The organism is Pseudomonas sp. PS01303 (assembly GCF_029959385.1).
Classification (GTDB): Bacteria; Pseudomonadota; Gammaproteobacteria; order Pseudomonadales; family Pseudomonadaceae; genus Aquipseudomonas; species Aquipseudomonas rustica.
This window is the reverse complement of the sequence record NZ_JASCPK010000028.1, coordinates 1-54,066: the sequence shown is the minus strand read 5'-3', so window position 1 is coordinate 54,066 and position 54,066 is coordinate 1. Positions and strand designations below refer to the sequence as shown.

Below are 54,066 nucleotides of genomic sequence, written 5' to 3'. Positions count from 1 at the left end.
CCGTTGGGTTGCGTAGCGACCCCATTATTTTGGGGCTGCTGCGCAACCCAACGGGGATAAATCCCCTCGCCACAATTTAGGCTTTCTCCCAAACCTCAAAGCTGTACGCGGGTTTATCGCCCTCAGCTGGATTCGGCACGTTCGACACCAGTTTCCAGTCGTTCAAATCAAACTCCGGAAACCACGCATCCCCTTCCGGGCTCAACGCCACGCGCGTCAAATACAGACGATCCGCCTGCGCCAGCCCTTGCGCGTACAACTGCGCGCCACCAATCAGCATCAGCTCATCAACGCCCTGCTCTTTCGCCCATTCTTCGGCGCGAACCACCGCTGCTTCCAGCGACGGATACACCTCGGCACCTTCCAGCACCAGATCGGCCTGACGGCTGACTACGATGTTCAAGCGCCCCGGCAACGGTCGGCCAAGCGAATCCCAAGTCTTGCGACCCATGATGATCGGCTTGCCCAAGGTCGTGGCCTTGAAGTATTTGAAGTCCCCCGGCAGGTGCCAGGGCATGCTGTTGTCGACGCCGATCACGCGGTTTTCACCGAGGGCTGCGATCAGGCTGAGGGGGAGTGATTTAGTCATGCCGGCGAGGATACCAGAGCCGCGCTTACCCCGATAAGCGCCACAGCGGTTATGCTCAGCGCTGGATTAAGCAACGGGATGCCGCGTGACTGAACTGACTCCACTGCAAAACCTCTGGCTCACCGAGACCGTGCGCCTGCGCGAAGAACACGCCGGCCCGCTGGAAGATCTGGAAGCCAATCGACTGGCGCGCGCGGCCGGCGGCGATCTGCCGAGCCGCATTCAGCGCCGGGCGCTCTGGCTGGCCGAACGTGACGGGCTGACGGCTGCACTCAAACACTGGCTGCAAGGCGCGCGTCTGGCGCTGGTGTTGCTGATGATCTTCGCGGTGCTGAGCGGCGCTGGTCTGGCCTTCGCCGCACTCGGCCAGACGCCGGTCAATGTGTTTTGGGCCTTGGGCAGTCTGCTCGGGCTGAACCTGATTCTGCTGCTGAGCTGGTTGCTGGGCTTGATCTTTGCCGGCGAACACGGCGCCACGCTCGGACGATTGTGGCTGTGGCTCAGCGAAAAACTGGCCCGCGACGCCAAAGCCGCGCAACTGGCGCCCGCCCTGCTGCTGATGCTGCAACGCAAGAAACTCAATCGCTGGGCGCTCGGTACGCTGGTCAACGGTTTGTGGTTGCTGGCGATGCTCAGCGCGCTGATTCTGCTGCTGACGCTGATGGCGACCCGGCGCTACGGCTTCGTCTGGGAAACCACGATTCTCAGCGCCGACACCTTTATCCATGTCACCCACGCGCTGGGGTATCTACCGTCGCTGCTCGGTTTCAACGTGCCGACGGTGGAGATGATCCGCGCCAGCGGCGACGGCGCGCTCGACATCGAAAGCGCTCGCCAGGCCTGGGCGACCTGGCTGGTTGGCGTTTTGGTGGTGTACGGCGTGCTGCCGCGTCTGCTGCTGACGCTGTTGTGTTTCTGGCGCTGGAACAGCGGCAAAACCGCGCTGCGTCTGGACTTGAACCTGCCCGGCTACGCGCAATTGCGCGAACATCTGATGCCGACCAGCGAACGCCTCGGCGTCAACGATCCGGAGCCTGCGCAACTGCACCGCGTTGAAAGCAGCGTCGGCGAACTCGCCAGCGAAGGTGCGTTGCTGGTCGCCATCGAACTCGACGAACAACGCCCATGGCCGCCCGCGCTGCCGAAAAATGTCAGCAATGCTGGCATCCTCGACAGCCGCGAATCACGCCATAAACTTCTCGAACAACTCAGTCGCTTCCCGCCGGCACGTCTGGCGATTGCCTGCGACCCACGGCGTTCACCGGATCGCGGCAGCCTCGCCTTGATCGCCGAACTGGCGCGCAACGCCGGAGAAACCCGCGTCTGGCTGCTGCAAGCGCCGCCCGGTGAAGCGCTGGATGCCGAACGCCTCGGCGACTGGCACATGGCGCTGCAACAGCTTGATCTGCAGTTTGCCGATTGCGCGCCGTTGAACTGGCTGGAGACTGGCCATGACTGATGCCTGGAAAGCGCCGCTGAAACTCGCCGTGGTCGGCCACACCAACGTCGGCAAGACCTCACTGTTGCGCACGCTGACCCGCGATGTCGGTTTCGGCGAAGTCTCCCATCGCCCGAGCACTACGCGGCATGTCGAAGGCGCGCGGTTGTCGGTGGACGGCGAACCGTTGCTCGACCTCTACGACACGCCGGGGCTGGAAGACGCCATCGCCCTGCTGGATTTTCTCGAACGCCTGGAACGCCCCGGCGAACGCCTCGATGGCCCGGCGCGGCTGGCGCGGTTTCTCGACGGCAGCGAGGCGCGCCAGCGTTTCGAGCAGGAGGCGAAAGTGCTGCGGCAACTGCTCGCCTCCGACGCCGGGTTGTATGTGATCGATGCGCGCGAACCGGTGCTGGCCAAGTACCGCGATGAACTGGAAGTGCTCGCCAGTTGCGGCAAACCGCTGCTGCCGGTGCTGAATTTTGTCAGCAGCGCCAACCATCGCGAGCCGGATTGGCGTGAGGCGCTGGCGCGGCTGGGGCTGCATGCGTTGGTGCGTTTCGACAGTGTGGCGCCGCCTGAAGATGGCGAGCGGCGGCTGTATGAAAGTCTGGCGCTGCTGCTGGAAAATGCTCGTCCACAACTGGAACGGTTGATTGCTGATCAACAGGCTCAGCGCCTGGCGCGTCAGCAAAGTGCGGCGCGTTTGATTGCTGAATTGTTGATCGATTGCGCTGCTTGTCGGCGCAGTGTGGTCAGCGAAGCGGAGCAGGAACAGCAAGCCATCAGCGAACTGCGCAAGGCTGTGCGTCAGCGTGAGCAGAAGTGCGTTGAGGCGCTGCTCAAGCTGTATGCGTTTCGTCCGCAGGATGCGGCGGCGAGTGATTTGCCGTTGCTCGATGGGCGCTGGGGTGATGACCTGTTCAACCCGGAAACCTTGAAGCAACTCGGGGTGCGCGTGGGCGGCGGGATTGCTGCCGGTGCAGCGGCGGGGGCTGGTGTGGATTTGCTGGTTGGCGGGATTACCCTTGGCGCAGCGGCGTTGGCGGGGGCGATTGCCGGGGGTGCGCTGCAGACGGCGCGCAGTTATGGCAGTCGCTTGCTCGGCAAGATCAAAGGGCAGCGTGAGTTGACGGTGGATGATGGGGTGTTACGGCTATTGGCGCTGCGCCAGCGGCAGTTGGTGTTGGCGCTGGATCAGCGTGGGCATGCGGCGATGGATGCGGTTCAGGTCGCTACTCCGCAGGATAAGACCTGGCGCGAGGGCAAGTTGCCGGAGGCGCTGAACAAGGCGCGGGCGCATCCGCAGTGGTCGTCGCTCAATTCGCAGGCGAAGTTGAATCAGGCGGAAAGGCAGGAGCAGATTGAGGGGCTGGTTGATCGGGTGCTTGAGCTTTAGATCGCTACCCCCTCACCCCAGCCCTCTCCCCCAAGGGGGCGAGGGGGAAAGGGAGCAGATCTGCATGCTGTCCAAACCTGAGTTCGGCTGGATATTTCAGGTCGATGTATCACCTGAGAACAACTCCGTAGGCTCCCTCTCCCTCCGGGAGAGGGCTGGGGTGAGGGCGACAATCACCCTGCCGCCAACAAAACCTCAGCCTTGCGCTTGAGCACACCCAAATCCATCACCGGCACCGCTCTCTCCTTGGCCAGCTCATCCCACTGCCGCATCCGCAAACTGACCGCACACAACGGATCCCGCTCAAACACCTCCGCCTCCGCCTCGGTCATCACCCCGCCCTGATACTCCAGCGTCCGCCGGCTCGCCTCACTCAACCGCTCGAAATACCCCGGCTCACGCAGCGTCAGATACCGCTTGGCCTGCACGTGATATTCCACCAGCCGCGCCAGCCGCTCACTGAAACCGGCCTCGCGCAAATAATCCGCACCCAGCCGTTCATGGCTGACCACACCGTAACCGCCCATGTTCTCCGCCCCTTCGGCACACAAATGGCCGATGTCATGGAAGAACGCCGCCAGCACCACTTCATCATCAAAACCCTCGGCGATCGCCAGTTCGGCGGCCTGGGACATGTGCTCGATCTGTGACACCGGTTCGCCGATGTAATCGCTGGTGCCAAAACGCTCATACAGCGCGAATACCGTGGCGACGGTTTGTTCGTGACCTGTCATCAAATTTCCTCCAACAACTGTGCAACGTTGCGTTCGGCCATCGCCGGGCCGACGCTCATGCCGACGCCGGTGTGCATCAGCGCCACACTCAACCCCGCTGCCGGGCGCAGCAACGAAAACGGCCCGGGCCCCCGAGAACCATAGACGCCCTGCCAGCGCTCGACCACTTGCACCTTGCAGCCCAGCGTCAGCTCGGCCAACTCGATCATCCAGTCATCCACCTGCTCAGCGTTGAACGGTGAAGGGTCGCTGCCGTAATGGTGCGAGTCGCCGATGATCAGTTCGCCGTACGGCGTCGGGCTGATCAGCAGGTGGATGCCGTTGTCGTGCAGGTGCGGTTGTTCACGCAGGATCTGCGCCTGCACCGCCGCTGCTTCCGGCAGATCGGCGAAGGCGCCGTAGTGCACGCAGCTGAGGCCGGTGAGCAAGGCGTGTTGCAGATTCAGTTCGGTCGCAGGTTTGGCGCGGAGCATTTGCAGGCGGCAGATTTGCGGGTCGAGCGCGGCGATTGGTTCGGCCAGCAGGGTTTGATAATCGTGGCCGGAGCAGACGATGATCTGCTCGGCGGTAAAGCTGCCGGCGGTGCTGTGCAAGCGCCCCGGCTCGACGTCGCGTACGAGCGTGGAGAAGTGAAACTCGACGCCGAGGTCGCGACGCAGGTAATCAATCAGCGCCGGGATCGCTTCGCGCGAATACAGCTGTTGATCGTCGATGCCATGAAGCGCGGCGCGGTGATGGCGGAACTGGCCGTTGTAGAGATCGCGCATAGCAGCGCCGCGCAGGAGGTCGACGTTGTAGCCGTGTTCAATCGCGCGAGTGGCGCAGAAGGTTTCGAGCAGGTGTTCTTCGGCTTCGGTTCTGGCGAATAGATACGAGCCGTTGCGCTTGATTTGCAGCCCGGCGAGTTGCGCCCAATCGCCCCAGATCTCGCGGCTGGCCTTGGCCAGTTCAAGCATCGGGCCGGGGGGCTGGCCGGTGACCAGGGCCTGGCCGAAGTTGCGCACCGAGGCGCCGAGGGGCGTGGCGGTGCGTTCAAAAACGGCGACCTTGAGGCCGCGTTTGGCGGCGGCGTAGGCGTGCGATAAGCCGAGAATGCCGGCGCCGACGATGAGCAGGTCTTTGTGGTGTTTCATGAGGCTACCTCGATGATCGTTCCCACGCTCCGCGTGGGAATGCAGCCAAGGACGCTCTGCGTCCATAGTGACGCGGAGCGTCACGGGATTCATTCCCACGCGGAGCGTGGGAACGATCAGCACAGGTTCCCCTGTAGGAGTGAGCCTGCTCGCGATGAGGCCCTGTCAGCTTGCGAAGATTTACTTGGCAGCCACTTTCTCAGACTTGCCGTCATAACGCTTGCGCCACTCGGTGAGGATCTCGTCGCGATTCTTCGAGGCCCAGGCAAAGTCGTTCTTGATCAGACGCTGCTCATAATCCGCCGGCAATTCGGTCTGCGGCTTGGCGATCCCCGGCTGTGCAAGAACAGCGAAGTTCTCCTTGTACAGATCCATCGCCTCAGCACTCGCCGAGAAGTCCGCCAGTTTCTTCGCCGCTTCTTCATGCGGCGTGCCTTTGATCACCGCAGTCGCTTCGATCTCCCAGCCCAGACCTTCCTTCGGCAGAATAATGTCCAGCGGCGCGCCCTGACGCTTTAGCTGTACCGCCGGGTATTCAAAGGAAATACCAATCGGAAACTCGCCCGCCGCCGCCAGTTTGCAAGGCTTGGAACCGGAGTGAACATACTGGCCAATGTTCTGATGCAGGCCATCCATGTACGCCCAGCCCTGCTTCTCGCCGAAGGTTTGCAGCCAGGCGCTGACGTCGAGGAAACCGGTGCCGGACGACGCCGGGTTCGGCATAACAATCTTGCCCTTGTACTCAGGCTTGGTCAGATCCTGCCAGCTCACTGGCTTGGTCAAACCCTGCTTCTCGGCTTCGACAGTGTTGAAGCAAATGGTCGCGGCCCAGACGTCCATGCCGACCCAGGCCGGCGGGTTGGCGGCGTCGCGGTAGTTCGCGCCGATCTTGCCGAGATCCTTCGGCGCGTAGCTTTGCAGCATGCCTTGCTGATCGAGGATCGCCAGGCTCGAAGCCGCCAGACCCCACACCGCGTCAGCCTGCGGACGGGCCTTTTCGGCGAGCAGTTTGGCGGTGATGATCCCGGTGGAATCGCGCACCCATTTGATCTCGACGTCCGGGTTGGCCTTTTCGAACGCTTCTTTGTAGGACTTCAGTTGCTCGGCTTCGAGGGCGGTGTACACCGTCAACTCGGTTTTTGCCGCGAAGGCATTCAGGCTGAAAGTAGCGAGCACAGCAGCGGCCAGGGCCATAGGCTTGAACATGATCGTTTTCCTGTAATGAGTTGAACGGGGTTGGAATCAGTGACCGGGCGCGGTTTGCCGCCAGGCTTGAGAACGGCGCAGCAAGCCGCGCGAAGCCCACGCCAGCAGCAAGGACACGCCCGCCGAGGTGAACAGAATCAGGGTCGACATCGCCGCCGCGCCGCCGACGTTGCCGGCGTCATCCATGTTCAGCACCGCCACCGCCGCGAGGATGGTGTCGGGGCTGTAGAGGAAGATCGCCGCCGACACCGTGGTCATCGCCGAGACGAACAGGTAGCGCACGATGTCGAGCAGCGCCGGCAGGCAGATCGGCACGGTGACGCGCAGGTAATGCCGGTACAGCGGCGCCTTCAGCGACAGCGCGGCGGCTTCGAACTCTGCGTCGAGTTGGCGCAGCGCGGTGGTCGCGGTCATTTGTGCGGTGGTCAGGTAGTGCGCAATGGTGCAGACGATCAGCAGCGTCATCGTCCCGTACAGCACGTGCAGCGGGTTACCCGTGAGGTTGAAGAAGAAGACGTAACCCAGACCGAGCACCAACCCCGGCACCGCCATCGGCACAAAACTGAGCATGCGCAACGCCAGGTTGAGGCCGCGCTGGTCGCGGGTTTTCTCCATCAGATAAGCGCCGGTGAAGATCAGCACGCTGCCGATCAACGCCGTGCCCAGCGCCATTTTCAAACTGTTGCTGTAAGCCAGCCAGCCACCGCCAGCGGTTTCGTTGAACTGGTAATGATTGAGCGACAGCGACAGGTTGTACGGCCAGAACTTCACCAGCGACGAAAACACTGCCATGCCGAACACCAGAATCAACGCCGCGCTGATCAGCAAAACAATCGCCAGATAGCAGCCATCACGCAGCTTCGACGGCGCCGGTTTGAACACCTGTGCCCGACCGCTCATGGAGTCGCCGTGACGCCGACGCAGCCAGGCATCGACGCCAAAGCTGAACAGCGCCGGCAGCAACAACACCATGCCGATCAACGCGCCGCGCCCGAATTGCTGCTGGCCGACCACGGCTTTGTAGGCTTCCAGCGCCAGCACTTGATAGTCGCCACCGACCACCACTGGCACGCCGAAATCGGTGATGGTCAGGGTGAACACCAGACAGAACGCGGCGAACACAGCCTGGCGAGTTGCCGGCCAAGTGATGCTGCGAAAGGCTTTGGCCGGACTGGCGCCCATGCTCGACGCCGCATCGAACAATCGCGCATCGGCCAGCGACAATGCCGAGAGCAGAATCATCAGCGCATGCGGGAAGGTGTAAATCACCTCGCCCAGCACAATCCCCCAAAACCCGTAGATGTTGTCCGAGAGCAGTCCGCGCAACATGCCCTGGTTGCCGAACAGATAAACCAGTGCAATCCCCGGCAGCATCGACGGCGCCATCAGCGGCAGCAGAGAAATCCCACGCCAGATACCCTTCGCCGGAATCATTGTGCGTTGCAGCGCGTAGGCAAACAGGTAAGCCAGCGGTACGACAATAGCCGCAACGCTGAGGGACACTTTCAGGCTGTTGCCGAGCAGCCAGTGGAAATTCTCACTAGTGACCATCTCCTTCGCCGCGATCCAGCCACCGCCCTGCCCGGCCTCATTACTAAAGCCACGCCAGAAGATCGCCAGCAACGGCAGCAGCACCGCAATACCGAGCAACACCAACAGGAGGACTTTGCCGCCGACGACAAAAATGCGGTCGCCGATCTCGGCTTTCGAGGACTGTCGCACCTGCTTGTGCGGTAGCGGCAGCGCGAGGTTGCTGTTCATCAGGCAAACACCTGCAGGCTGCGCGGCGGCAAGGCGACCATGATTTGCTGGGCGCCGAGGCGCGGCATGGCTTCCGGCGCGAGTTCGGCGAGCAAGGCGTGGCCCGGCAGCTGATCGAGTTCGAAGCTCATGCGGCAGCGGTTGCCGAGGAAGGTGATTTCGCGGACTTTGGCCGGGAACAGGTTCTCTTCGTGCACCGGCGGGTTGACGTTGATTGCTTCCGGGCGGCAGAACAAACGGCCCGAGGCGCGCTGGACGCTGCCGTCGCTGAGGCGCAGGTTCATCCCGCCAACTTGCGCATGGCTGTCGCTGCTGCGCTGGAACGGCAGCCAGTTACCCTGCCCGACAAACTCGGCCACGAACGGCGTGGCCGGGCGGTTGTAGATTTCCCGCGGGGTGGCGTACTGCTCGACGCGGCCGTTATTCATCACGGCGATGCGGTCGGCCATGAGCATGGCTTCGTCCTGATTGTGCGTGACCATCAGCGTGGTGATGCCGAGGTTGCGTTGCAGTTGGCGCAGTTCGGTGCACAGATGCTCGCGGACGCGGGCGTCGAGGGCGGACATCGGTTCATCGAGCAACAGCAGCGAGGGAGCTGGTGCCAGAGCACGGGCCAGTGCGACACGCTGCTGTTGGCCGCCGGACAATTGGCCGGGGTATTTTTTCTCGCTGCCGATGAGGCCGACCAGTTCGAGCATCTGGCCGACACGACGGCGCACTTCATCGCGACCGCTGCCGGCGAGGCCGTAGGCAATGTTCGCCTCGACGGTCAAATTGGGGAACAGTGCGTAGGACTGGAACAGAATCCCGTAGTCGCGGGCTTGTGGGGCGAGATGCGAGACGTCGCGGTCACCGAGGTACAGCTCGCCGCTGTCCTGCTTCTCCAGACCGGCGATGCAGCGCAGCAAGGTGGTTTTGCCGCAGCCCGACGGGCCGAGCAGGCACACCAGTTCACCGGCGGCGACGTCGAGGGAGACGTTATCCAGCGCGGTGAACGCGCCGAAGCGTTTCTGCACGCCGCGCACTTTCATGGGTGCGCCGGGATTGGTCAGGGCAGTTGCGATGGCAGGATTCATGGACAGACCTCATCAAGCAGATGGGGCCAATCCTAGAGTTGTAATGCGTCCGTCATGTGGCAGTGAGGCAAAAACGGCTGATAGTGGTATTCAGGGATTTTGGTTCAGAAGAGATCGTTCCCACGCTCCGCGTGGGAATGCCTCATCGGACGCTCCGCGTTCGGCTCTTGGGACGCAGAGCGTCCCGGGCTGCATTCCCACGCGGAGCGTGGGAACGATCATTATCATCTGCTAGGCCGGGGACATTTCTTGGGCCAAGCCTAGGAACGCCGCAGGCAACCGCGCGCCCTTGCGCTCTTTCAAGCAATACAAATACTCAGGAATCTGCGGCGCATTTTCGATCGTCAGCACGCGCAATTGCGGATCATGCGGCACTTCCTGCCGGGCAATGATGCTGATGCCGATATTGCGCAACACCGCCTCCCGAATCGACTCACGGCTGCCAATCTCCAGCAACGGCCCGAAACTCACGCCGGCACTCGCCAGCAATTCTTCGGTCAACCGCCGCGTGGTCGAACCCGACTCACGCATCAACAACGTATGCCCGGCCAGCGCACTCAACGTCACATGCTCCTGCGCCGCCAGCGGATGATTGCGATGCACCGCCAGCACCAGCGGATCAGTACCGAGCACCCGGCGAATCAACCGCGCGTCATCCAGCAACTGCGATGACGCGGCGATATCCACCCGATAATCCTCCAGCGCTTCGAGTACCTGCTGCGAGTTGCCGATTTCCACCGACACCTCCACTTGCGGCAAGCGCTCACGAAAGGTCTTCACCAGATCGAGAATGTAATACGGCGCTGTCGCGGCAATGCGCAACGTGCCCTGCACCTGACCGCTGTTGCGCAGGAAAAACTCGATGTCGGCTTCCTGCTGCAACAGCGTCTTGACCATCGGCAGCAACCGCGCACCTTCGTCACTGACGCTCAACCGTCGACCACCGCGATAAAACAGTTCCACCGAATACTGACTTTCCAGATTACGTATCTGCGTGGTCACGGTCGGTTGGCTGAGGCCGAGTTTTTTCGCCGCCAGCGTGATGCTGCCCAGGCGGGCGACCATGTAAAACGCTTTCAGCTCGGCACTCAGCACAACTCTTCCTCATCTATTTGCGCAGCAGGCGCAAACCGTTGAACACCACCAACAGGCTCACGCCCATGTCGGCGAACACCGCCATCCACATGGTGGCGAGTCCGGCGAAGGTTACCGCAAGAAAGATCGCTTTGATCACCAGAGCCAGCGCGATGTTCTGTTTCAAGATGCTCGCTGTATTGCGCGACAGGCTGATGAACGCCGGGATCTTGCGCAGATCGTCATCCATCAGGGCGACATCGGCGGTTTCGATCGCCGTGTCGGTACCGGCAGCGGCCATAGCGAAACCAATCTCGGCGCGGGCCAGTGCCGGCGCATCGTTGATGCCGTCGCCGACCATGCCCACACGATGGCCCTGCTTGTACAGATCTTCAATGGCTTGCAGTTTGTCGGTTGGCAGCAAATCACCGCGCGCTTCATCGATGCCTACCTGCGCGGCAATCGCCTGCGCGGTGTGGACGTTGTCGCCAGTGAGCATCAAGGTTTTCACCCCGAGTTCGTGCAACTGACGGATCGCTTCGCGGCTGGTTTCCTTGACGGTATCGGCCACGGCGAACAGCGCCAGTGGGCCGGAGCTGTCGAGCAGCAGCACCACGGATTTGCCCTGTTTCTCCAGCGTGAAGAGTTTTTCTTCCAGTGCTGGCGAGCACAGGCCGAGCTCTTCGACCAGACGATGGTTGCCCAAATGATACGTCTGGCCGTTGATGTCGCCTTTGACGCCACGCCCGCCCAGCGCTTCGAAGTTATCCACAATCAGCGCGGCGAAGTTTTTATCCACAGCAGCGTTGGCGATGGCCAGCGACACCGGATGGTCGGAACGTCCGGCCAAGGCAGCGGCGATGGCAGGTGCGGTGGCATCGGCGGTTGGATCGAGGGACAGGTAATCGGTCTGCACCGGTTTGCCGTGGGTGATCGTGCCGGTTTTATCCAGCGCCAGATAATCGAGCTTGAAACCGCCCTCCAGGTACACGCCGCCCTTGACCAGAATGCCTTTGCGCGCCGCTGCCGCGAGGCCGCTGACGATGGTCACCGGAGTGGAAATCACCAGTGCGCACGGGCACGCGACCACCAGCAACACCAGCGCGCGGTAAATCCAGTCGAACCACACAGCGCCCATGAACAACGGCGGAATGATCGCCACGGCCAAGGCAAACACGAACACCACTGGCGTGTAGATTTTCGAGAACTGATCGACGAAACGCTGGGTCGGTGCGCGCGCGCCTTGGGCTTGTTCGACGGCGTGGATGATCCGCGCCAACGTCGAGTTGTTCGCCGCAGCAGTGACCGCGTATTCCAGTGAACCAGCCTGATTGATGGTGCCGGCGAAGACTTTGTCGCCGACGGTTTTCTCGACCGGCAGGCTTTCACCGGTGATCGGCGCCTGGTCGATGGTCGAGTTGCCGCTGAGCACTTCGCCGTCTAGCGCAATGCGCTCGCCGGGCTTCACTCGCACACGGGCGCCGAGTTCGACGCTTTTCACGTCCTGTTCGATCCACGAACCGTCAGCCTGCAGCACCGTGGCTTGCTCTGGCGTCATCTGCATCAGGCCGCTGATCGCATTGCGCGCACGGTCAAGCGAGCGCGCTTCGATCAGCTCGGCGACGGTGAACAGGAACATCACCATCGCCGCTTCCGGCCACTGGCCGATGAGGATGGCACCGGTCACGGCGATGCTCATCAGCGCGTTGATGTTGAGGTTGCGGTTCTTCAGGGCGATCCAGCCCTTTTTGTAAGTGGTCAGGCCACCGCTGAGGATCGACACCAGCGCGATGATCGCCACCACCCAGGTGGGCGCGGCGTTGGTGAAGTGGATGACTTCAGCGGCGAGCGCACCAATGCCGGACAACGCCAGCGGCCACCAGTGTTTTTTCACTGGCGCCGGGGCTGGCGAATCGACGCCCGCCTCCAGCGGCTCGGCGTGCATGCCGAGGGATTTGATCGCTTCGGTGATCGGCTCGGTGCCCGGCAGATTGTGGGTCACGCCGAGTACGCGGTTGATCAGATTGAATTCCAGTTGCTGCACACCGGCGAGTTTGCCGAGCTTGTTCTGGATCAGCGTCTGCTCGGTCGGGCAGTCCATCGCCTCGATGCGGAAACTGCTCAGCCGCGCATCGGCACTGGTTTTCTCGCTCAGTTGCACCAACGCAGGCGCGGCGGCTGTCGACGAGCAGCAAGAGTCTTCGTGCGCATGAACCGGTGCCGGCGCTGCAACTTTCGATCCGCAGCAAGAATCGCCGCCCTGTGAATGCTTATGCACAGGCTGCAATTTATGACTGTGATCGTGGCCGTCGCCGGGCTTGTGGGTGTGCTGGGAATCGCTCATTGGTCGCGTCCATGAAGGTGCCTGTTGCCAAGTAAAGACCCTGTAGCCACTATAGGGTCAAGCACCCTTTTGGAGATTGCCGTCATGAAGATCGGAGAACTGGCCAAACTCACCGACTGCGCCGTGGAAACCATCCGCTACTACGAGCGCGAAAACCTCCTGCCGGAACCGGCCCGCAGCGACGGCAACTACCGCGTCTACACCCAGGCCCACGCCGAACGCCTGACCTTCATCCGCAACTGCCGCACCCTCGACATGACCCTCGAAGAAATCCGCAGCCTGCTAGCCATGCGTGACAGCCCGCAGGATCAGTGTGAAAGCGTGAACACGCTGATCGATGAACACATCCAGCATGTGAAGGCGCGGATTGATGGGTTGTTGGCGTTGCAGACACAACTGCTCGACCTGCGCCAACGCTGTGGCGAAGGGCCGGGGGCGGATCAATGCGGGATATTGCAGCGCTTGGAGGTCAGCGGCGGAGTCGTCGCCACCGAAGTCGAACACTCCCACGTAGGCCGCAGCCACGGCCACTAAAGAACACCGCATAACGCTCGTTCCCATGCTCCGCGTGGGAATGCCGCCATGGACGCTCCGCGTCCAAAGTGACGCAGAGCGTCACGGGATTCATTCCCACGCAGAGCGTGGGAACGATCCTACCGACTAGACCGCCATTGGCGCGGTCATTGGTGCGTGGTGTTCGTAGCCTTCCAGCGAGAAATCACTCGGTTCGACCAGTTCCAGCCATTCCGGCTGGTACACGCCAGTCTTGGCAAACTCCGGCACACGATCGGAGATTTTCAGCTTAGGCATGGCGAACGGCTCGCGCTTGAGCTGTTCGTTGAGCATGTCCAGGTGGTTCTCGTAGACGTGCGCATCGCCGATGAAATAGGTGAACCAGCGCGGCGTGTAGCCGGTCAGGCGACCGATCAGGCTCAGCAGCGCGGCGCCTTCGGTAAGGTTGAACGGCGTGCCCAATAGCTTCACCCCCCACCTTTACCGCACATTACGCTGACTTGTAATGCCTTCCAAGCAACTTTGTATATGTGCATTATAGCGTTTGCACATTACCTGTGCAACCCCCGACACTGGATAAACCATCAGTTTTTTAAAGTCCCGCCCGCAGCCCCCTTTCTCCTGAAGGCCCGAAATACGTGGCCTGTAGCCAAGAAATTGACTCATTCTGGCAATGTGCTATCCATGGTGTCGGGGGAATCAATCGCCCTAGGAACAACTTCAGCACTTCCGCAGCCGCTATGACGCAAACAGCAGGGAGAATTGATGCGCCTAGATCAGATGCCATACCACTCAAGGCCCACCCTGGCCGTGCTTCCATTCCGACAATTCGGGATCGGATGGACGTGGCAACTGCGGGCACTCAAGCTTTTTCCCGAGTCCCAACTGTCCTGGAAGCGTTACTTCTACGATAACGGCAGTGGCCATGCGAGGGCGGCTGTTTTCACCTCCTACGAGGAGGCCATGGAAGCTGCAGACGAATTCAACAGCCGCACCAATGAACTGGTGGCTCAGGCGGTACCGGATCCTGTGCTTCAAAACTCAACCACCCTGAAAGTCGAGAAAGCACTGACGGCGGCGCGCCGCATCCAGGGAGAAGAGGAGCTCATGGAGCGCGAGGCAATCAAGCGGAACGCCCATCTGCCCCGGCTCTCCGCGCAAGAGCTGAAATTGCACAATACGATGGAGAGCTTGCGGCAACCGCTCCACGAGGAACTTAAGCGTGCGCCTTATCTAGAAATAGTTGCCTTGCCGAGATTCAACACGTGCCTTCGCCGTGTCGATGATCAGACATGGGAGCAGATCGGAGCCCTGCCTCCCAAACGCTCGCAGATCTGTCTGCGCGAAGTGACAGCCAAAGGGTTTGGTCTTTCGGGAGCCGACCACTGGGGAAGAACCAAAGCGCAGATACGCGCACTTTTACTCCCCCGAGCGAACCAGCTGCTGCAATTAGCAAGCGTCAAGCAAATGCTCGCAGAGGCGAGGATGCGCGGCCAGAGGGTACTGGTCTGTGGTGGCTTCGTGTTCTGGTATGAGGACGACGGGGTGCCACGGTGGGTGCTGAAAAACACGGGTGGCGAGTCCAGCAGCGAAGAGGGGAACACTTTGTGGCACGAGGGCACGATCCTATCCAAGAACCATGGCCGCATCGTCGTGCTCCCCTATATCAAGGAGAACGGAGAAAAGGTTCAAGGGCACACGAAGAATGCACCGCACGATGGTAAGGCGCTGCCCCGGCACCCTGACCAGTATGTCACCCTCCCTTTTGAGATCCTGGATGGTGACCTCATGATCGGACTGTTTGGTGAACTCCATTATGAGTAACCCACAGACTAATCGGACATACGCGCACCCCATATCCGAAAAACAACGCATTAAGGCTTCTATTGAGTGGCCAAGTGCTATCGTACCAATCTCGACCTGCCGTCTCACTGGGAGCATGACGTCGGCCAGTGGCAGTGGGCAAAACCGACATGTTCCGTATGTCGACGCTCGCTGATTGCCGGGGCCTGTGACTCGCCATGCCTTCAGCATTACGGCGAAACCGGTTTTCACACCATGCAAGGAGTGCAAGATGCAGTACGTGGCTTGTTTACGAGTTGGTCAGAATGACGTTAAGGCGCTGATAAATCTGGAAGACCACAGGCGGGAAGTCGTGGCTCCGCTGTTGGACATGCGAGGTGACGACGACAGACACCTTCAAACATTCCTAGCGAGTTGGACTGAGCATCCTTTTTTCCTAGACGCTTCAAGAATAACGAAGGACGTTGGTGAAGAATTCATTACTACCAATGACCTGCACAATCCTCATGGCGCGTTTGAGAACAAACGGCGCTTCTTCTCCGATGTGGCAGGCATCAACCAGAACGTTATACCGGTGGTCTCCTGGGTTGATGACGACCCTCAACGAGCAGTCATCCAAAGTGCTCTCGCTCTTCAGGGCGATTTCCCACATATAGCCATCAGGGTTACCTGTCCGGAAAACCCCACCGCGACTTCGTGGAACAGATTGCTATCAATCCTGGATGCTCTTGACAGCCCGGACACTGCGACGGTGATTTTGGACTTCGGCGCCACAACTCCGGCCAATACTGCCTCAGGGTCGGATTTCAATGTATCCCTGCGCCAACTCAACAGCTATCAGATACGGAATCTGGTTCTGATGAGCACCTCCTTTCCTATCGATAAGCCAGCCTCAAATACCTCCCGTTCCTCCGCCTGTTACGACGTTGCATGGCAAGGAAGGGTCGACACCACCGGCATAGAGTCAGATATCGTCTACGGGGATTATGCGGCCACCAACCCAACCGCCTCAATGGAATACATACGAGGCATGCCTGTACTTCCTTTCGCCTGCTATTACACCCCAACGGAATGGTGGCAGCGACGCAAAGGCTCGGATAAGGAATTTGTGCGATACATTGAAATCGCCCAAGAGATCAGAGGCTTACCGGGTTATCACGGCGACGACTTCTGCTGGGCCACTCGTGAGTACAGCAGAATTGTCGCCACATCTACCGGCTACGGGAACAACGGAACATGGAATGGATACAGGATCAATCAGCATATCTGCGCCATGATCCAGTCCATCGTAGATACTGACGGCTTCGATGACCTCGACGCCGATGACTTACTCTAACGATAACGTTGTTTCAGGCTGACCAATACATGTGACCTGATCACATTCATGGGAAGGGCGTCGCTGAGCTGGCGGCGCACTTCTTTTATGAGGTCGCGACTTTTCGTTGGCACCCCATGCTGGTTAGCGAGTGCATCCAACTCACTACGCCACAAAAATCCCGTAAGGTGGAATTTATCCTGGAGCTTGTTGGGCTTCGCCTTTCGAATCATCGCCATGCCGGAATAGTCATCGACGACGAGTACGCCAACATGCGGCAGACATGACTCAAGAGCCTTCACCAAGTGCTTTGAATGGCAGCATAGCCAGACTTCGTCAAAGCACGCCATATAGGCCTGCTGCTGGCCCTCCCAGCGAGTCAACGTGTCAGCATGGGACTTGATTTCGAAAGCGGTCAGCTTGCCGTTGGCATGAACGAGATCGGCGCGTCTGGCCTTATCGATGAAGCACAGCTCCTCGATGAAGACGTCACTCTCTTCATGGGACATCGCTTTCGCGACCCACTGCTTGAGGATTGGGCGGATTTCGGTAGGATTCAACATGCGCGGATTATAGACAGACAGTTGAGGCTTCTCACGCTAAAAAAGCGCCCAGTCGTCGATCACCAAGGGCTCGCATGTGTGTGATACCTGTCCGGCAAGGGGTGGAGATGATGACGCAAGGCCAGGCGTGAGCCTGGTCATTCCTGGTTTGATCAGCTTGCCTCTGGCCGATCTCCCTGGCCGACCTCAGACCCTAACGGTGGTCGATTCGCAAGGCAGGCGACGTCCGCGCATTCGCGGTGAGCGGACGATGGTGTGTCGCACTAATGGAGTCCTCCGGGCTTAGGGTCTCGACTTGAGAGGCCCCGTTTCACAGCCGCCCAACCCACATCACCAGCGATGATATGATATTGAAGCGCCATTTAAACCCATAGCCAAGTCATCCTATCGGCCAACCACCGGCGCTCAACGCAATGCACGCCGGCTAAGCTCGCGCTGAAACCGCAGTGGAAGCAACCATGTACAACCCGACGCCGTTCAACCTACTCAGCTCGCTGGATTCCATTTCAGCTGCCAGGCTGTCCTCCTACAGACGTTTTTTCATCCCGGCGTCCGACTCAGAACTGTACGGCCTGTATTGCTGGAACGAGGTTCTATCCACGAATTTCATGCGCTTAACAGGCATCGTCGAAGTAGCGTTGAGAAATCGCTTCCACCTCGCTCTTAGCCAGTATGCGATGGCCCAGCATTCTTCCAGAATCATCGGCAGCGCTGATGCCAACAATTGGTACGAAGTATTGAGATTGAGCGGCAAAAGCTGGGAGAAGGTGCAGGCCGTCACTCACGACAGGTACTGGAACAAGGCTCAAAAGCGACACACCTACACCCCGAAACTCCACCCGGTCAGCCCCAATCAAGTGATTGCGAATATGACGTTCGGCTTCTGGGCACCACTGCTGGATCTCAACCTGTCTTGGGACACGATCATCCCGACGATCTTTCCTCACCATCGCTACGCGAGTAACGCTGGTCACTGGAACAACAAGACGAACGTAGGCACCGTCTACGCCCGCCTTGAGACCGTCAGGTCGCTGCGCAACCGGGTCGCCCATTTCGAGCCGCTGTGGAAAATCCCGGACATCAAAGAAGAGAAGAAAGAAGCCAAGGGGGTAACGGTCAATGTCGAGTATCCGGCGCCCACTACTGAGGTCGAAGTGCTGGCCAGACTGAACATGCTCTATCGCCGAATCACCCAGACGCTCCATTGGCTTTCGAGCGACAGAGCCAGTGACCATGTTCAGTCAGAATTTCATCAAAAGACCTTGTACCTGATGACCCAGGAGGCCTTGGACGGCTTCAAGCGCGGGTACACCCACTCGGACGTCAAGCTCAGCAGCATGACCAAATCCTGGGGCATGAAACTGGTACTCAAGGGTGGCAAACCAATCCAGATCTCGCACCAGCAAAAAGTGATTGGAAATTTCTATCCCACTCACTGAGGCCTCACAGGCGTGTGGCCGTCCTGCTTACTCACCGCCCCCCCCAGAACAACCGCACACAGAACAACCGCCAGGATCGAATCTGGGTGCTTGAACCGAGAATGGGGCGGCAGGGAGAAATGCACTGCAGGCGGTGGTTTGAAGCCAAAAGAGTGGAGCTTCACGCGTCAGCGCTGACGCAGCGGTAGCCTTGGCTTTTCTTGATAGCTGAGAAAGGAAAAGGCCACCCTTTAGGGGTGGCCTTTTCACGTACTTCATTGCCCTTGGATCTTCAGTGGTGCTCTTAACCTGCTGACGATTAAGCCCAAGCGCCTACACCCTCATAGTACACAACGTGTGAGTTGGGTGTCTATCCCTAGTGAGGGTTTTTGGCCTGGCAGCTTCCAAAAATGCATGGTAGTCGCCCAGGTCTCTGCAGCGCTAGGTTGGCCGGGTAGACGTGGCTCGACTAGGTCGCTGCCGCACCCATCGACGTAGGATATCTCGGTAGCGGGGCAGCCCTTCCTGCTGAACGCCCCTAGTCTTACCTGCGCTGGTTTCACGCTTGGCTAGGCCCCAATTAGAGATTGGAGGGGCAGCCAAATACGTCGTCGCCCTAGAAGACACCCCGCCCCACACTCAAAGTGTGACCAACCTTTACCGGGTCTCAAATGAACGAATCTTCGCCAGCGCACGGCTGATTGGAGCGTTTTCCACGCCTGCCGGCACAAAGATATCGTCCTCAGGCTGAATTGCCGAAATCTCCTGGTCGTTTTCATCGATCTCCCAGGCATGAATGACAATTACGCCAGAAGTTATTAGATGGCTAACAAGCTTCCCTTTCGTGTTCACCGTAGCAATATGACACTTCTTGTGCACTTCGTAATCTTTCAAAAATCTTTCAATATTCTCAGAAGAGTTCGGGGTCATAGTATGAAGCCTAGAGAGTGCCGTTTGGATCCTCGAAGACCCATCATCAGAACGATCAAGATTACTTGTGACGGCCACGCGATAATGCGCTGGGTTCTGCCTGCTAATGCCTCGTATCAATGCGATGCGCAGTGCATTATTGGGATCTTTATCCCCGATGGTTTTCGCGATATTTTCGAATATCTTATGCCCAACAGCGGCATTCTCGAAGCCGAACATCAACACTGGAATTTCGCCTTCGCATGTTTGAAAGCCCAGCCCCTTCCAGCCGGCTTGATTCCACAGGCTCTCTTGGATGAGAGAAACAACTTTTAGCTCTCGATGCTTCATTGTTGAAAACTGAAACGGATGTTTTGGACGCTCTTCAGGCACATCAGACTTAGGCCGCCAATCCATGGGCTCTATATTGTGGTGCTCAAACCAAGTCACACGCCGTGTTGGCTTGTGCAATTCAAGGGTAGCTTCCTGATGAGACCCGATGCCAGGGACGGCATCACGCCCCATGAAATAGCTGTCCAATCCAATATTGCAGTTGAAGACGACTGCTCGTTCCAGGGCTTTGTCGTCTCGAAGCATCTCTTCGAATTTCGACCAGCCAATTTGAGGACAGATGGTGGACACAAAGTGAAGGCAGAATTCACTGTAAAATTGCCGGATCGTGCCTCGTTGTTCATCGGTCAAATTGGCGATGCTGAAAGGCGAGCAGAGGATTTCTGCAGAGGTTACCTGCGCAGCGGTGTCGAAGCTGTGCCGCAGTATGAAGTCGTCCTCATCTTCCAGCAGGACATCAATATTCACGGCGGGCACTGTAGCCGCTGCATGGTCTGCCATCATCGGTGCGCAGAAGCTCTCCAGTACAGCCAGCAATTGCTGCGCTAACTCAATGCATGGAGATTTCACCGGAAAAGACACAGACACCTTACAACCGAGGATATATGAGCTTATGGTCGTCCAGCGATCCAGATACAGGTCGAGTGGGGCCACCGGGGCTCCCATATCAATACTGCGCCACATGTTCATAAAGTTAAGATCAATTGGCTCATCCTCAGGCCCCGCTTTATCTTCATGACCTAAGCAAACTAATAGCGCATCTGCACTGAGCCCTAGATCCAGTTGATTCAATTTGTCCGGCAGCCAGGCGATTCTTTCAACGTCTGTAAAATTGGCGTTGAGAAATAGCTTACCAATCAGAACCTCATAATTCATTTTCTGATTTTCTGTCCACGGACTTTCATCCAGCGTTTGAGAGATCAGTTGAGCTAAGTGATACCAGGTCAAAGACTGGCCCACGCGACCTAGCTGACCTTCAATCCACATGAGTCGTTGGTAAATAGCAGCTTGCTTAGCACTGCTTCGCTGTTCCTTCAGTGCGTCAGTGGTTACCACGTAGGCTGCCATCAACGCTGCTCCTCGCGCAGCCCAAAGCAGGCCCTGCTTGTCGTATGCATGCGACAACATATACAGGGCAGCGAAGACTTCTGCCTTGCTTTCACTGCTATACAGCCCATACAGGGATAATCCGAAGCACTTGATCGCCCTGTAGTAGTCCTTTTTATCGCTACTCAGCGCTCCTCGCCTCAGGTACTTATCTGCCTTAATCCGGCTGTTTTCCCGCGCACCGGCATCATCAATGAGCTTATCCATGAGATCTTCGTAGGCCTTGAGATCTCCGAAGGCCACATCGAGTGCTTCGAGCAAATTGACGAAACGAGCCATAGGGTAGCCAATCAGCTTATGAGCACTATCAGCGATTTCGCTCAAAGACCGGAAGGTGTTGTTGGCTTGCTCCTCATTTTCCGCAATCAGCAGATCTAGAAGCGCCAAAGAGGTCTTGGCTTGCAATGCCCCGCTGACCATATCCGCGTTAGCGGCTATCGAGTTCAATCTCTCTCTAATAGTGGTTTCTAGGGAGTCCACATCGAGCGTGCACTTACCGTCTCGATGACTAGTGACCATCAAATTGAACAACGTTACGACTTTCTCCCACACCTCCACGTTTTCGGTCTCTTGAGCCACGCCGAGTGCTTTCTCAAACGTTTCCTCAAAGAGTTCCGCATTTTCCAGCCACCAGTACGCGGCCCAGGTCAGTTGGTAAAGGGCATCGAAATGCTGCCTCTGGGTACCAAACTTTTTCGCCGTCCGCACAGCGATATTGAACTGATGCTCGACGGCAACCGCATCCCGTTCCAGCTCTTTGTAGATGATGGCGCGCTTGGTGTAGAGATCGACCTGAGAGAGCGTCAAATGACCAGGGTCTTCGATCTGCTCGATCTGGCGCTCGATCGCAGTTAGCTGGATTTGCTTGTCAGCATCGAACGGGCCAATCTGAATCTTGCTCTCAATATTGCCTGTGAGACCTAAGTAATCGATGGCAAGATGCTGATTCTTGGGTTGTAGCGTTTTATCAAGCAGCCAGGTTCGATCAAGGATAGTGACCTTGACGTCATACTTTTTGGAAAGCTCGTCTTGCAGCTCCGCTCTGGAGCTGTTCTTGATGAAACGGCTGGTGACACAGAAGATCTGGACGTAGCCACGCCCTGTCGACATGACGCTCTCGACGTCCTTCCTGCATTTTGCCCTCCAATCTTTCTGGGTGCTGACACCGAATGCCCATCGCTCGGACTCCGGGGTCTCGTTTAGCCCCCAGAAAAAGGCGATCTGGCTGGAAACAGGGTAGGTCTCGGTATCGGTTTTTCCGTCTCCACCCGCAGTCGGGCCAGTCTGAGCAACCAGGTTCGGACAAATTTCCCGTTCGCACAGTTTCCGTACGAAGATCTCGAACTCAAGCTCTTGGCTTCGATTATTCAGAGTCTCAAAATGGTACTCCAGCATGGAGCGGTCGATGGTCGACTCTTGTAACTTCACAGAATCTGAGAACTGTTCCGGACGCCTCGCTCGCAGGAAGTCTTGCGGCTTAGGGCCAGCGATCTTGCTAGCCGATTGTTCCTTTTCCATCATCCACTCCTGAAATGACCAATGGCATCGCCCGGCCACCACCGACACTTGGCCCTGGGTCAATAAAGGCTCGACGTCATCGTGTTGGTCTTTGGTTCACGACGCTGCGGGGCGCCCACGCAGACATGGCGGGCGGGCGATCGTTTGTATCAGCCACCGGCTCGAATCTGATGGCTTGCCAAATTTATGGGGCCGGCCTTTCGGACTGCCAGAAATTGCAGCTGAAGTTATTCAAGCCACCGCCGTAGGGACTAGGCCTCACCGCGAACACTTCTGGTACAGCATCCCCATCGCCGCCATCGCGGAAGAACTCTCTCATAGAAAAGAGCGCCTGGGCCTTCAAACGCTCCCATTCTCGGTACCGACTGTCTTCAAGTTCGCTCTCTACCTGAGCGGCGCTGGGTTTGCGCTTGGGCACTGGCAAGGTGTAGCTGGGCTGAGGAGAGAAGTCGTAGACGAATGTCAGATGCCCGTGCTTCCAGTCCGCAGACGGCGACTCTCGCCAGCGAAACGACACTTGCACCGATAGTCGCTTACTGAGATGGAAAGGCGGCCTAATCTGATCATCAATAAAGAACAACTCACCCTCTTTACGCTCAGTTTCGAGCCGCCCTTTCATCTGCTGCAAAGCGTGAATGAGGTCATTGCCGGCATACAGCGCATCTTGCCGAGTGCGTTCGCGCTTGGCATGGGCCCTGGCCTTGCTGTACTCGGCGATCGCTTGTTGAAACGCATTAAGCTTGGCACCCACGTAAGGGCCACAATCACTAAGCCCAAGGCCATGAATCGGCCCCATGCGCTCTTCATCCAGGCACTTGCGCACTGCTGCCCGAAGCACCGTCTCGTCGACGTCGCTGATTGCAGCTTGCTGATTACTGGGCAGGTTAATGTAGGTCATGACCAAAACTATCCTTGTGTAATGGGCCTTGCTACCGCCTTATCCAGGCCGACCCTGCCGGCAGGATGGCACCATATAGCATGACTGAAGGACGTGGCGAAGCCCATTTTTGAAAAGGTCGCCAGTAGCTCGCGCCATACGCCGTGCAGGTAGATGAGTATGACTGGCGCAGCTTTCTTCACGCCGGACGTAGGGCAGCGGAGCACCAGCAGTCGAGCTCAAAACTTGATTTCGTGAGAGGTCGGACGGGCCTGGTAGAGCACACATCTCAGAGCAACGTAGGCCTGAAGGCGCGTGTATAACGCCCAAGAACAAATGGTGGCGGCAAAGCTAGCCATCATAATGCCATGCCAGCTTTGCGGCTAGCAGGCTCTGGCGTTCGACCGAGTGGGATCCACGGGCCCTGGTCACCGTATCTGCAACCGGTGCAGGCCTTGCTTCGACTGCAGAAACCCACGTAGAAACTCGCGGCCACCTTCATCCAACATTCCCGTAAGGCTGCACTACCTCTGTAAGGAATCTGAATGCTGATCGAACTTGATTTAAACACCAACGACGCAGAAGCGCTTTTGCGCCACTGCAGTGAGCACCGGCCAAACTGCGGGGACTTTCGAGAAGACGCTCGCCTAAGCGAAGCAATGGAAACGCTTGCAATTGCGATCAAGGATGCCATGAACCCCATGGAGGCGAAGGAGGCCTTAGATCATCAACTGCTGGATGCGGCGATTAGGTTGTTCGGCGCTAAATCGACCGCTATTGAGTGGCTTTCGAAACCAATGCCAGCACTGGGCCTACAACGTCCGATAGATGTTCCCCTCGAAGAAGCGTTGTCGCTCATTGGGCGACTGGAGCATGGCTTCGGCGCGTGAGGAATCTTGTAAGAGCTGATCAGCCATTTCTAATCGCTAATTGAGAACTCCGGGATGTGAAAGATGCGAGCTTCTCGCTGCCTCCTAGGCCAGCCTACCTGAGCGTCCTGGAGGCCAGTACTAGCCAGGCCATCTCTGAAACCTGTAAACCAATTTTTTTACGTGTAAATGGCAAGGGTTTACAGTGTAAAAATATGGTTTACAGGTCGATTGTCGGAGGGTAAGTCAGGTTACTCGCCTTGCGCTCGGAAAGTCACGGCGACACACGCTTGCAGACGCCTGTTGTCTGACACGGGTGTAATTTCAGACGGACTGATCCCAGCAAAAAAGCCCTATTGGTTTGACGTCAAAGCGTAAGCAGCAGCCTGCGGCTGCAAAGGAAAGCGATTTCTCCTTGGCCCCCGGCCCACCCACTCCAACCTCAGCTTCACACCAGACCCTCAAACCGTGTGATCTAGAAGCCGTAAATATCAGACGTAAAAGCCAGTGGGATCCTGTGAGAAAAGCGGTGCCTGGGCCACTGCCGCTTTTATCTTGCTCTCAAATATAAGAACTCCGTCTCGCTTAAAAATTTTCAAGAGGGGGGGGTGAAAATAAAATGGACATTGCCGACGAACGGTAAATAAATTGCCTATTTGTCAATCTGAGTTTTCACTCAAAAATCCTCGAAAACCTATAAAAAATGCTTTAAAACAGGCGAAAACGCTAACATTTATGAGTTTCGATTCACCAAATGCGAATTTTGATCGCCTACAACCGCGTCCAGTAGCAGATACATTGGCCATGTCGATCATTTGTAACCGTCCGGCCAACTCACCTTCCTATCCACAATTGCTGGGACAAAAATCAGCAATCCTCCCTGGGTCAATTTTCAATCGGCAGGATGGGTCAGTTTTCAATCAGCGCCAACAATCAAACATCTTGCCTAGCCAAAAGGGCCTTCAGATCGCTTGCATGCAGCTGCTCTTGATGCCTATTGATACCATTGGCGCTGATGCTATAGGATCAGATCAGGAGATGGCATTCCTCCTTTAACCGCCTTCGTGCTGATGATGCCTACGTGAACCCTGGACAGGGTGCGTAGGTGCGTCTCCCTGTCCTCCATTTTAGGACAGGCTATGATCTTATCCTCCGAGTTTCCTTTTTCTTTCGGCGCGAGCCGCTTACCAGTTAGTCCACTCAGGTCTGATGAGGTGGGCTCGCCATGCTGAAGTCTTTAATGGTCATCGCCGTTGGCGCTTCACTTGGAGCCTGGTTGCGCTGGATATTGGGCATGAAACTGAATGCTCTGTTTCCTACGATTCCCCCAGGTACTGTGGTCGCGAACATGGTTGGGGGCTACATCATCGGCCTGGCCATCGCCTTCTTGGCCGCTTCTCCTACCCTCAGTCCAGAGTGGCGTCTCCTGATCATCACGGGTTTCTGTGGTGGGCTTACCACCTTCTCTACATTTTCAGCCGAAACGGTTGCCTTGATTCAGGAAGGCAGACTGGTCTGGGCGCTTGGCTCAATTTCGTTGCACGTTGCAGGCTCGTTAGCGATGACCGCTGCGGGGCTTCTGTCCTACCAAATGATTGGTACTCGCTGAGGAGATAGAAATGAAAGGCTATATGGTCGTTTTCTTCACCCAACAAAACCGTCGTTATCAGGGAAAGATGCTAGGCGAATGGATCGTCGACGTGGCTAAAGAAATGGGGTTGCGAGGCGCCACGCTCTGCACCGGAATCGAAGGGTTTGGGCACACAGGAAAACTGCATTCATCGCACTTTTTTGAGCTGGCGGATCAACCCACGGAGATTCGCTTGGCCATCACGGAAGATGAGGCAGAACGATTGTTCAAACGATTGGACTCTGAGGAAATATCGGTGTTTTTCACGAAGACGCCAGTCGAGATGGGCACCCTTGGAAAAATGCCCTCCAGCTCAACACCCTCCACAACTTCGGAGCTATGAACATGAGCTACGCGGACATCCCAGCTGGCAACGCCATCCCCGATGACTTCTTCACCGTTATAGAGATTCCTGCAAACCACTCGCCGATCAAGTACGAGGTGGACAAGCCAAGTGGGCAGATCTTTGTCGACCGCTTCCTCAGCACACCGATGTTCTATCCAGCCAACTACGGATTTATCCCGAACACGCTGAGCGACGATGGTGATCCGCTGGACGTCCTGGTGGTTTGCCCTTATCCCGTCTCACCTGGTGTTGTCATCCGTAGTCGCCCGGTTGGTGTGATGTACATGACTGACGAAGCCGGAGCGGATGCCAAGGTGATCGCAGTGCCTCACGAGAAACTTAGCTCATTGTACACCGACGTGAATGAGTGCTCAGACCTACCTGCGTTACTCCTCGCACAGATCCAGCACTTCTTCGAAAACTACAAAGCATTGGAGCCGGGTAAGTGGGTGAAGATGGGGCGTTGGGGGAGCGCGGATGAGGCGCGGGAAGAGATTCGCAAGTCGGTAGCGGCGTATATCCCCAAATAGGCTTACTCCAGATTCAAATGCCACTGTCGTAGGATCGCGCTGAGGTGCGTGCATTTATGCTGGGCCTCAGTTGCTTCAATCATCAAATATCCGAGGAGCCACACACCTGTAAAGAAGGATCGATGCTCGCTCGCCTAGTGAGGCTATGTGCTTGGAGCGCGCTCCTGCGTTTCATGAGCGAGCCCGTGCCGGGGAACACACTGACGGCTGATTAAGGCTCGGTGTAAATCGTTACAGGCTATGTGCCCTGCCGTGCTGGTAAACCTCGGATGTTAAAATAATCGCTTTGGATCAAAGCGCAAGGACACTGATGACTCATAGTAGAGCTCCCGCAGAAACCCCTAGAGCAGCCGCGATTCTGGCTCGCTTCCTATCGTCGGAATCCGCTGGCGGTCTTGTACTGATGGGCGCAGCACTCGCGGCCCTAATCGTGGCGAACTCGCCTCTCTCGCAAGGTTATTTTGCCGCCTTGCACAGTGTCTGGTTGGGCATGTCTGTGGAGCATTGGGTCAATGATGGCCTCATGGCCATCTTCTTCCTGATGGTCGGCCTAGAGATCAAAAGAGAGGTTCTGGCAGGTGGGCTTTCCACTTGGGGCCAGCGCGCCCTGCCGGGGTTTGGTGCTTTAGGTGGCATGGTTGTGCCTGCGCTGATCTACATCGCAATCAACTGGGGTAATTCTGAGACTTTGAAGGGGTGGGCTATCCCAGCCGCTACCGACATCGCATTCGCCTTGGGCGTCTTGTCGTTGCTGGGGAAGCGAGTCCCTACGTCGCTGAAGGTCTTCCTCGCCGCCTTGGCGATCATTGACGACCTGGGTGCTGTAGTCATCATTGCCTTTTTCTACACCTCTGGTCTTTCCATGCCGATGTTGCTGGCATCGCTCGCAACCCTGGCCATTCTGATCGCAATGAATCGATTGGGCGTCAGACGATTGTTCCCGTATCTGCTGGTAGGTGGTGTGCTGTGGTTCTTCGTGCTGCAATCGGGAGTGCACGCCACCCTTGCAGGTGTCGCTGTAGCGCTGTGTGTTCCAATGGGTAAGCCTGAAGAAGAAGCCCGGTCTCCACTGCTGTTCCTAGAAGAAAAGCTGCATATGTGGGTAGCGTTCGCTGTGGTGCCGATTTTTGGCTTCGCCAATGCGGGTGTTTCATTGGCCGGTATTTCGATGGAAAACCTAGTCGATCCGGTTCCGCTGGGTGTAGCGCTCGGTCTGTTGGTGGGCAAGCAAGTTGGCATTTTCCTATTAGCTGCTCTGGCCATTCGTATGGGCTTGGCCAAACTGCCGGAAGGCAGCAATTGGGCACAGCTTTACGGCGTTGCGCTCTTGTGTGGCATCGGCTTCACCATGAGCCTGTTCATCGGAAACCTGGCGTTTGCTGGATCAGCTCACCTGATCGACGAAGTAAAAGTCGGTGTGTTGATCGGTTCGACCTTAGCTGCAATCGGTGGAGTCCTGATTTTGCGACGCAGCGCTGGGCCCGCCATTGTCGCCGCCACGGTCTCTAAATAAGCGTAAGCGAGCCGGCCACGGAGTTTCTCCCTGACAGAAATCCTGTGGCTGGAACATCGTCTCGCGAAGTGAGGTCATCGTGCTTTACGCCACAAGCTGCTGAGATAGCCCATCAAAGGCTGATTGGCGGCATCAACTCGGACACAACTTTTTTCAGCATGAACGTTTCGCGCTGAATTGACTGCCCCATCGATGACTCCTGACGCTGCATCACGGCTTCATTATGCGTTATGGCCTCATGCAGGTTGATCCAGACAGGCCGCATACCATTCGCGATTTCGTGGCTTTCCATTCTCACGGGCTCTAGCTGGGGCGCTACTTCGCATTGATAAAAATGCGAGGTCATGTGCATCAGATCGTACTGTGGCTTCCAGTAGGGCCGGTACTCCTCAATGTAACCGTAGTGCTGGAGCACCTGTATTTCACGGGCGCCAGTCTCTTCCTCAAGCTCACGCTTCAAGCCTGTGACAATGTCCTCGTCACCGTCAAGGCCGCCGCCAGGAAAGCTGAAGTCGTTATAGCGCTCGGTAAACAGCAACAGGATCTGCTCATGCCGCATCACGATGCCGCGTGCTGCATGTCGACGGAATACTCTGCCCTGCTTTGATGTGAGCTCGGGGTGAACAATTTCAGTTATGAGTTGCATGTGCTCTCGTTACGGCAAGATCAGTTAGTCATCGCCCAGGGTGGCCACGGCATTTCCGCAGTTCTGGAAATACTGTGGCCAGTGGCACTGGCTCAGCGAAGCAGCAATACGGGAAAAGTGGATGTTCGCAGCATCGTCGTGGTCGTGCTGCCTACCAGAAATTGCCTGATGCGTGAGTGCCCGTAACTGTCGGTTCTTCCCCGCTATTGCGGATCAATTCCAAGGTGTTGCGAGAGGTGCCGCATTCGGGGTTGTGGTAGATCGTGATCTGGCTCATATCGCTTCCTCGTGCTGACGTTAGATGGAGCGCTGGTTGACGCGCTTGGACAGGTCTTCGGCGGACTCTTTACGCTCGGAGTACCGATCAACCAGATAATCCTGGCGATCCCGCAACAGCAGGGTGAATTTCATCAACTCCTCCATCACGTCCACCAGTCGGTCGTAGTACGAGGACGGCTTCATACGGCCTGCTTCATCGAACTCGGTGAACGCCTTGGCCACGGAAGACTGGTTAGGGATGGTAAACATCCGCATCCATCGGCCAAGTACCCGTAGTTGGTTAACCACGTTGAAGGATTGAGAACCACCACAGACCTGCATCACAGCAAGGGTTTTGCCTTGGGTAGGTCGTACAGCGCCCATCGCCAGCGGAACCCAGTCAATTTGGGCTTTGAATACCGCACTCATGGAGCCGTGACGCTCAGGGGAGCACCACACCTGCCCCTCAGACCATTGCATCAGCTCGCGCAGCTCAGCGACCTTGGGATGTGTATCGGGAGCGTCATCCGGCAGCGGGAGACCTGACGGGTCAAAGATCTTGGTTTCGGCGCCAAACTCTTCCAACAAGCGCGCTGCTTCCTGAGTCACCAGCCGGCTGAAAGAGCGCTCTCGCGTCGATCCGTACAAAAGCAGAATTCGAGGCTTATGAAGCGAAGGCGTACGAGGTGCCAGTTGCTCCAACGAAGGAATGTCGATCAGGTCGGCGTGGACGTTCGGCAATGTGTCTTGCATATAAACTCCTACGGCGACGCCAGGTTGGGCACCGCCTCGGTTGATCTCTAAAGTGAACCGATGCGACTCAGTTCAGCTTTCAACTGTTCAGCGCTTATGGTCTTCAGTGGAAGCGCAAGAAATGCGCTCACGCGCTCGTGAATTTTCACGAGTGTGGCTTCAAACGCAGCGGTGATCTCGGCTTCCGACCCGCTAGCCTCAGACGGGTCAGCCAGCCCCCAATGCGCCTTCAAAGCTGGCCCAAAGAAGATTGGGCATGCCTCACCTGCAGCCCGGTCACAGACAGTGATCACGATGTCTGGAGGCGAGCCTTCAAAAGCATCCGAAGCCTTGCTGCTTAAGCCCGCCGTAGAGATACCCGCCGCCTCAAGCGTCTGCAGTGCCCTTTGATTCACCCGGCCACTGGGAAAGCTCCCCGAGCTGACCGCTTCTACGCCTTCAGGCGCCAGGTGATTGAACAGCGCCTCGGACAGGATGCTGCGGCAGCTGTTGTGGGTGCACATGAACAAGACTTTCATCAGAAGATTCCTTGATTCAGAAACTGAGGCGCAATGCCAGGGCAGACAAGGTGGCGACGAGGATAGGCAAGGTCAGCACGATCCCAGTCTTGAAGTAGTAACCCCAACTGATCTTGATGTCCTTCTTGGCCAGCACATGTAGCCACAACAGCGTGGCCAAACTGCCAATTGGGGTGATCTTCGGGCCTAGGTCGCAGCCAATGATGTTGGCGTACACCATCGCTTGCTGAACGACGCCATCCACTTCGGCGGCATGAATGGATAAGGCACCCACCAGAACCGTGGGCATGTTGTTCATGATCGACGACAGCAATGCCGTTAGCATCCCAGTACCCAGGGATGCCCCCCAGACGCCATAACCGGCGAATACGTTCAGAATCTGGGCGATGTGATCAGTCAGGCCCGCGTTCTTAAGGCCATAAACGACCAGATACATACCCAGGGAAAAAATCACCACTTGCCATGGAGCCTCCTTGAGCACCTTGCTTGTGTTGATGGCATGACCACGAGCCGCGATGACATAGAGGACGAATGCGCAGACCGTAGCAATGGCGCTGATTGGCACACCCAGCGGCTCAATGACAAAGAATCCGATCAGGAGTAGTGCCAGCACCCACCAGCCGGCTACGAAAGTGGCGCGGTCGTGAATTGCCTCGTCCGGGTTGTCCAGTTGGTCGAGGTCATAGGTCTTTGGTAAATCTTTGCGGAAAAACCACAGCAGCATGGCTAATGTCGCTGCCACGCTGACGATGTTTACCGGCACCATGATCGAAGCATATTCGTTGAAGCCGATATCGAAGTAGTCGGCAGAAACGATGTTGACCAGGTTGGAAACCACCAGCGGTAAGCTCGCCGTATCGGCGATAAAACCGGCTGCCATGACGAATGCCAACGTAGCAGCAGGAGAAAAACGCAACGCCAGCAACATCGCGATCACAATGGGTGTGAGGATTAACGCTGCTCCGTCATTGGCGAACAGTGCCGACACAGCTGCGCCCAGCAAGACGATGAACGCAAACAACTTACGAGTGCTTCCAGCACCCCACCGCGCTACATGCAACGCAGCCCACTTGAAAAAGCCTGCTTCATCAAGCAGCAGGCTAATGATGATGACTGCGATAAACGTCCCGGTGGCATTCCAGACAATGCGCCAAACCTCTGGTATGTCAGCCAGGGTAACGACGCCTGCCAGCAGCGCCACGATGGCACCCAACGTCGCGCTCCAACCTACCCCGAGCCCCTTGGGTTGCCAGATGACGAGCACGATAGTGGCGATAAAGATCAATACGGCAATCAGCATTTCAGTAATCCGGTTGGGGCGTGAATCAGCTGCACACGCCCTGATTGATAGGGCGGTCGTTCATACCGCACAGGCGTTTAGCCTCGGTTTCCAGCCAATGCTGATTGGCGTCTACGACTTCTTTCAAAACCGCAGTTACCCACGCAGGCAAGTCGGGGTTCAGGCGGTAGTACACCCACTGACCTTGCCGACGATCCATCAACAAACCAGCAGAACGCAGCAGGGCCAAATGACGAGAAATCTTCGGCTGGCTCAGGTCGAGTGCCGCCGTCAGCTCGCAGACACACAGCTCGCCTTCGCTCACGACAAGCAGGGAAATTTTGGCTCGGGTGTCATCCGCCAAGCACTTGAATAACGTGGTGGGGTTCATGGGTTCTGTCATAGATCCTCCAGGTGTTTGGTCTTGACCAAAACGAAGAGCTTGATGCGCTCATGGATGTCGTGGAGCGTGTGGCGAAATGCGCCGGGATCATCGCTCGTTACTGGGTCAGAAAAATCCCAGGCAATGACTTCACCTGCACTGGGCATTGATAGGCACTCGCTGGCGGACTTATCGCAAAGAGTGATGACGTAATCGAATCGATCAGCTTGAAACTCGCTGATGGACTTGCTTCGCAGGCCCGCTGTATCGACTCCAACTGCCTCCAATGCCTGAATCGTGCGCGGATCAATCTCAGACGGTTGGGATCCTGCGCTGAAGGCCTCGAAGCGCGGGTCGGTGTGCCGCAGTAACGCCTCTGCAAGCTGGGAGCGGACTGAATTGGCAACGCACACGAAAAGAACTTTGATAGCAGGGGTCATGACTGGACTCGATGCATATGGAAAATCGAATATACGCTTTGGCAGATATTCGGTAAAGCGAATATGATGACCGCTGCTCAGGCTTGAGCCATAGCGGTCATGCAAAGCAAGGCATAGGGAATGACAGGGTGGAGACGGAGATGATGATCCAGACAATGCAAATAGCCGGAGGGCAATGGCAGCGCTTTCGCGACGCCTTGGAGTCTGCTGACCTTCCATCAGACGATGTGGATCTTCCGAACCGAACCTTTTTCGAATTCACGCGGGATGGTGAGACTGTTGGGTGGGGAGGGTTTGAAACGCATGGGGCAGATGGATTGCTGCGTTCCCTGGTCGTGGAGCCGGCATACAGATCGACAGGGGTTGGAGCTGAAATGCTTCGAGTCGTTGAAGCAATAGCTGCGAAGCAGGGAAACGCTCGATTTCATTTGCTGACAACAATTGCATCAGGCTTTTTTGAACAGCAGGGATACGCACTAACCAGCGAGACTCTGAGCCGCCTCTGATTGGGAATTGCACCTCACTTGACCAATCGTTTGCATTGCACTTGACCACCTGTTTGCATCGGACTTGACCAGCCAATTGCATTGGATCTGACCACTTGAAGCACGGCGTAAGCCGATCAGAACGAGTTCCATGATGGTCGACCTCAATTATCGATTTACGCTATCGTATATCGATAATTTCATCCAGCCTTGTCAGAGATCAGGTATTGACCATGACTGAAATAACCAAGACTGACCGTAGCCCTTGGGCTGTTTTTTTGATCTTCCTCCGCTTGGGGTTCACCTCCTTCGGCGGCCCAATCGCACACCTGGGCTATTTCCGCGATGAGTTCGTGGTGCGTCGACAATGGTTGAGCGAGCGCAGCTATGCGGATCTTGTCGCCCTTTGCCAGTTCTTACCGGGGCCAGCCAGTAGCCAGGTCGGGATTGCGCTCGGGTTGTCTCGATCCGGCTACGCCGGGGCACTAGCCGCGTGGATGGGATTCACCTTGCCCTCCGCAATCGCCTTGATCCTCTTCGCACTCGGCATCGCCAGTTATGGTGATGCCATGCCTGCTGGCGTGCTGCACGGTCTGAAGGTGGTGGCCGTGGCGGTGGTCGCCCAGGCTGTCTGGGGCATGGCGCGCAATCTTTGTCCCGATGCGCCGCGTATTTCCATCATGGCAGCGGCGACCTGCTTCGTGCTGCTCGTACCCTCTGCCTGGGGGCAAGTGAGTGTCATCATCCTTGCAGCCATCGTCGGCCTGCTGCTATTCAAACCACAGCAGGGCGAGGCCCATGATCCACTACCGATCAGCGTGCGGCGTCGCGTTGGCTTGTTCTGGCTGGCCCTGTTCTTTGCCCTGCTGCTTGGGCTGCCGTTGCTGACAGCTGTGTTCCCGAGCCAGACACTGGCGATGATGGATGCCTTCTACCGCGCCGGCTCGCTGGTATTCGGTGGCGGGCATGTGGTGCTGCCGCTGTTGCAAGCTGAGGTCGTACCAACAGGCTGGGTCGACAACGAAGCATTCCTCGCGGGCTATGGTGCGGCGCAGGCCGTGCCGGGGCCTCTATTCACCTTTGCAGCATTTCTCGGTGCCTCGATGAACCAAGCACCAACTGGCTGGCTTGGCGGGCTGATTTGCCTGCTGGCGATCTTTGCGCCGTCTTTCCTGCTGGTGGTGGGGGCCTTGCCATTCTGGGAGCACCTGCGCCGTAACCTGCGTACGCAGGCAGCACTGCTGGGCATCAATGCGGCCGTGGTCGGCCTGCTGCTTGCTGCTCTCTACCAGCCGGTATGGACGAGTGCGATTCATGGCCCGCAAGACTTTGGCCTGGCCCTCGTGGCACTGGTGGCGTTGATGTTCTGGAAGCTGCCGCCGTGGATGGTCGTGCTGGGCAGCGGTGTCCTGGGCGGGCTGTTGAGCATTGCACTGTGAGATACATCGAGTGACCGACAAAGACCTCTACGGCGGGTTGATCCGCCTGCATATCCTGCACCACGCTGCCGAGGCTCCCATCTTCGGGCTGGCCGTCATCGAGGAGCTGAGCCACCACGGTTACAAGCTCAGCGCGGGCACGCTGTATCCGATGCTGCACGGTTTGGAGAAGAAGGGTTATCTGTGCTCGCACCATGAACGCACTGGGCGCCGCGAGCGACGCATGTATGAGATTACCGATGAAGGCCGAGCCGCGCTGGCAGATGCCAAGGTGAAGGTTAGGGAGTTGTTCGGCGAGTTAATCGAAGGACGCTGATGGTCTTAACCGGAGTGCCTGCGACCAGCTACTTGCTTTCATGACCGCACACTGACCGAAAGCAGTGGCCTATTAGCTACGTACGCTTTTGGCCGACTTCTGCCCGTCAAGGCGTACCCGTGCGCCGGTCAAATTCGATGCAAACAACTGGTCAAGTCGAGTGCAACAGGTGGTCAAGTCCATGCAATTACGCATCTGATCTCACAGACGGAGCAGTTCAGGGGGCTTTGCCCTGGCTCGGCTTGCTACATGTGCAAGGCGTTACCATTCGTCAATGGCTTATAGTCTGCCCACCCGATAGTCTGAAAAGCCAGATCGGAAAAATGTGGCAGTGAAGCTCAGCACACAAGACCACGAATCGCACAGTCTCTGGTGCGGCGGCCCTCACTCGATAGAACGCAACGACAGGCTAGATGGCATTAGGCTCGTATGCCGTGGTCAAGCCGTATAATCTCGTCATGGATAATTGTGAGTCCCATAGGTGTGCACAGCACCCTGCAGGGTGCCTGACGGCCTACACCTACTACAGATCTTACGAGCCATCGCTCCGCCTTCTTTCGGCTTCCAAACACTTCAAGTGCGATTGAGAAGACCTGCTCGTAACGCGTTTCAAAACAGCGATGCCTAGCACTCCAGCAGCCGATCGGGGAGCGAACGCATCGCCCGACAATCCTAAGCTCATTCATGCTTCACCCTCTGGTGATACTGGTCTGGTCGCCGCTCGTACTCTGTGCAGGGGGCATCCCGACAGGGCCACCTCGTGGCGCGGCCCTTTAGCTCAGACGCAACGCTTCCATCGAATTGAAGATCTGCTCCCAGCTACCTATCACTCAGCACTGATTGTGCAAAATGGGAAAGATTGGAAGCCCCGCCTCCATTCCTGCGCAACAGATAACCCTTGATACCAACCTGGCCAGGCCCATCCCGATCACACCTTTCTGAGTCGCCAATCATGACAATCCGCCTCTGACTACTGAGCTCATTTCCTGGCCGAACATCAAGTAGATCGCAGATGTGCTGGTAGATGGTCGCTTGCGGTTTCATAACACCAATGCGATAGCTGAAACCATAGGCCCCAAGGTGCGGGAAAATCCTTTCCACTACGGGGCCGTAAGGCATGGCCAGGTTTGAACACACAGCCAGTCTCAGCCCTGCAGCTTGCAGTAGCCCAACGGCCTCAACCGCGTCTGGATAAGGCCGAATGCTTGCCAGTTCCTCCTCCAGGCATTGGTCGAGAAATGCAAGCTGGGAGGGCGAGATTTTGATACCAAAGTACAGCGCAGCCTCGCTTAGGGAAAGGCAACGGGTCATGATCGCTCGAATGTCATCAGCGCGAGGCAAGCGGCCTTGGCGTCGCCCCTCTCGAAGCAACTGTCGAAACGGATGTGTCGGCTGCTGAATCTCGACCAGCGTTCCGAAGGCGTCAAAGATAACGGCATTGGTCTTCATCTGAGTTTCCTTCGCTGGTCACCGTCCGCAAGACAGCCACTCTAACGAGAATCAAGTTCAACAACCAAAAAACTAAGCTATCGAAGAGTAACGCCAAATTTTGAAAAATCATCCACCAGCGTTTTTCGACCCAGCATTTTCGGAAGCTTGAAGACGTTCCTGTACCCATACCACAAAAACATAGGAATAATGACAAGCCCAACTCCAAAGGTTGCCGTTGCAGCAATAATCCCAGCTGGAACCGCTGCTAGCGAAATAACCACACCCTTTACCAAAGTCGACCTTGCAATAATTCGCAGATCATCCAAGTCGCACTCAACTTTCCCACCAGCCTTCTCAAAAGCGACAACAATTATCGATTTCTTTGAGGCATGCTTATAGTACCAAGTTCGCGGAACATCAGTCGCCAAAGCACCATGCTTCACAAGGTACTTCAGCATCACAACCTCTTTGAAATAGAGAGTAGCGCCGTGCTCATCTTCGTATCTAACACGTCGATAGAGAGCGTCTAGATCACCGCTCCCTTGAGCATCATAGTTCTTAACAGTCAATGTCAGTTTCTTTAACTCGGACATGCTTCCTCCCTTAAACACACATTAACTATTAATGGATTAGATGACGGCGGGGCCTAATTAAGCAGGCTGAGACAGCGGCCTCGACAACGCGGGGGCAATCAAGCGGCGGCAGGCAATCGGCTGACCATGACGTAATGATCGTTGCCTGACACTGTCCGCAATAACGCCATGCCTTCGACCTCCGCTATCACCTCACTAGGGGGTGTGACAATTGTCATCCCATCAGCCAGTTGCCCTGAAAGATCGCCATACACATACGCAACGAAACGATCGCCAACTTCAGCTGCATCTACCAGGTACGCGTCCACTAGTGCACCCCAATCATGGGCCTGCGCGATCGCCAACTTAGCTGACACCAGACTGGGCAGTCGTATTACGCCCTCAACCATCCAGTCCTGGGAATTCAGACAACTCATGGATTCTCCATCACGTTCGAATTTGAAACCTACTCACTTACTGAAAAAGCTAAACGACGGCAGCCCAATCAGTCTTCATACACTGACAACTAGGTCTGGCCGAAAGCCAGTTTCTTCGGTGGGATAACCACGAGGATTACTCACAAACCGAACGCCATTAACCACCTCATCCACAGCTTCGTGGGTATGGCCAAAGATCCATAGATCGATCTTGAAATCCATCAGGCCATCCCAATTGTTTCCATAGGCTGCTCGCAAGTGAGGATCGGCTCCTTGGTCACTCACGAACTTCATAAGGGGCGGATAGTGAGTCACAACTACACGCTTACCGTTGAATGGCAGCGATAGCTGGCCCTCCAACCACTCCTTCGTCTCTCGATTTCTCGCGATCAGATCATCAGGGCGCAAACGCCGATACTGTTCACCGACACGGATTGCGCGAAAGTCATTCAGTGAGTTACGAGCGCACCAAGAAGCAGCTACTGGGTCTCCGGTCGCGGCCAGGCTCGTCCAACCCGTAGCGCAGAGAAACTGCACGTCACGGTGTTCTAAAACCTGATTTTCCAATACGTGGACGTGCGCCTCAGCAGCGTCAAGCAGCTTGCTGTGGGTTCGATCTATATTCCCGCTGTAGTGCTCATGATTGCCCATGGCATATATGACAGGCGTGCTGAAGGTCAGGCTGGCCCACATGGCCCCCCTGGACTTCACGTGGATGTCACCGGCTAATACGACCACGTCACAGTCCACCACAGGGGGGACGAAATCGGCGAACTCACAATGCAGATCAGACAGTATATGAAGCTTCATCCCAAGCCTGCTGACGTCGACTTTCTAATAAATTGATCATTCCCTGGCCCGGTCGCTCGGACGCGGCGAAGCTGCCATCAGTAGGCCCACGATAAACGATGATCGCCATTATTGCTAGCTTTCGATATTTATCGACGCATGGCGCTGTGGCCCTATTCTTCGTTTTGAGCGCTCAGCATGCAGAACGAGATAGCAGCAATAGTCCGAGCTCTGCGCGACCTGAGAGGATCAGCTCAGGAGGAGCTTGCCGAGATCAGTTCCCAAGCCAATCTGTCACGATTGGAGCAAGGGAAAACGCAGGTCTCTTTGGTCAAGCTGAGCAAGATCGCGCGCACCCTGGATTTCGACCTCGTGGCTCTCGTCGCGCTATGTCAGGCCCTCCAGGATGGGTCATCACCTATCGATGTCATGGCGAAGGCTTCAAAGGACTTGGAAGGCTTCGTAGCCCAGGGAGGGTTGCAGGGCCTGAAGAGGCATTGGGACGCTGGTGAAGGGCTGGTGAAGCGCACGCGAGGCAAACCCAGCAGCCCAGATCGAATCCGGGCAGTACTAGAGCTCAAGGCCAGTGGCATGTCGAAGGCGGAGGTGGGTCGAGCGCTGGGGTTGCCTGAAGCGACTGTCAGGCGTTACTGGCTCAAAGAACTGCCTGGCTAGAAAGGGAGTTGTGGGGTGAGAGCAGAGAAGCTCTCCACTTTTCCAATTCGATTTAGCGCGGCGGCAGATCCGTGAAGCGCAGCCGGGGATAGATACGCCTTTCCTCAGCGCATTTGGAAATCTGCAAGAACGCTGACAGCAGTGCATCTTCCGAAGGGCAGTGGCGGGTCATGACCTCGAACTCGTTGTAATCGAAGGCTAGGACGCGAATTCCGACCTCATCCATGAATTTCAAAATCATGGCGCTGTATTCATCGTAGTTGTCGATAAAAAGCTCTCTGACCACGACAACTCCCACCAGGGGGCGTGCAGCAAGATCAATGTCCAAGGGCGTGCCGTCCACAAGCGCTAAGGCTGGATTGCCTTCTCGCCTGATCGTTGAGATGGCGCCACGTAGTTGCTGCAGGCCGTTCTTCAACTGACTTATGGCCTTCTTTCGCTTTCTCTCAAGCGTTGTGTTCATCATTGCTGGCGTATTGGGACTGTCCTTCGCCTGCAGCAGCAAAGTCACTTCATCGCCCATCACCACTACGTCAGCCAGCTCCTCGCCATCGGAAACCTTCAAGGGGCCATGGATGATCCGCTCGGAGGTGTATGCGCGCTGGAGAAGATAGATGATGTCCAACTCCTGAAACGTGCCCGGCTCAGTGCGCTCTAACTGCGTATTGGAGAAGCCTTGGGAGCCTCGAAAGTCCTGGCGGGTCAGGTCGGTGATCAAATAGTCCGAGGGGAACAGATCTTCCTGCAGGAACACCGTTGTGGCACGAGCGTCGTCCTCATAGGTCGTGAGGCTGAACCATCTTTCCGCCTGCTCATACATCTTGGGCCAGTGATCTGCTCCAATGGGGCTGAGTGTACCGAGCTCCTTGCGGAGCTGACCAAGCTTCGCCTGGGCCTTACAACTGAACAGCTCGCGGTTGTGCTCGTCGAAAAAGCACACACTGAATTCGTCAGGGAAGCTCTGCAGTGCCTCTGTGAGAGGGTCACCAGGGATGAGTGGGGTTTTGATCAATAGCGGACTTTGTGGGTCATCAAAGCAGGCTGTGAGAAGCGTAAGCCCCGTCGTTTCGCCTGCCTTGTATGGCGCAAGGTAAAGCTTCAATTCACGCCTTTGCTGAGCGGCCAAGATCAGCTCTTTCCCTGCCTTGATTACCAGCACGAAGCCTTCAGGGCCTTCAACGATCCATAATCCACGGGCTAAGACAGCGATTTGCTGAAGCGCTTGTGGCTTCATGATCGTGAGGTACATTTGAACTCCTTGGCGGTTGCCTGATTGCGTCCTGCAAAACCCGAAGCCTAAAGCGATGAGGCGAGGCCTATGCTTACCATTCAAAATTCCCATCCTGGCCAACCAAAATTTGGCTAGCCAGGCATCGACTCAGTTAGATCGATACAGGAGCAGGAATATGAGGATGTGGGTCATAGCCCACAATCTCAAAGTCCTCAAACTTGTAATCGTAAATGCTGTCCGGCTTGCGCTTGAACTGCAACTTAGGCAGAGGGCGCGGATCACGAGTCAGTTGCAGGTTAACTTGCTCAATATGATTCAAGTAAATATGCGCATCACCCATTGTAACTACAACCTCGCCAACTCCCAAATCGCACTGCTGCGCCAACATATGAGTTAAAAAACTAACCCCTGCTAGGTTATAGGGATTTCCGAGCAATAAGTCTGACGACCGAATGTATAGATGCGCCGACAACTTATTGTTGGCTACATAGAACTGATAGAGCAAATGGCATGGTGGCAATGCCATCTTCCCATTCCGGGCATTCTCTTGTGGACTCACCGATTCATCAGGAAGGTACTCGACGTTCCATCCATGGAAGAGAATCCGACGACTGTTTGGGTTAGTCTTGAGCGTATGAACGACGTAGTCGATTTGATTGATGGCCTTGCCGTCCTGGGTAGGCCAGGCCGTCCACTGCTTGCCGTAGATCGGGCCGAGGTCACCGTCTTCAGTTGCCCACTCATCCCAGATGCTGACACCATGCTCCTTCAGCCATTTGGTATTCGTGTCACCATTCAGGAACCAGATCATCTCGTTGATGATGCTCTTGAAATGCAGCTTCTTGGTGGTGAGGAGCGGGAAGCCATCCTCCAGGTTGTGGCGGAACTGGCGACCGAAGACACTCAGCGTGCCGGTGCCGGTGCGATCGCCTTTCTCGACGCCATTCTCTAGCACGTCGGCCAGCAAATCGTGGTACATCTTCATTTCGGTTCCTCAAGGTTCGCGCTGACCAAATCCAGTGCGTCACGCAATTTCAAAATTTCAGTATCTTGCTCTTTGATCTTCTGACGCAGCTCATCTGCGAGCTGGAGGTAGTAGTCCCTAGACTCGCGGACAGTGTCCAATCTCTTGTCGAGCGTGGCACAAGAGTTCTCAGAATCCTGATACCTATTGAACCAATAAAGCACTTCCAATCGACTCTTTTCAAGGCGTTGCATCAGAATCGTCTTGGGATCCTGCTTCTTCTCAGCCTTGACCCTCTGAGCGAGCACTGCAATGCGGCGGTTGTCCTTGATCGCCTCAAGCCGCTGCGCCGGGAAGTCGCGCTGTCGGATAGTGTTGCGATGAATGCCTGTGATGCGGCTCAGCTCCGCCATCGTCGGCTTCAGTTTCGGATCAGAGGCAATCTGCATAAGCCCCTGAGCCAGCAGCTCAGTGTTCCGGTCGTAGTCGAGCTTATTCTTGGCATCAAACGCCTGGACTGTCATACCTCGACCTCCTCACCCAGATGCTCCAACACACCCTTGGCTTCCTCCATCGCCGCTCGCAACTCCTCCTCAGAGCCTGCTGAGTTCGGAGAGCTCAAGGCCAAGCTGTTCTGCACATAGATCTCCCGCCATTTAGGAGCGTGAGCCTTGGTGACCACGGCGTTTTTGCACCGATTCGGATTGCAACGCAGCGATCCGATGCAGGGCAGAGACTCGTCAAATACCTCACGTTGACCGCCATAACAGAAGCCTTGTCCCACGTTGATGATCGCCATGCGCTTCTTGGCCATCTGGGCGATGATTTGCTCTTTGGTGTAGCCAGCCGCCATGTACCCGCTGAACACCTTTTTCATCCGCGCCTTGTGGCTCTCCGCATTGGGGCCGGCGTAGTTTCCGTAGGGATCGCAGTAGCTCTGGATGTACTCCTCCTCTGCCATTTGCGTCGGCGTCTTGCTAGATGAACGCCCACCCTTGGACAAGATCTCAGCGATCGCTCCGTACCCAAGCGTCACCGCACTGAACGCCTTGTTCTGGCCAGCACCACCGATAAGGTCACCGAAGTGCTTTAGCTGGTGAGAGATGAATGGGAGCCCAAGCTCAGCCCTGGCCATCTGGTAAGCCAGGGTGTGTCGCAACGTGTAAGGCGAGAATTCCAGCGACTCGAACTCCTCGTCCGTCAGAATATCCTCGAAGAAAGCTCTGAACTGGTGAGTGATTCCAAGCGAGGACATTGAGTTTGGTTCGGCGTCCTGCGCGACAGTATCCACATTGGAGAACAGGTAAGGATTCTGCTTTACCTTAGCGATGAGGCAAGCGGCACGGATGGCGTCACGCACAATCGGAATCGCGATCCACTTGTCGTCGAACAGCTTGGCCAAGCCTTGGCGATGCTTGATCACGTTGCTGATCAGCAACCAGTAGTCGCTCTCTTGCTCCATGCACGACTCGACTAGGATCTCGGAGAGCTCTGAGGGCCGCATGCCGGTGTACTGCGCCACGAGATAGCAGGCACTGTACGAGACGAAATTGATGTACCTACGGAAATCATCGTCCAGTTTGGAATCTGAGAGCTTGAGTAACGTTTCGGTCGCCTTAAAATCATGTCGACCAGAGCCAGATTGGAACGTAGATGGAATGCAGCCAAAAGCTGCGGACAGTGCATTCGCCATCGCACCGGAGTCATAGCCTTTTCTCCGCAGCCTCAGCGCTACGTACAACTCGAAATTGTAACGCGACAGCTCTTGAGCGTTGGCTAACGAGTAGCCGCTAGCGTTTTGGCGGGTAAGGGCAACCAGGTCATCCACAGGCTCCCCCAGAGTGCTTAGGAAGTCGACCACTGCGAACGACGCCTCGCGAGAAGCCTTCTCGAACACATCGTTCGGCAGAATACGGTATGTGCGCTCAGAATCAGGGACGTGCTTGAGTACCTTGGCCCAGGCGAGCGATTCCAGCTGAACGTAAGGCAGTGGCTCTTCGAAAATCTGCTCCTCGAAAAATGGCGACCTGACCAAGGTAAAGAACTTCTTGAGATCAGGGCCAAAGGCGTAGGGATGAATGAGCGCTGCCTCCCGGTACATACCCGCATCAAAGTACGTCAGACCATGGTGTCCAACCTCGAAGAACTCATCCGTCATCAGCTGGCGCGCCTGCCCCGACATCGTATCCAGGAAGCTCAATCCAGCCTTCATGCATGAAATGGCGGTGTTGGCTTTGATGTTCCTTGGCGAGGCAAACGAGCGCGTTGCCGCTGGCATCTTCAGCCAGCAATACAGGGCCACCTTGACCTCCAAGACCGCCGACTGGTTGAGCAATGGGTACGAGTCAAAATTGAGCCGTAGCTTGGCTCCTTGGACATTCCTGGCGGCGTTCGGATGATCGTCATTGAAGTCCCAGACGGCGTCGCCCAAGACGGATGTCTTACTGACAGGCAACGCCATCAGCGCCTGGTACCAAGAGAGTGCTTCCAGCGACACAGGAGTCGGATCGGCGATGTTTCTGCGCAACTCAAGCAGCAGGGTGTGAGCAGTTGTACGCCACTGTTTGTACGCAGCGAGTTCAGGGATCAGAGCATGGTTCATAGCGTTACTCCCTCGGTCAAAACACTGACCTGCAGGTTTTCAGAGAGGCGCTCAGCCTTGGTCAGCTCTTCTGCGGAAAAGTCCGATGTCTCAGGATCTAGAAGGTTGTTTAGCACATCAAGGTTGTCCAGGATGACGGCTCCGTAGGGCGTATCGAGCACCCGGTTGACTTCAATCATCCTTTGGTAGTCACGCCGCATGGCGAAGAGCTCCGGCAGGTGCGATACCGTGATGATGCTGTTGCTGCATGAAAGGCACATGTTGAACAGCGTGCAGGGCTTGCTGGGGTCATAGCTTGCCAACGCCTTGATGAAAGCAGGTGGGTCAAAAACGTTCATGCATGTGGCAAGGCCAGAACGCAGTGGCATCGCCTCGGGCGTGGGCTCGATAGTCTTGGTCGGGATCAGCTTCGGAGCCTCCTCTAACGTGTCTTGCTGCATTTCATGGAGAACCTTATTCAGCATTCGGCGCGCCATGGGGTTGAAGTCCATCTGATCCAGATAGGCCATGGTGGTGCTTAGGCTCTTATGCCCCAGGAGAACCTGGATCTCACGTGGAGAGACGCCGCGCTCGATCAGTTCGCTTACGAAGCTAGGTCGGAAACGTGACGGTGAGAGCTTGAGAGGATTACCATCTTCGTCAAGCAGCCCGTGATCCTGAGAGAACTTGTCCAGGGTCTTATTGAGCTGGTTGCCACCTGAGTTCTCAAAGGAATCTACAACCCCGTATTTCCTGGGAGAGCTTGAGCGGTAAATGAAGAGCTTGTTCTGGGCTTCGACAGGCGCACTCAAGCGAATCTCACGGGTCAGGTGCTTCACATCGTCAAAGATTTTCTTGACCACACGGCCTTGAGAGGTGGTCAGCCAAGAGATCTCCGCATGGAAGATATCTAGATGAAGCATCTTCGCGCCTTCAGAACGCTCTTTCCAATACAGCAAGCAAGGCCGATCCGTTAAGTCATGGCGCTCAATGAAATCATCCAGCTCCAGTCCCAGCAGCGAGTCAGCATTCATCCCGGTAACTTGGGCAAGCCGAGCGATGTACGGCGCAATGACTCGACCATCAACCTGATACTGCACGCCCCAGCTTTTATAAACCTCGAAGATCGAAATTGGCGAAGCCGAGATAATCGACATAAACGCCCGTTGATAAAGGTCGTTTTTATCTACGGATTCGAAGTTTAGGGGCTTGCAGTTGAGTTTGTTCTCAAAAATCCACCGTGCGTTATCCAGAGTGTTAAAGCCTCGGCGTACTCTTCCGTCAGCGTTCAGCGGATCTTCCCCTACCTGGCTTGGAACGTAAGCCTGGGCCAAGCGATTGGTTTCATCAATTTCTTGCTCAATGACCTGCGAAATACGGTTTCGGACAGCCTGGGGATAAGGCTTGTACTGGTCAGTTTCACGCTCAGCATCGAAGCCTGTAGCTGCGACGTAGCTGCTCAGCCCGAGACCCTCGATTTGGACTGCGCGCGCCATCATTTTCCGAGCAGAGCTCATCATCGAACTGCTGTGGCTGGTCGACAGCGAACGCTCCAAGATCTTTTCCTGGAGATATCCCCTGAACTTGGGGAGGGAATACGGGGTTACGAGCTCCCTAATGTCCTCCAAGCCTGTGTAGTTGGCATCCTTGAGATAGGCTCGGAAGTTTTTGAAAGCCTCAATGAAATTCGACTGCCCTGACGCACTACTGCTCTTCATTGATGAAGCACTGAAGAGGTGCAGCAGGTGCTGGAAGGGGCGCTCCGGTTCCGGGCTTACGAGGTCGGACAGGCGATGGATGCGGACTGAGCGCAAAGCGTTGAAGCCGTCTCGCAATGACTCAGTCTTTTCGACTACCGTCTTCGAGGCGATACGCTGCTCGACGGTTTGATAGTTAGGGTCAAGAACACCAAGCTTGCGAAGATCATCGAGAATCTCCTCAAACGTGATCCGCACCAGTTCGAAGCTCGCCCTGGCTGATTTGAAGCCAGCCAATTCAGGAATCTCGCTCATGAAGCCACGATCCCTGATGGTATTGGCAGCCACTGGAATCGCCAGCTTCTCCTCCATAGACATGCCTTCGTACCAGGCAAGCAGCCTACGGCGCCAATCGCAGGCGCCAGACGGATGGCCAGGTACGATAATTCCTTCGGCGCGCATCGCCTCGAAGATCGGCTCAAAGCTTGAGACGCGCTTTGAGATCGTACCTGGGTTCAGATTAGTCTGTTCGATGAGGTATTTAGGAGCCACCGCCAACTCGTCCCCCCTGCTCAGACATACCTTCAGCAACGACTCCCGATCATCAGTGGCGCGGGCCACAAATGACTCAATGACGGCGTCTGCCTGAGCGCTAGTCAACCGACTCATTTCATATCTCCCGCATCAATTTTCAGGCGCGTCTGCTGGGAAAGCTCAGCCATCTCGCCTGCTTTCGTCTTGGTTTCAGTTCCGGGGCGTACGAGCTTCTGGTAGAGGTCGTAGGGGATCTGGGTATAGGTTTCCGACGTGCTGAGGCGCGAGTGACCAAGCGTCTTCTGCACGCTCACTAGCCGGTCAAGGTAATCACTACCAATGTCTGGCGTTCTCAACAGGGCATAAGCATTCCCGTGCCTCAACTTGTGGGGAGAGATCATCCTGTCGATTTTCAGCAGGTTCAGCGCTCGCTCGGATGTGCGCTCCAAGAGCTTGGAGATCGAGCGAGGGGTGTACTCACCCCCTTCCGCATTCAGGAAAGCAGGGGTGTTCTCAGCCCCCTTGAATTGACGCTTAGTCATTTTGTACAGCGGCGAAGCATGGTACTTCTTGATGCGCAGCAGCGTGGCGCGGCTGACCAACGTCTGGCGGGGCTTAAATGAGTCCGCAGGGCCTTTGCTTCCATCAATATGCAGCGGGCAGTAGTCCGCGTTTACCGGTTCTGAAACACCAGGCGAGATGAACAACGTGTCCTGGAATCGAAGGGCATCATCAATGGCCTTGAGGGTCACTCGCGGGACTTCTGAGCGGCGCACGCCTGCGTCGTACATGAACTGGAGCAAGCAGCGCTCACGCTCACTCTGCGTAGCCAGGATGAGCTCTCTGAGATCATTCAGGGAACAAGCCACTACCAAGCTCTTGTTGGGACGGGGGGACAGGTAGCCGGCAGTGTAGGGGTTAGGCGCGGTACGAGGCGCGGGTGCGTCGTCCACTCCCCGGCATAGAGAATCATTGAAAAACGCCATCAAAGACGAATCCCGGTTGCGCACCGTCTTCTTGGAAAGCTCCTCGTCCTCGCGCAGGTGAGCGAAGTACTCCTCGATCACGTGGGTGCGGATTTCCAAGAACGCCGAGTCACGCTCGCAATCACGAAACTCACGGCGGTTCGTCAGGTACTCGCAGGTGTACCCAAGGTTGCGACCATAGGTGATGGCCGTCTGCTGGGATATATAGGCTTTCTGAAGCGCGTGGGATAGGTAACCCGAAATCAAAGGCATGAGGCGCTCATCATCATCAAAGACGGCTGTCCCTGTGACGTTCACGGCTTCCTGAATTGGGGATTCTTCGGATGAGTCGTCCCGCCTGGTTGGGGACTCTCTGAAATCTAGGGGGGCGCCCCTAACTGCGATGACCTTCACGGCTTCCTCTCTCTTCAAAGCGGCCCGTACTATACACAATGTGCATTTCGTATTGGGGCACAATAAATGAGCTTGGAAGGTAAAGCCTTACTACGCAGCCATTGCGTAATGTGCGGTTTCGTCGAGGGGGTATAATAGCCCCAGATCGTTGGAGCGGATGTAGAGGGTCAGGGAGATTTCCTTGGTCTCGACATTCGGGTGGAACTGGTACAGCAGGTGGCATGGCGGCAGGGCCATTTCATCGAGCTGAGCGACGTTCCAGCCGTGGAACAGAATGCGACGACTGCCCGGATCCTTGATGATCGTGTCGACGCACTGGCGCACCTGATCGATGGCTTTGTACAGCACCACGTAGGCCTGGCCGTCTTCTTCGCCCTGAGCGATCTGCTTGTAGCCGTTGCTCAAGGTTTGTTCGATGGCGGCGCTGTTGCTCAGCGGGATCTGCTTGTACGCCGGCCATTTGCGCCATTGCACGCCGTAGATTTCGCCGAGGTCGTCGTCGCCCTGCCGGAACGGGTTGGCCAGCCACTGCGCGTTTTCGTTGGCGTTCTGATCCCAGACCTTGCAGCCCAACGCACGGAATTCGGCGGCGTTGTTCACGCCACGAAGAAACCCGCACATCTCGCCGATGGCCGATTTGAAGGCCATTTTGCGCGTGGTAATCGCCGGAAAACCTTCCTGCAGATCGAAACGCAGCATCGCACCCGGGAAGCTGATGGTGTTGATGCCGGTGCGGTTGGCTTGCTTGGTGCCGTTCTGAATGACGTGCGAGACCAGTTCGAGATATTGCTTCATGAGTTACCTGTGTCCTTTGAGCCCCGGCGTCGCGCGCCGGGGTTCGTAGTTTAAGCCGTCGGCGCGAGCGGTGCTGCCGGTGCGCGACGATAGGCCAGCCAGATCAGGAACAGCCCGCCGACGATCATCGGCACGCAGAGCACCTGGCCCATGGTCAGCCAGTTCCAGGCCAAGTAGCCGAGTTGCGCATCCGGTACGCGAACGAATTCGACGATGAACCGGAAGATGCCGTAGAACAGCGCGAACATGCCGGAAACGGCCATGGTCGGACGCGGCTTGCGCGAGAAAATCCACAGGATCAGGAACAGCGCCACGCCTTCGAGCGCGAACTGATACAGCTGCGACGGGTGACGCGGCAGTTGCGCCGGGTCGCTGAATGGCGGGAAGACCATGGCCCACGGTACGTCGGTGGCTTTGCCCCACAACTCGGCGTTGATGAAGTTACCGATGCGCCCGGCGCCCAGACCGATCGGCACCATTGGCGCGACGAAGTCCATCAACTGGAAGAACGACTTGCCGTTGCGCTTGCCGAACCACAACGCGGCCAGCATCACCCCGATGAAGCCGCCGTGGAACGACATGCCGCCCTTCCACACTTCGAAAATCAGCGTCGGGTTGGCCAGATAGGCGCTCAGATCGTAGAACAGCACATAGCCCAGACGTCCGCCGACGATCACGCCCATCGACATCCAGAAGACCATGTCGGAGAGTTTCTCCTTGGTCCAGGTCGGGTCGAAACGGTTGAGCCGGCGCGACGCCAGCAGCCACGCACCGCCGATGCCGATCAGGTACATCAGACCGTACCAGTGGATTTTCAGCGGACCGATGGCCAGGGCCACCGGGTCGATCTGCGGGTAAGGCAGCATTGCGACTCCTCGTTAGAGTTGAAACCAAAATTCCCGGGCGACGCTGCCACCTCAGGATTAAGCCAGGATTGCGACGCGGTTAAAGCAGGAAGCTCAAACCCACGCTGAACAGCAAAGCGGCGAACAGCCGTTTCAGCAGGCGCGGCGACAATCGGTGCGCCAATCGCGCGCCGATGCGGGCGAAAACCATGCTGGTCAGGGCGATGCCCAACAACGCCGGCAAATACACAAAACCGAGACTATGCGGCGGCAACAACGGATCGTGCCACCCCAGAATCATGAAACTTAAAGCACTGACCAAAGCGATCGGCAGACCGCAGGCCGATGACGTCGCCACCGCTTGCTGCATCGGCACACTGCGCCAGGTCAGGAACGGCACGGTCAGCGATCCGCCGCCAACGCCAAAAATCGCCGAGGCCCAACCGATCACACTGCCGGCCACGGTCAGACCGAATTTGCCCGGCACGGTTCGACTGGCCTTGGGTTTGACGTCCAGCGCCAACTGCACCGAGATCACCAACGCGAACACGCCGATGATCTTTTGCAGGTGCGGCCCGGAAATCGCCTCGGCCGTCATTGCACCAAAACCGGCGCCAAGCAGGATGCCCACGGCCATCCACATGAAGATCGGCCAACGTACTGCGCCTCGACGATGATGCTCACGCACGGCGTTGACCGAGGTGAAAATAATCGTCGCCAGCGACGTGCCGACTGCCAGATGCGTGAGGATCGACTGGTCGAAGCCCTGCAAGGTAAAACTGAACACCAGCACCGGGACAATAATGATCCCGCCGCCTACCCCGAACAGCCCGGCCAACACGCCGGCACAGGCGCCCAGCGCCAGATAGAGCAGAAATTCCATGTCCCTCTCCCAGACGCATCCCGAAAACCGGAGCGGCATGGTAACGGATGCATGGCCTTCGGCTCCACTTACGATGGATGCACGGGCGCTGGATGCGTAGAGTGAGCAAAAAACACACAAGGATCACCTTATGTGCCTGATTGTTTTCGCCTGGCGCCCGGGCCATGCCCAGCCGCTGATCGTCGCGGCCAACCGTGACGAATTCTACGCCCGACCGAGCCTGCCGCTGGCGCCATGGCCCGAAGCGCCGCACGTGCACGCGGGGCGCGATCTTGAGGCTGGGGGCACCTGGCTGGGGATTGGCGCTAATGGGCGCTTTGCGGCGCTGACCAATATTCGTGATCCGCAGCAGCCGCCGGCGCGCAAATCGCGAGGGGAACTGGTGGCGCGGTTTCTGACCGGTGATCTGTCGATTGATGATTATTTGATCGATGTGGTTGGGCGTTCGACGGAATACGCCGGGTTTAACCTGCTGCTCGGCAACAGCCATGAGTTGTGGCATTTCAATGCGCGGCTGTCGGAGCCGGTGATGCTGGCGGCTGGCGTCTATGGGTTATCCAATGCCGGGCTGGATACGCCGTGGCCGAAGTTGCTCAAGGCCAAGGCTGCGTTGAGTGCAGTGCTGGATGATCCGACGCCTGAGCGGTTGTTGGGGTTGTTGAGTGATGCGCAGACTGCGCCGTCGGCTGAACTGCCGGATACCGGGGTGGGGATGGCGACGGAGACTTTGTTGTCGAGTGTGTTTATTGCCAGCCAGAGTTATGGGACGCGGGCGAGTACGGCGTTGGTGGTGCAGGCGGATGGGACGCGGCGGATGATCGAGCGGAGTTTTGGGCCGTATGGCGGGCATCTTGGGGAAGTTGAGGTTTGTGTCTAAGAGCTGACCCTCACCCCAGCCCTCTCCCGGAGGGAGAGGGGGCCGACCGAGGTGTCTTGGGCCATACATCGACCAGAAAGACCGAGTTGATTATGGATTCAACACAGAACTTTCAGGTCGGCGTATCTCTGCAGCATCCCCCAATCAGTCCCCTCTCCCTACGGGAGAGGGTTAGGGTGAGGGGCTTTTGATCTTCAGAGGGCCTTGACGACCGCCGGCGGATTCATCTTCGACAACCCAAGGTTTTTCAGCGCCAATTGCAGCGAGCTGTGGATAACTTGCGGGTTGTCGATGGTCATCAGCTCAGCCAAGAGATCCTTGGCCTTGCTCAGATTCACCTGACGCAACATCCACTTCACCTTCGGCAAGTTGGTGGCGTTCATCGACAAACTATCGAAGCCCATCGCCATCAACAGCACCGCCGCCGCCGGATCACCGGCCATCTCGCCGCAGATACTCACCGGTTTGCCTTCCGCATGCGCATCACGCACCACCGTTTGCAGGGCTTGCAACACCGCCGGGTGCAGGTAGTCGTAGAGATCGGCCACACGCGGGTTGTTGCGGTCAACCGCCAGCAAATACTGGGTCAAGTCGTTGGAGCCAACCGAGAGGAAGTCGACCATCCGCGCCAGTTCCTTGGTCTGGTACACCGCCGCCGGAATTTCGATCATCACGCCAATCGGCGGCATCGGCACGTCGGTGCCTTCGTCGCGCACTTCGCCCCAGGCCCGATGGATCAGGTGCAGGGCTTCTTCGAGTTCATGGGTGCCGGAGATCATCGGCAGCAGAATCCGCAGGTTGTTCAGGCCTTCGCTGGCCTTGAGCATCGCGCGGGTCTGCACCAGGAAGATTTCCGGGTGGTCGAGGGTGACGCGGATGCCGCGCCAGCCGAGGAACGGGTTGTCTTCCTTGATCGGGAAATACGACAGCGACTTGTCACCGCCGATGTCGAGGCTGCGCATGGTCACCGGTTGCGGGTGGAACGCGGCGAGTTGCTCGCGGTAGATCGCCAGTTGTTCCTTCTCGCTCGGGAAGCGCTGGTTGATCATGAACGGCACTTCGGTGCGGTACAGGCCGACACCTTCGGCGCCACGCTTCTGCGCCCGCGCTACATCGGCGAGCAAACCGGTGTTGACCCACAGCGGCATGCGGTGGCCGTCGAGGGTCACGCACGGCAGGTCGCGCAGGGTGTCGAGGCCCAGCGCCAGTTGTTTCTCTTCTTCGACGACTTCGGCGAACTGCTTGCGCAACACTTCGCTCGGGTTGGTGTAAACCTCGCCGCGCGTGCCGTCGACGATCATTTCGATGCCGTCGACCTTGGCGTACGGCAGGTCGACCAGACCCATCACCGTCGGAATGCCCATGGCCCGGGCAAGGATCGCCACGTGGGAGTTACCCGAACCGAGTACCGAGACCAGACCGACCAGCGTGCCTTCCGGCACCTCGCCGAGCATCGCCGGCGTCAGTTCTTCGCTGACCAGAATGGTTTTTTCCGGGTAGACCAGGTTCTGCTGACGCTCTTCCTGCAAATAGGCGAGCAGACGGCGACCGAGGTCTTTGACGTCCGAGGCGCGCTCACGCAGGTAGGCGTCGTCCATCAGTTCGAAACGGTTGACGTGTTCCGTGACCACCTGACGCAGCGCGCCCTGGGCCCACTGGCCGGTCTTGATCACGGTGGTGATTTCGCTGCCCAGCGAGGCATCGTCGAGCATCATCAGGTAGACGTCGAACAGCGCGCGCTCTTCCGGGCGCAACTGCGTCGCGAGTTTGGCGGACAACGCGCGCATGTCGGCGCGCACGCCTTCGATGGCGGTCTTGAACAGCGCCAGCTCAGCGTCGATGTCAGTAATGTTTTTATCGGGCACCACGTCGAGATCGGCCGGCGGCAGCATGACCACCGCAGTACCGACCGCCGCACCCGGTGAACCCGGCACGCCGACGAACTTGGCTTCCTGAATGCCCTTGCCCTGACGGCCCAAACCACGGATCGAACCGGTGGCCTCGGCGTGGGCGATTACGCCGGCGAGCTGCGCGCTCATGGTCACGAGGAAGGCTTCTTCACCTTCGTCGAACTGGCGGCGTTCTTTTTGCTGGATGACCAACACGCCGACGACGCGGCGGTGGTGAATGATCGGTGCACCGAGGAACGAGGCGTAACGCTCTTCACCGGTTTCGGCGAAGTAGCGGTAGCGCGGGTGAACAGACGCGTTTTCGAGGTTCAGGGGTTCTTCACGCGTGCCGACCAGACCGACCAGACCTTCGTTGGGTGCCATGCTGACCTTGCCGATCGAGCGCTTGTTCAAGCCCTCGGTGGCCATCAGGACGAAGCGGTTGGTCTCGGGATCAAGCAGGTAGACCGAGCAGACCTGGCTGCCCATGGCCTCTTTGACGCGCAACACAATAATCCCCAACGCCGCCTTGAGATCCTTGGCGGAGTTAACTTCCTGGACGATCTTGCGCAGCGTATTGAGCATGGCTCGGGGTCGAACTCCGTCGTCAGTCGCGCGCTAAAAGGCGCGGGGCAAGCTCTTTGAGGGCGCGGCGATACACCTCGCGCTTGAATGTCACCACCTGGCCCAACGGATACCAATAGCTGACCCAGCGCCAGCCATCGAACTCCGGTTTACCGGTCAAATCCATCCGCACCCGCTGCTCGTTGGAGATCAGGCGCAGGAGAAACCATTTCTGTTTCTGGCCGATGCACAGCGGTTGGCTGTGGGTGCGCACCAGACGTTGCGGCAAACGATAGCGCAACCAGCCCCGAGTACAGGCCAGTATTTCAACATCTTCACGTTCCAGGCCAACTTCTTCGTTCAGCTCGCGGTACAAGGCGTCTTCCGGCGTCTCTTCAGGGTTGATTCCCCCTTGCGGAAACTGCCAGGCATCTTGATTGATACGGCGAGCCCATAGCACCTGGCCGGCGTCATTCGTCAGAATGATCCCGACATTGGGGCGGAAACCATCGGGGTCGATCACGGGCACAACCTCGCAAACGCATGTCGCCGCATTGTTCCACAAAGGTTGATGAGGCGGCAACGAAGCTTCCTACCTTATGTGCACTCTTGTGAAAAGACCGTATTCTTGTCGCCTTTTTACAGACTTATCAGCGGGTAACTGCAATGCGCCTGGCTCTATTCGATTTGGACAACACCCTTCTGGGCGGCGACAGCGATCACGCCTGGGGCGACTATCTGTGTGAACGCGGCTTCCTCGATCCGATTGCGTACAAAGCGCGCAACGACGAGTTCTATCAGGATTACCTGGCCGGCAAACTGGATAACGCCGCATACCTGAACTTCTGCCTGGAGATCCTCGGCCGCACCGACATGGCCGTGCTCGAGCAATGGCACAGCGATTACATGCGCGACTGCATCGAACCGATCGTCCTGCCGCAAGCGCTGGAACTGCTGAAAAAGCACCGTGATGCTGGCGATAAGCTGGTGATCATCACTGCGACCAACCGTTTCGTCACCGCGCCAATTGCTGTGCGTCTGGGCGTTGAAACCCTGATCGCCACCGAATGTGAAATGGTTGATGGCCGTTACAGCGGGCGCAGCACTGATATTCCGTGCTTCCGTGAAGGCAAGGTGACACGCCTGAATCGTTGGCTGGAAGAGACCGGGTATTCGCTGGAGGGCAGCTATTTCTATAGCGATTCGATGAATGATTTGCCGTTGCTGGAGCAGGTGGCGCATCCGGTGGCTGTTGATCCGGATCCGAATCTGCGGGCTGAGGCCGAGAAGCGTGGTTGGCCGGTGATATCTCTGCGCGGCTGATATCGCCTTCGCGGGCAAGCCTTGCTCCTACAGGGATCAACACCGCCCTTGTAGGAGCAAGGCTTGCC

Annotated in this window: 49 protein-coding genes, 3 pseudogenes and 1 riboswitch; of the genes and pseudogenes, 17 read left to right on the top strand and 35 right to left on the bottom strand. The window is 57.1% G+C overall.

Annotated elements, in window-relative coordinates; translation table 11 throughout:
- Window positions 1-76: 76 nt before the first annotated feature.
- Window positions 77-589, bottom strand: a complete 513-nt coding sequence (locus QMX93_RS11290; RefSeq protein WP_008088429.1) for a dihydrofolate reductase — start codon at window positions 587-589, stop codon at window positions 77-79.
- An 85-nt stretch (window positions 590-674) separates the two neighbouring features.
- Here QMX93_RS11290 and QMX93_RS11285 point away from each other — a divergent pair, with 85 nt between their 5' ends.
- Complete coding sequence (locus tag QMX93_RS11285; RefSeq protein ID WP_282355765.1) at window positions 675-2,048, top strand: DUF2868 domain-containing protein; 1,374 nt, start codon at window positions 675-677, stop codon at window positions 2,046-2,048.
- The gene (locus tag QMX93_RS11280; RefSeq protein ID WP_282355763.1) at window positions 2,041-3,426 is read left to right on the top strand and encodes a GTPase/DUF3482 domain-containing protein; all 1,386 of its coding nucleotides are present in this window, start codon (window positions 2,041-2,043) and stop codon (window positions 3,424-3,426) included. The genes QMX93_RS11285 and QMX93_RS11280 overlap by 8 nt, the downstream gene beginning before the upstream one ends.
- A 173-nt stretch (window positions 3,427-3,599) precedes the next feature.
- On the opposite strand, the gene QMX93_RS11275 is transcribed toward QMX93_RS11280, so the two are convergent.
- From QMX93_RS11275 to QMX93_RS11245, 7 genes are all read right to left on the bottom strand, one after another.
- Entirely contained in the window at window positions 3,600-4,160 is a 561-nt protein-coding gene (locus tag QMX93_RS11275; RefSeq protein ID WP_282355761.1) for a phosphonate degradation HD-domain oxygenase, read from the bottom strand.
- Window positions 4,160-5,293 carry a TIGR03364 family FAD-dependent oxidoreductase gene (locus tag QMX93_RS11270; protein ID WP_282355758.1) on the bottom strand — a complete coding sequence of 378 codons (1,134 nt, stop codon included), beginning with the start codon at window positions 5,291-5,293 and terminating at the stop codon, window positions 4,160-4,162. Before QMX93_RS11270 ends, QMX93_RS11275 begins: the two co-directional genes overlap by 1 nt.
- Window positions 5,294-5,473: 180 nt before the next feature.
- Window positions 5,474-6,499: a putative 2-aminoethylphosphonate ABC transporter substrate-binding protein gene (locus tag QMX93_RS11265; RefSeq protein WP_007912988.1), complete on the bottom strand. Its 1,026-nt coding sequence runs from the start codon at window positions 6,497-6,499 to the stop codon at window positions 5,474-5,476.
- A gap of 36 nt (window positions 6,500-6,535) precedes the next feature.
- Window positions 6,536-8,260, bottom strand: a complete 1,725-nt coding sequence (locus tag QMX93_RS11260) for a putative 2-aminoethylphosphonate ABC transporter permease subunit (RefSeq protein WP_282355754.1) — start codon at window positions 8,258-8,260, stop codon at window positions 6,536-6,538.
- The gene (locus QMX93_RS11255) at window positions 8,260-9,336 is read right to left on the bottom strand and encodes a putative 2-aminoethylphosphonate ABC transporter ATP-binding protein (RefSeq protein WP_282355749.1); all 1,077 of its coding nucleotides are present in this window, start codon (window positions 9,334-9,336) and stop codon (window positions 8,260-8,262) included. Before QMX93_RS11255 ends, QMX93_RS11260 begins: the two co-directional genes overlap by 1 nt.
- 231 nt (window positions 9,337-9,567) lie before the next feature.
- Window positions 9,568-10,431 carry a LysR family transcriptional regulator gene (locus tag QMX93_RS11250; protein WP_122842395.1) on the bottom strand — a complete coding sequence of 288 codons (864 nt, stop codon included), beginning with the start codon at window positions 10,429-10,431 and terminating at the stop codon, window positions 9,568-9,570.
- 13 nt (window positions 10,432-10,444) lie between these two features.
- Window positions 10,445-12,754 (bottom strand): heavy metal translocating P-type ATPase, encoded by a 2,310-nt coding sequence (locus QMX93_RS11245; RefSeq protein WP_282355740.1) that lies wholly within the window; start codon window positions 12,752-12,754, stop codon window positions 10,445-10,447.
- A gap of 84 nt (window positions 12,755-12,838) precedes the next feature.
- On the opposite strand from QMX93_RS11245, the gene cadR reads away from it, so the two are divergent.
- Window positions 12,839-13,288: a Cd(II)/Pb(II)-responsive transcriptional regulator gene (gene cadR / locus QMX93_RS11240; protein ID WP_008088440.1), complete on the top strand. Its 450-nt coding sequence runs from the start codon at window positions 12,839-12,841 to the stop codon at window positions 13,286-13,288.
- A gap of 126 nt (window positions 13,289-13,414) precedes the next feature.
- Here cadR and QMX93_RS11235 read toward each other — a convergent pair.
- Window positions 13,415-13,729, bottom strand: a pseudogene (locus QMX93_RS11235) (thymidylate synthase); the annotation flags it as partial.
- 303 nt (window positions 13,730-14,032) lie between these two features.
- Here QMX93_RS11235 and QMX93_RS11230 point away from each other — a divergent pair.
- Together QMX93_RS11230 and QMX93_RS11225 are read left to right on the top strand one after the other, a co-directional pair.
- Window positions 14,033-15,091 carry a hypothetical protein gene (locus QMX93_RS11230; RefSeq protein WP_020189854.1) on the top strand — a complete coding sequence of 353 codons (1,059 nt, stop codon included), beginning with the start codon at window positions 14,033-14,035 and terminating at the stop codon, window positions 15,089-15,091.
- 250 nt (window positions 15,092-15,341) lie between these two features.
- Window positions 15,342-16,406 (top strand): hypothetical protein, encoded by a 1,065-nt coding sequence (locus QMX93_RS11225; RefSeq protein WP_020189853.1) that lies wholly within the window; start codon window positions 15,342-15,344, stop codon window positions 16,404-16,406.
- Here the strand turns inward: QMX93_RS11225 and QMX93_RS11220 are convergent.
- Window positions 16,403-16,948: a sce7726 family protein gene (locus QMX93_RS11220; protein ID WP_020189852.1), complete on the bottom strand. Its 546-nt coding sequence runs from the start codon at window positions 16,946-16,948 to the stop codon at window positions 16,403-16,405. The two genes, QMX93_RS11225 and QMX93_RS11220, sit on opposite strands and share 4 nt — an antisense overlap.
- A 458-nt stretch (window positions 16,949-17,406) precedes the next feature.
- On the opposite strand from QMX93_RS11220, the gene QMX93_RS11215 reads away from it, so the two are divergent.
- Window positions 17,407-18,387, top strand: a complete 981-nt coding sequence (locus QMX93_RS11215) for an Abi family protein (protein ID WP_020189851.1) — start codon at window positions 17,407-17,409, stop codon at window positions 18,385-18,387.
- Between the two features lie 636 nt (window positions 18,388-19,023).
- On the opposite strand, the gene QMX93_RS11210 is transcribed toward QMX93_RS11215, so the two are convergent.
- Together QMX93_RS11210 and QMX93_RS11205 are read right to left on the bottom strand one after the other, a co-directional pair.
- Window positions 19,024-22,251, bottom strand: coding sequence for a hypothetical protein (locus QMX93_RS11210; RefSeq protein WP_020189850.1), 3,228 nt, complete (start codon window positions 22,249-22,251; stop codon window positions 19,024-19,026).
- Between the two features lie 184 nt (window positions 22,252-22,435).
- A complete protein-coding gene (locus tag QMX93_RS11205; protein WP_020189849.1) occupies window positions 22,436-23,149 on the bottom strand; it encodes a hypothetical protein in 714 nt (237 codons plus the stop codon).
- 524 nt (window positions 23,150-23,673) lie between these two features.
- Here QMX93_RS11205 and QMX93_RS11200 point away from each other — a divergent pair.
- The 5 genes from QMX93_RS11200 (at window position 23,674) to nhaA (ending at window position 28,016) form a co-directional block, all read left to right on the top strand.
- Window positions 23,674-24,018, top strand: coding sequence for an antitoxin Xre/MbcA/ParS toxin-binding domain-containing protein (locus tag QMX93_RS11200; protein ID WP_020189848.1), 345 nt, complete (start codon window positions 23,674-23,676; stop codon window positions 24,016-24,018).
- A gap of 1,004 nt (window positions 24,019-25,022) precedes the next feature.
- A riboswitch (Fluoride riboswitch) is annotated at window positions 25,023-25,084 on the top strand.
- A gap of 138 nt (window positions 25,085-25,222) precedes the next feature.
- Window positions 25,223-25,606: a fluoride efflux transporter CrcB gene (gene crcB / locus QMX93_RS11195; protein WP_017337059.1), complete on the top strand. Its 384-nt coding sequence runs from the start codon at window positions 25,223-25,225 to the stop codon at window positions 25,604-25,606.
- Window positions 25,607-25,616: 10 nt separating this feature from the next.
- A complete protein-coding gene (locus QMX93_RS11190) occupies window positions 25,617-25,970 on the top strand; it encodes a DUF190 domain-containing protein (RefSeq protein ID WP_020191805.1) in 354 nt (117 codons plus the stop codon).
- Between the two features lie 2 nt (window positions 25,971-25,972).
- Window positions 25,973-26,503, top strand: a complete 531-nt coding sequence (ppa, locus tag QMX93_RS11185) for an inorganic diphosphatase (RefSeq protein WP_042561608.1) — start codon at window positions 25,973-25,975, stop codon at window positions 26,501-26,503.
- 310 nt (window positions 26,504-26,813) lie between these two features.
- Entirely contained in the window at window positions 26,814-28,016 is a 1,203-nt protein-coding gene (nhaA, locus tag QMX93_RS11180) for a Na+/H+ antiporter NhaA (protein ID WP_029615511.1), read from the top strand.
- A 112-nt stretch (window positions 28,017-28,128) separates the two neighbouring features.
- Here the strand turns inward: nhaA and QMX93_RS11175 are convergent, their stop codons facing one another.
- The 8 genes and pseudogenes from QMX93_RS11175 to QMX93_RS11140 all read right to left on the bottom strand — a co-directional run bounded on the left by QMX93_RS11175 (window position 28,129) and on the right by QMX93_RS11140 (window position 32,292).
- Window positions 28,129-28,662 (bottom strand): NUDIX domain-containing protein, encoded by a 534-nt coding sequence (locus QMX93_RS11175; protein WP_020192018.1) that lies wholly within the window; start codon window positions 28,660-28,662, stop codon window positions 28,129-28,131.
- Window positions 28,663-28,754: 92 nt separating this feature from the next.
- Window positions 28,755-28,850, bottom strand: a pseudogene (locus QMX93_RS11170) (universal stress protein); the annotation flags it as partial.
- Window positions 28,847-28,939, bottom strand: a pseudogene (locus QMX93_RS11165) (arsenate reductase); the annotation flags it as partial. The pseudogenes QMX93_RS11165 and QMX93_RS11170, both read right to left, overlap by 4 nt.
- A gap of 20 nt (window positions 28,940-28,959) precedes the next feature.
- Window positions 28,960-29,673 carry an arsenical resistance protein ArsH gene (arsH, locus tag QMX93_RS11160; protein ID WP_020192019.1) on the bottom strand — a complete coding sequence of 238 codons (714 nt, stop codon included), beginning with the start codon at window positions 29,671-29,673 and terminating at the stop codon, window positions 28,960-28,962.
- 47 nt (window positions 29,674-29,720) lie between these two features.
- Window positions 29,721-30,191 (bottom strand): arsenate reductase ArsC, encoded by a 471-nt coding sequence (locus QMX93_RS11155; RefSeq protein WP_020192020.1) that lies wholly within the window; start codon window positions 30,189-30,191, stop codon window positions 29,721-29,723.
- Between the two features lie 16 nt (window positions 30,192-30,207).
- Window positions 30,208-31,491, bottom strand: coding sequence for an arsenic transporter (locus QMX93_RS11150; RefSeq protein WP_020192021.1), 1,284 nt, complete (start codon window positions 31,489-31,491; stop codon window positions 30,208-30,210).
- Window positions 31,492-31,516: 25 nt separating this feature from the next.
- Complete coding sequence (locus QMX93_RS11145) at window positions 31,517-31,873, bottom strand: metalloregulator ArsR/SmtB family transcription factor (protein ID WP_020192022.1); 357 nt, start codon at window positions 31,871-31,873, stop codon at window positions 31,517-31,519.
- A complete protein-coding gene (locus QMX93_RS11140; RefSeq protein WP_020192023.1) occupies window positions 31,870-32,292 on the bottom strand; it encodes an arsenate reductase ArsC in 423 nt (140 codons plus the stop codon). The genes QMX93_RS11145 and QMX93_RS11140 overlap by 4 nt, the downstream gene beginning before the upstream one ends.
- Window positions 32,293-32,432: 140 nt before the next feature.
- On the opposite strand from QMX93_RS11140, the gene QMX93_RS11135 reads away from it, so the two are divergent.
- The 3 genes from QMX93_RS11135 (at window position 32,433) to QMX93_RS11125 (ending at window position 34,532) form a co-directional block, all read left to right on the top strand.
- Window positions 32,433-32,798 (top strand): GNAT family N-acetyltransferase, encoded by a 366-nt coding sequence (locus QMX93_RS11135; RefSeq protein WP_020192024.1) that lies wholly within the window; start codon window positions 32,433-32,435, stop codon window positions 32,796-32,798.
- Between the two features lie 212 nt (window positions 32,799-33,010).
- A complete protein-coding gene (gene chrA, locus QMX93_RS11130) occupies window positions 33,011-34,216 on the top strand; it encodes a chromate efflux transporter (protein ID WP_042561610.1) in 1,206 nt (401 codons plus the stop codon).
- Window positions 34,217-34,226: 10 nt separating this feature from the next.
- Window positions 34,227-34,532, top strand: coding sequence for a PadR family transcriptional regulator (locus tag QMX93_RS11125; protein ID WP_020192026.1), 306 nt, complete (start codon window positions 34,227-34,229; stop codon window positions 34,530-34,532).
- An 819-nt stretch (window positions 34,533-35,351) separates the two neighbouring features.
- Here QMX93_RS11125 and QMX93_RS11120 read toward each other — a convergent pair.
- The 4 genes from QMX93_RS11120 to QMX93_RS11105 form a co-directional block, all read right to left on the bottom strand.
- Window positions 35,352-35,981 (bottom strand): HAD family hydrolase, encoded by a 630-nt coding sequence (locus QMX93_RS11120; protein WP_020192027.1) that lies wholly within the window; start codon window positions 35,979-35,981, stop codon window positions 35,352-35,354.
- Between the two features lie 77 nt (window positions 35,982-36,058).
- Entirely contained in the window at window positions 36,059-36,556 is a 498-nt protein-coding gene (locus tag QMX93_RS11115) for a hypothetical protein (RefSeq protein ID WP_020192028.1), read from the bottom strand.
- A 98-nt stretch (window positions 36,557-36,654) separates the two neighbouring features.
- Window positions 36,655-36,972, bottom strand: a complete 318-nt coding sequence (locus QMX93_RS11110) for a hypothetical protein (protein WP_020192029.1) — start codon at window positions 36,970-36,972, stop codon at window positions 36,655-36,657.
- A gap of 75 nt (window positions 36,973-37,047) precedes the next feature.
- Window positions 37,048-37,782: a metallophosphoesterase gene (locus QMX93_RS11105; RefSeq protein ID WP_020192030.1), complete on the bottom strand. Its 735-nt coding sequence runs from the start codon at window positions 37,780-37,782 to the stop codon at window positions 37,048-37,050.
- Between the two features lie 177 nt (window positions 37,783-37,959).
- Here QMX93_RS11105 and QMX93_RS11100 point away from each other — a divergent pair, with 177 nt between their 5' ends.
- Window positions 37,960-38,436, top strand: a complete 477-nt coding sequence (locus QMX93_RS11100; RefSeq protein ID WP_042561611.1) for a helix-turn-helix domain-containing protein — start codon at window positions 37,960-37,962, stop codon at window positions 38,434-38,436.
- Window positions 38,437-38,488: 52 nt separating this feature from the next.
- On the opposite strand, the gene QMX93_RS11095 is transcribed toward QMX93_RS11100, so the two are convergent.
- The 9 genes from QMX93_RS11095 to QMX93_RS11055 form a co-directional block, all read right to left on the bottom strand.
- Window positions 38,489-39,685, bottom strand: a complete 1,197-nt coding sequence (locus QMX93_RS11095; RefSeq protein ID WP_020190343.1) for a hypothetical protein — start codon at window positions 39,683-39,685, stop codon at window positions 38,489-38,491.
- Window positions 39,686-39,818: 133 nt separating this feature from the next.
- A complete protein-coding gene (locus QMX93_RS11090; protein WP_020190342.1) occupies window positions 39,819-40,652 on the bottom strand; it encodes a thymidylate synthase in 834 nt (277 codons plus the stop codon).
- Window positions 40,649-41,155, bottom strand: a complete 507-nt coding sequence (locus QMX93_RS11085) for a hypothetical protein (protein WP_020190341.1) — start codon at window positions 41,153-41,155, stop codon at window positions 40,649-40,651. The genes QMX93_RS11090 and QMX93_RS11085 overlap by 4 nt, the downstream gene beginning before the upstream one ends.
- Complete coding sequence (locus tag QMX93_RS11080; protein ID WP_282355679.1) at window positions 41,152-43,233, bottom strand: tyrosine-type recombinase/integrase; 2,082 nt, start codon at window positions 43,231-43,233, stop codon at window positions 41,152-41,154. Before QMX93_RS11080 ends, QMX93_RS11085 begins: the two co-directional genes overlap by 4 nt.
- Entirely contained in the window at window positions 43,230-45,578 is a 2,349-nt protein-coding gene (locus QMX93_RS11075) for a site-specific integrase (protein ID WP_020190339.1), read from the bottom strand. The genes QMX93_RS11080 and QMX93_RS11075 overlap by 4 nt, the downstream gene beginning before the upstream one ends.
- Window positions 45,575-46,681: a tyrosine-type recombinase/integrase gene (locus QMX93_RS11070; protein WP_169775904.1), complete on the bottom strand. Its 1,107-nt coding sequence runs from the start codon at window positions 46,679-46,681 to the stop codon at window positions 45,575-45,577. Before QMX93_RS11070 ends, QMX93_RS11075 begins: the two co-directional genes overlap by 4 nt.
- A 231-nt stretch (window positions 46,682-46,912) precedes the next feature.
- A complete protein-coding gene (gene thyA, locus QMX93_RS11065; protein WP_282355677.1) occupies window positions 46,913-47,617 on the bottom strand; it encodes a thymidylate synthase in 705 nt (234 codons plus the stop codon).
- A 50-nt stretch (window positions 47,618-47,667) separates the two neighbouring features.
- Window positions 47,668-48,483, bottom strand: a complete 816-nt coding sequence (gene lgt, locus QMX93_RS11060; RefSeq protein WP_007913003.1) for a prolipoprotein diacylglyceryl transferase — start codon at window positions 48,481-48,483, stop codon at window positions 47,668-47,670.
- Between the two features lie 79 nt (window positions 48,484-48,562).
- Window positions 48,563-49,345 carry a sulfite exporter TauE/SafE family protein gene (locus tag QMX93_RS11055; protein WP_282355676.1) on the bottom strand — a complete coding sequence of 261 codons (783 nt, stop codon included), beginning with the start codon at window positions 49,343-49,345 and terminating at the stop codon, window positions 48,563-48,565.
- Between the two features lie 130 nt (window positions 49,346-49,475).
- Between QMX93_RS11055 and QMX93_RS11050 the strand changes: the two genes are divergently transcribed.
- Window positions 49,476-50,222: an NRDE family protein gene (locus QMX93_RS11050; RefSeq protein WP_282355673.1), complete on the top strand. Its 747-nt coding sequence runs from the start codon at window positions 49,476-49,478 to the stop codon at window positions 50,220-50,222.
- 194 nt (window positions 50,223-50,416) lie between these two features.
- Here QMX93_RS11050 and ptsP read toward each other — a convergent pair whose 3' ends face one another.
- Both ptsP and QMX93_RS11040 read right to left on the bottom strand, forming a co-directional pair.
- Window positions 50,417-52,696, bottom strand: a complete 2,280-nt coding sequence (gene ptsP / locus QMX93_RS11045; RefSeq protein WP_159811911.1) for a phosphoenolpyruvate--protein phosphotransferase — start codon at window positions 52,694-52,696, stop codon at window positions 50,417-50,419.
- A 22-nt stretch (window positions 52,697-52,718) separates the two neighbouring features.
- Window positions 52,719-53,198: an RNA pyrophosphohydrolase gene (locus QMX93_RS11040; RefSeq protein WP_003229203.1), complete on the bottom strand. Its 480-nt coding sequence runs from the start codon at window positions 53,196-53,198 to the stop codon at window positions 52,719-52,721.
- Between the two features lie 143 nt (window positions 53,199-53,341).
- Between QMX93_RS11040 and QMX93_RS11035 the strand changes: the two genes are divergently transcribed.
- Window positions 53,342-53,998 (top strand): HAD family hydrolase, encoded by a 657-nt coding sequence (locus tag QMX93_RS11035; protein WP_282355670.1) that lies wholly within the window; start codon window positions 53,342-53,344, stop codon window positions 53,996-53,998.
- Window positions 53,999-54,066: the final 68 nt, after the last annotated feature.

Coding starts and splice junctions, on each gene's coding strand:
- lgt (WP_007913003.1), bottom strand. CDS start 48,483: ATGCTGCCTTACCCGCAGATCGACCCGGTGGCCCTGGCCATCGGTCCG.
- QMX93_RS11265 (WP_007912988.1), bottom strand. CDS start 6,499: ATGTTCAAGCCTATGGCCCTGGCCGCTGCTGTGCTCGCTACTTTCAGC.
- QMX93_RS11220 (WP_020189852.1), bottom strand. CDS start 16,948: ATGTTGAATCCTACCGAAATCCGCCCAATCCTCAAGCAGTGGGTCGCG.
- QMX93_RS11230 (WP_020189854.1), top strand. CDS start 14,033: ATGCGCCTAGATCAGATGCCATACCACTCAAGGCCCACCCTGGCCGTG.
- QMX93_RS11090 (WP_020190342.1), bottom strand. CDS start 40,652: ATGAAGATGTACCACGATTTGCTGGCCGACGTGCTAGAGAATGGCGTC.
- QMX93_RS11245 (WP_282355740.1), bottom strand. CDS start 12,754: ATGAGCGATTCCCAGCACACCCACAAGCCCGGCGACGGCCACGATCAC.
- QMX93_RS11225 (WP_020189853.1), top strand. CDS start 15,342: ATGCAGTACGTGGCTTGTTTACGAGTTGGTCAGAATGACGTTAAGGCG.
- ptsP (WP_159811911.1), bottom strand. CDS start 52,696: ATGCTCAATACGCTGCGCAAGATCGTCCAGGAAGTTAACTCCGCCAAG.
- chrA (WP_042561610.1), top strand. CDS start 33,011: ATGACTGAAATAACCAAGACTGACCGTAGCCCTTGGGCTGTTTTTTTG.
- QMX93_RS11070 (WP_169775904.1), bottom strand. CDS start 46,681: ATGCCTTTGATTTCGGGTTACCTATCCCACGCGCTTCAGAAAGCCTAT.
- QMX93_RS11275 (WP_282355761.1), bottom strand. CDS start 4,160: ATGACAGGTCACGAACAAACCGTCGCCACGGTATTCGCGCTGTATGAG.
- QMX93_RS11155 (WP_020192020.1), bottom strand. CDS start 30,191: ATGAAAGTCTTGTTCATGTGCACCCACAACAGCTGCCGCAGCATCCTG.
- QMX93_RS11055 (WP_282355676.1), bottom strand. CDS start 49,345: ATGGAATTTCTGCTCTATCTGGCGCTGGGCGCCTGTGCCGGCGTGTTG.
- QMX93_RS11175 (WP_020192018.1), bottom strand. CDS start 28,662: ATGCAACTCATAACTGAAATTGTTCACCCCGAGCTCACATCAAAGCAG.
- cadR (WP_008088440.1), top strand. CDS start 12,839: ATGAAGATCGGAGAACTGGCCAAACTCACCGACTGCGCCGTGGAAACC.
- QMX93_RS11120 (WP_020192027.1), bottom strand. CDS start 35,981: ATGAAGACCAATGCCGTTATCTTTGACGCCTTCGGAACGCTGGTCGAG.
- QMX93_RS11035 (WP_282355670.1), top strand. CDS start 53,342: ATGCGCCTGGCTCTATTCGATTTGGACAACACCCTTCTGGGCGGCGAC.
- QMX93_RS11215 (WP_020189851.1), top strand. CDS start 17,407: ATGTACAACCCGACGCCGTTCAACCTACTCAGCTCGCTGGATTCCATT.
- QMX93_RS11280 (WP_282355763.1), top strand. CDS start 2,041: ATGACTGATGCCTGGAAAGCGCCGCTGAAACTCGCCGTGGTCGGCCAC.
- QMX93_RS11210 (WP_020189850.1), bottom strand. CDS start 22,251: ATGGAAAAGGAACAATCGGCTAGCAAGATCGCTGGCCCTAAGCCGCAA.
- QMX93_RS11150 (WP_020192021.1), bottom strand. CDS start 31,491: ATGCTGATTGCCGTATTGATCTTTATCGCCACTATCGTGCTCGTCATC.
- QMX93_RS11260 (WP_282355754.1), bottom strand. CDS start 8,260: ATGAACAGCAACCTCGCGCTGCCGCTACCGCACAAGCAGGTGCGACAG.
- QMX93_RS11050 (WP_282355673.1), top strand. CDS start 49,476: ATGTGCCTGATTGTTTTCGCCTGGCGCCCGGGCCATGCCCAGCCGCTG.
- QMX93_RS11080 (WP_282355679.1), bottom strand. CDS start 43,233: ATGAACCATGCTCTGATCCCTGAACTCGCTGCGTACAAACAGTGGCGT.
- QMX93_RS11290 (WP_008088429.1), bottom strand. CDS start 589: ATGACTAAATCACTCCCCCTCAGCCTGATCGCAGCCCTCGGTGAAAAC.
- QMX93_RS11105 (WP_020192030.1), bottom strand. CDS start 37,782: ATGAAGCTTCATATACTGTCTGATCTGCATTGTGAGTTCGCCGATTTC.
- ppa (WP_042561608.1), top strand. CDS start 25,973: ATGAGCTACGCGGACATCCCAGCTGGCAACGCCATCCCCGATGACTTC.
- QMX93_RS11255 (WP_282355749.1), bottom strand. CDS start 9,336: ATGAATCCTGCCATCGCAACTGCCCTGACCAATCCCGGCGCACCCATG.
- QMX93_RS11145 (WP_020192022.1), bottom strand. CDS start 31,873: ATGACAGAACCCATGAACCCCACCACGTTATTCAAGTGCTTGGCGGAT.
- QMX93_RS11200 (WP_020189848.1), top strand. CDS start 23,674: ATGCTGATCGAACTTGATTTAAACACCAACGACGCAGAAGCGCTTTTG.
- QMX93_RS11115 (WP_020192028.1), bottom strand. CDS start 36,556: ATGTCCGAGTTAAAGAAACTGACATTGACTGTTAAGAACTATGATGCT.
- arsH (WP_020192019.1), bottom strand. CDS start 29,673: ATGCAAGACACATTGCCGAACGTCCACGCCGACCTGATCGACATTCCT.
- QMX93_RS11140 (WP_020192023.1), bottom strand. CDS start 32,292: ATGACCCCTGCTATCAAAGTTCTTTTCGTGTGCGTTGCCAATTCAGTC.
- QMX93_RS11205 (WP_020189849.1), bottom strand. CDS start 23,149: ATGACCTACATTAACCTGCCCAGTAATCAGCAAGCTGCAATCAGCGAC.
- QMX93_RS11110 (WP_020192029.1), bottom strand. CDS start 36,972: ATGAGTTGTCTGAATTCCCAGGACTGGATGGTTGAGGGCGTAATACGA.
- QMX93_RS11095 (WP_020190343.1), bottom strand. CDS start 39,685: ATGTACCTCACGATCATGAAGCCACAAGCGCTTCAGCAAATCGCTGTC.
- thyA (WP_282355677.1), bottom strand. CDS start 47,617: ATGAAGCAATATCTCGAACTGGTCTCGCACGTCATTCAGAACGGCACC.
- QMX93_RS11135 (WP_020192024.1), top strand. CDS start 32,433: ATGATGATCCAGACAATGCAAATAGCCGGAGGGCAATGGCAGCGCTTT.
- QMX93_RS11270 (WP_282355758.1), bottom strand. CDS start 5,293: ATGAAACACCACAAAGACCTGCTCATCGTCGGCGCCGGCATTCTCGGC.
- crcB (WP_017337059.1), top strand. CDS start 25,223: ATGCTGAAGTCTTTAATGGTCATCGCCGTTGGCGCTTCACTTGGAGCC.
- nhaA (WP_029615511.1), top strand. CDS start 26,814: ATGACTCATAGTAGAGCTCCCGCAGAAACCCCTAGAGCAGCCGCGATT.
- QMX93_RS11085 (WP_020190341.1), bottom strand. CDS start 41,155: ATGACAGTCCAGGCGTTTGATGCCAAGAATAAGCTCGACTACGACCGG.
- QMX93_RS11190 (WP_020191805.1), top strand. CDS start 25,617: ATGAAAGGCTATATGGTCGTTTTCTTCACCCAACAAAACCGTCGTTAT.
- QMX93_RS11075 (WP_020190339.1), bottom strand. CDS start 45,578: ATGAGTCGGTTGACTAGCGCTCAGGCAGACGCCGTCATTGAGTCATTT.
- QMX93_RS11100 (WP_042561611.1), top strand. CDS start 37,960: ATGCAGAACGAGATAGCAGCAATAGTCCGAGCTCTGCGCGACCTGAGA.